This is a genomic window from Mesorhizobium montanum, from assembly GCF_033977145.1.
Classification (GTDB): domain Bacteria; phylum Pseudomonadota; class Alphaproteobacteria; order Rhizobiales; family Rhizobiaceae; genus Mesorhizobium; species Mesorhizobium montanum.
Genome location: NZ_JAVIJF010000022.1, coordinates 57672 through 114362, shown reverse-complemented (window position 1 = coordinate 114362; position 56691 = coordinate 57672). Strand labels below are relative to the sequence as shown.

56 protein-coding genes and 5 pseudogenes (1 of these 61 cut by a window edge) are annotated in these 56691 nt (G+C 59.7%); 39 read left to right on the top strand and 22 right to left on the bottom strand.

Annotated elements, in window-relative coordinates; all coding sequences use genetic code 11:
- The first annotated feature begins 95 nt into the window (after positions 1-95).
- A complete protein-coding gene (locus tag RFM68_RS26710) occupies positions 96-515 on the top strand; it encodes a hypothetical protein (protein ID WP_320236001.1) in 420 nt (139 codons plus the stop codon).
- A gap of 29 nt (positions 516-544) precedes the next feature.
- Positions 545-784, top strand: coding sequence for a TIGR02391 family protein (locus RFM68_RS26705; RefSeq protein WP_320217790.1), 240 nt, complete (start codon positions 545-547; stop codon positions 782-784).
- Positions 785-1079: 295 nt separating this feature from the next.
- Here the strand turns inward: RFM68_RS26705 and RFM68_RS26700 are convergent, their stop codons facing one another.
- Entirely contained in the window at positions 1080-1514 is a 435-nt protein-coding gene (locus RFM68_RS26700; RefSeq protein ID WP_320236000.1) for a helix-turn-helix domain-containing protein, read from the bottom strand.
- A 128-nt stretch (positions 1515-1642) separates the two neighbouring features.
- Positions 1643-1774, bottom strand: a pseudogene (locus tag RFM68_RS26695) (ATP-binding protein); the annotation flags it as partial.
- On the opposite strand from RFM68_RS26695, the pseudogene RFM68_RS26690 reads away from it, so the two are divergent.
- Positions 1774-2061 (top strand): annotated as a pseudogene (locus RFM68_RS26690) (IS630 family transposase); the annotation flags it as partial. The pseudogenes RFM68_RS26695 and RFM68_RS26690 sit on opposite strands and share 1 nt — an antisense overlap.
- A 25-nt stretch (positions 2062-2086) precedes the next feature.
- Here the strand turns inward: RFM68_RS26690 and RFM68_RS26685 are convergent.
- Positions 2087-4753 carry a Ulp1 family isopeptidase gene (locus tag RFM68_RS26685; RefSeq protein ID WP_320235999.1) on the bottom strand — a complete coding sequence of 889 codons (2667 nt, stop codon included), beginning with the start codon at positions 4751-4753 and terminating at the stop codon, positions 2087-2089.
- A 1256-nt stretch (positions 4754-6009) separates the two neighbouring features.
- A pseudogene (locus RFM68_RS26680) lies at positions 6010-6248 on the bottom strand (transposase); the annotation flags it as partial.
- Positions 6249-6984: 736 nt separating this feature from the next.
- Here RFM68_RS26680 and RFM68_RS26675 point away from each other — a divergent pair.
- From RFM68_RS26675 to RFM68_RS26660, 4 genes are read left to right on the top strand one after another with little or no spacing between them, the layout of a single operon-like run.
- Positions 6985-8481 carry a GMC oxidoreductase gene (locus RFM68_RS26675; protein ID WP_320235998.1) on the top strand — a complete coding sequence of 499 codons (1497 nt, stop codon included), beginning with the start codon at positions 6985-6987 and terminating at the stop codon, positions 8479-8481.
- The gene (locus RFM68_RS26670; protein WP_320235997.1) at positions 8482-8733 is read left to right on the top strand and encodes a hypothetical protein; all 252 of its coding nucleotides are present in this window, start codon (positions 8482-8484) and stop codon (positions 8731-8733) included.
- Positions 8730-9494: an HAD-IA family hydrolase gene (locus RFM68_RS26665; protein WP_320235996.1), complete on the top strand. Its 765-nt coding sequence runs from the start codon at positions 8730-8732 to the stop codon at positions 9492-9494. Before RFM68_RS26670 ends, RFM68_RS26665 begins: the two co-directional genes overlap by 4 nt.
- A 34-nt stretch (positions 9495-9528) precedes the next feature.
- Positions 9529-10968: a glycosyltransferase gene (locus tag RFM68_RS26660; protein WP_320235995.1), complete on the top strand. Its 1440-nt coding sequence runs from the start codon at positions 9529-9531 to the stop codon at positions 10966-10968.
- 121 nt (positions 10969-11089) lie between these two features.
- On the opposite strand, the pseudogene RFM68_RS33690 reads toward RFM68_RS26660, so the two are convergent.
- A pseudogene (locus RFM68_RS33690) lies at positions 11090-11350 on the bottom strand (IS110 family RNA-guided transposase); the annotation flags it as partial.
- A 13-nt stretch (positions 11351-11363) separates the two neighbouring features.
- On the opposite strand from RFM68_RS33690, the gene RFM68_RS26655 reads away from it, so the two are divergent.
- The 5 genes from RFM68_RS26655 to RFM68_RS26635 all read left to right on the top strand — a co-directional run bounded on the left by RFM68_RS26655 (position 11364) and on the right by RFM68_RS26635 (position 18153).
- Positions 11364-11831, top strand: coding sequence for a site-specific integrase (locus RFM68_RS26655; RefSeq protein WP_320235994.1), 468 nt, complete (start codon positions 11364-11366; stop codon positions 11829-11831).
- Between the two features lie 150 nt (positions 11832-11981).
- Complete coding sequence (locus tag RFM68_RS26650) at positions 11982-14180, top strand: KAP family P-loop NTPase fold protein (protein ID WP_320235993.1); 2199 nt, start codon at positions 11982-11984, stop codon at positions 14178-14180.
- A 1065-nt stretch (positions 14181-15245) separates the two neighbouring features.
- On the top strand, positions 15246-16361 hold the full coding sequence (locus tag RFM68_RS26645) for an IS5 family transposase (protein WP_320235992.1): 1116 nt from the start codon (positions 15246-15248) through the stop codon (positions 16359-16361).
- A complete protein-coding gene (locus RFM68_RS26640; protein ID WP_320235991.1) occupies positions 16358-16702 on the top strand; it encodes a hypothetical protein in 345 nt (114 codons plus the stop codon). Before RFM68_RS26645 ends, RFM68_RS26640 begins: the two co-directional genes overlap by 4 nt.
- Positions 16703-16851: 149 nt before the next feature.
- Positions 16852-18153, top strand: coding sequence for a phospholipase D-like domain-containing protein (locus RFM68_RS26635; protein ID WP_320235990.1), 1302 nt, complete (start codon positions 16852-16854; stop codon positions 18151-18153).
- Here the strand turns inward: RFM68_RS26635 and RFM68_RS26630 are convergent.
- Positions 18122-18640, bottom strand: a complete 519-nt coding sequence (locus RFM68_RS26630; protein WP_320236008.1) for a ubiquitination-like system serine protease family protein — start codon at positions 18638-18640, stop codon at positions 18122-18124. The genes RFM68_RS26635 and RFM68_RS26630 overlap by 32 nt on opposite strands.
- A gap of 172 nt (positions 18641-18812) precedes the next feature.
- On the opposite strand from RFM68_RS26630, the gene RFM68_RS26625 reads away from it, so the two are divergent.
- Positions 18813-19904: an IS5 family transposase gene (locus RFM68_RS26625; RefSeq protein ID WP_320235989.1), complete on the top strand. Its 1092-nt coding sequence runs from the start codon at positions 18813-18815 to the stop codon at positions 19902-19904.
- 1 nt (position 19905) lies between these two features.
- Positions 19906-20250: a hypothetical protein gene (locus tag RFM68_RS26620; RefSeq protein ID WP_320235988.1), complete on the top strand. Its 345-nt coding sequence runs from the start codon at positions 19906-19908 to the stop codon at positions 20248-20250.
- Here the strand turns inward: RFM68_RS26620 and RFM68_RS26615 are convergent.
- Genes RFM68_RS26615 through RFM68_RS26595 form a run of 5 tightly spaced genes read right to left on the bottom strand, consistent with a single transcriptional unit; the run spans position 20224 to position 25518 of the window.
- Positions 20224-21693 (bottom strand): hypothetical protein, encoded by a 1470-nt coding sequence (locus tag RFM68_RS26615; RefSeq protein WP_320235987.1) that lies wholly within the window; start codon positions 21691-21693, stop codon positions 20224-20226. The two genes, RFM68_RS26620 and RFM68_RS26615, sit on opposite strands and share 27 nt — an antisense overlap.
- Entirely contained in the window at positions 21683-23035 is a 1353-nt protein-coding gene (locus RFM68_RS26610) for a HesA/MoeB/ThiF family protein (RefSeq protein ID WP_320235986.1), read from the bottom strand. The genes RFM68_RS26615 and RFM68_RS26610 overlap by 11 nt, the downstream gene beginning before the upstream one ends.
- Positions 23032-23409 (bottom strand): E2/UBC family protein, encoded by a 378-nt coding sequence (locus RFM68_RS26605; protein ID WP_320235985.1) that lies wholly within the window; start codon positions 23407-23409, stop codon positions 23032-23034. Before RFM68_RS26605 ends, RFM68_RS26610 begins: the two co-directional genes overlap by 4 nt.
- Positions 23409-23663 (bottom strand): multiubiquitin domain-containing protein, encoded by a 255-nt coding sequence (locus RFM68_RS26600; protein ID WP_320235984.1) that lies wholly within the window; start codon positions 23661-23663, stop codon positions 23409-23411. The genes RFM68_RS26605 and RFM68_RS26600 overlap by 1 nt, the downstream gene beginning before the upstream one ends.
- Positions 23664-23673: 10 nt before the next feature.
- Positions 23674-25518, bottom strand: a complete 1845-nt coding sequence (locus RFM68_RS26595; protein ID WP_320235983.1) for a murein L,D-transpeptidase catalytic domain-containing protein — start codon at positions 25516-25518, stop codon at positions 23674-23676.
- Positions 25519-25773: 255 nt separating this feature from the next.
- On the opposite strand from RFM68_RS26595, the gene RFM68_RS26590 reads away from it, so the two are divergent.
- Positions 25774-26781 carry a hypothetical protein gene (locus tag RFM68_RS26590; RefSeq protein WP_320235982.1) on the top strand — a complete coding sequence of 336 codons (1008 nt, stop codon included), beginning with the start codon at positions 25774-25776 and terminating at the stop codon, positions 26779-26781.
- On the opposite strand, the gene RFM68_RS26585 is transcribed toward RFM68_RS26590, so the two are convergent.
- The 3 genes from RFM68_RS26585 to RFM68_RS26575 form a co-directional block, all read right to left on the bottom strand.
- The gene (locus tag RFM68_RS26585) at positions 26778-27176 is read right to left on the bottom strand and encodes a recombinase family protein (protein WP_320235981.1); all 399 of its coding nucleotides are present in this window, start codon (positions 27174-27176) and stop codon (positions 26778-26780) included. The two genes, RFM68_RS26590 and RFM68_RS26585, sit on opposite strands and share 4 nt — an antisense overlap.
- Positions 27177-27190: 14 nt before the next feature.
- The gene (locus RFM68_RS26580) at positions 27191-27346 is read right to left on the bottom strand and encodes a recombinase family protein (protein WP_320235980.1); all 156 of its coding nucleotides are present in this window, start codon (positions 27344-27346) and stop codon (positions 27191-27193) included.
- Between the two features lie 428 nt (positions 27347-27774).
- Positions 27775-28539, bottom strand: coding sequence for a Crp/Fnr family transcriptional regulator (locus tag RFM68_RS26575; protein WP_320235979.1), 765 nt, complete (start codon positions 28537-28539; stop codon positions 27775-27777).
- 169 nt (positions 28540-28708) lie between these two features.
- Between RFM68_RS26575 and hemN the strand changes: the two genes are divergently transcribed.
- From hemN to RFM68_RS26475, 20 genes are all read left to right on the top strand, one after another.
- Positions 28709-30058, top strand: coding sequence for an oxygen-independent coproporphyrinogen III oxidase (gene hemN, locus RFM68_RS26570; protein ID WP_320235978.1), 1350 nt, complete (start codon positions 28709-28711; stop codon positions 30056-30058).
- 321 nt (positions 30059-30379) lie between these two features.
- Complete coding sequence (locus RFM68_RS26565; protein WP_320235977.1) at positions 30380-31828, top strand: sigma-54 dependent transcriptional regulator; 1449 nt, start codon at positions 30380-30382, stop codon at positions 31826-31828.
- Positions 31829-31837: 9 nt separating this feature from the next.
- Entirely contained in the window at positions 31838-32074 is a 237-nt protein-coding gene (locus RFM68_RS26560; protein WP_320235976.1) for a hypothetical protein, read from the top strand.
- 192 nt (positions 32075-32266) lie between these two features.
- The gene (locus RFM68_RS26555) at positions 32267-33229 is read left to right on the top strand and encodes an NADH-quinone oxidoreductase subunit B family protein (RefSeq protein WP_320235975.1); all 963 of its coding nucleotides are present in this window, start codon (positions 32267-32269) and stop codon (positions 33227-33229) included.
- Between the two features lie 42 nt (positions 33230-33271).
- Positions 33272-34870, top strand: coding sequence for a nickel-dependent hydrogenase large subunit (locus RFM68_RS26550; RefSeq protein ID WP_320235974.1), 1599 nt, complete (start codon positions 33272-33274; stop codon positions 34868-34870).
- A gap of 82 nt (positions 34871-34952) precedes the next feature.
- Entirely contained in the window at positions 34953-35267 is a 315-nt protein-coding gene (locus tag RFM68_RS26545) for a hypothetical protein (RefSeq protein ID WP_320235973.1), read from the top strand.
- A 34-nt stretch (positions 35268-35301) separates the two neighbouring features.
- Entirely contained in the window at positions 35302-35619 is a 318-nt protein-coding gene (locus RFM68_RS26540; protein WP_320235972.1) for a hypothetical protein, read from the top strand.
- Positions 35620-35632: 13 nt separating this feature from the next.
- On the top strand, positions 35633-36109 hold the full coding sequence (locus RFM68_RS26535; protein WP_320235971.1) for a hydrogenase maturation protease: 477 nt from the start codon (positions 35633-35635) through the stop codon (positions 36107-36109).
- Positions 36106-36423 carry a hypothetical protein gene (locus tag RFM68_RS26530; RefSeq protein ID WP_320235970.1) on the top strand — a complete coding sequence of 106 codons (318 nt, stop codon included), beginning with the start codon at positions 36106-36108 and terminating at the stop codon, positions 36421-36423. Before RFM68_RS26535 ends, RFM68_RS26530 begins: the two co-directional genes overlap by 4 nt.
- A gap of 102 nt (positions 36424-36525) precedes the next feature.
- Positions 36526-37548: a hypothetical protein gene (locus RFM68_RS26525; protein WP_320235969.1), complete on the top strand. Its 1023-nt coding sequence runs from the start codon at positions 36526-36528 to the stop codon at positions 37546-37548.
- A 20-nt stretch (positions 37549-37568) separates the two neighbouring features.
- On the top strand, positions 37569-37781 hold the full coding sequence (locus RFM68_RS26520; protein WP_320235968.1) for a hypothetical protein: 213 nt from the start codon (positions 37569-37571) through the stop codon (positions 37779-37781).
- A gap of 18 nt (positions 37782-37799) precedes the next feature.
- Entirely contained in the window at positions 37800-38015 is a 216-nt protein-coding gene (locus RFM68_RS26515) for a hypothetical protein (protein WP_320217091.1), read from the top strand.
- Between the two features lie 13 nt (positions 38016-38028).
- Entirely contained in the window at positions 38029-38898 is an 870-nt protein-coding gene (locus tag RFM68_RS26510) for a NifU family protein (protein WP_320235967.1), read from the top strand.
- 89 nt (positions 38899-38987) lie between these two features.
- Complete coding sequence (locus tag RFM68_RS26505) at positions 38988-40085, top strand: NHL repeat-containing protein (protein ID WP_320235966.1); 1098 nt, start codon at positions 38988-38990, stop codon at positions 40083-40085.
- Positions 40082-42538 carry a carbamoyltransferase HypF gene (gene hypF / locus RFM68_RS26500; protein WP_320235965.1) on the top strand — a complete coding sequence of 819 codons (2457 nt, stop codon included), beginning with the start codon at positions 40082-40084 and terminating at the stop codon, positions 42536-42538. Before RFM68_RS26505 ends, hypF begins: the two co-directional genes overlap by 4 nt.
- Positions 42508-42789, top strand: a complete 282-nt coding sequence (locus RFM68_RS26495; RefSeq protein ID WP_320217095.1) for a HypC/HybG/HupF family hydrogenase formation chaperone — start codon at positions 42508-42510, stop codon at positions 42787-42789. The genes hypF and RFM68_RS26495 overlap by 31 nt, the downstream gene beginning before the upstream one ends.
- A gap of 11 nt (positions 42790-42800) precedes the next feature.
- On the top strand, positions 42801-43493 hold the full coding sequence (locus tag RFM68_RS26490; protein WP_320235964.1) for a D-sedoheptulose-7-phosphate isomerase: 693 nt from the start codon (positions 42801-42803) through the stop codon (positions 43491-43493).
- Positions 43490-44638 (top strand): hydrogenase formation protein HypD, encoded by a 1149-nt coding sequence (gene hypD / locus RFM68_RS26485; RefSeq protein ID WP_320235963.1) that lies wholly within the window; start codon positions 43490-43492, stop codon positions 44636-44638. The genes RFM68_RS26490 and hypD overlap by 4 nt, the downstream gene beginning before the upstream one ends.
- Positions 44635-45699 (top strand): hydrogenase expression/formation protein HypE, encoded by a 1065-nt coding sequence (gene hypE, locus RFM68_RS26480; protein ID WP_320235962.1) that lies wholly within the window; start codon positions 44635-44637, stop codon positions 45697-45699. Before hypD ends, hypE begins: the two co-directional genes overlap by 4 nt.
- A gap of 6 nt (positions 45700-45705) precedes the next feature.
- Positions 45706-46044 (top strand): hydrogenase maturation nickel metallochaperone HypA/HybF, encoded by a 339-nt coding sequence (locus RFM68_RS26475; RefSeq protein WP_320235961.1) that lies wholly within the window; start codon positions 45706-45708, stop codon positions 46042-46044.
- A 50-nt stretch (positions 46045-46094) separates the two neighbouring features.
- Here the strand turns inward: RFM68_RS26475 and RFM68_RS33685 are convergent, their stop codons facing one another.
- The gene (locus RFM68_RS33685) at positions 46095-46406 is read right to left on the bottom strand and encodes a hypothetical protein (RefSeq protein ID WP_430694937.1); all 312 of its coding nucleotides are present in this window, start codon (positions 46404-46406) and stop codon (positions 46095-46097) included.
- Here RFM68_RS33685 and hypB point away from each other — a divergent pair, their 5' ends adjacent.
- Both hypB and RFM68_RS26465 read left to right on the top strand, forming a co-directional pair.
- Positions 46407-47081, top strand: coding sequence for a hydrogenase nickel incorporation protein HypB (gene hypB, locus RFM68_RS26470; RefSeq protein ID WP_430694936.1), 675 nt, complete (start codon positions 46407-46409; stop codon positions 47079-47081).
- Between the two features lie 57 nt (positions 47082-47138).
- Entirely contained in the window at positions 47139-48191 is a 1053-nt protein-coding gene (locus RFM68_RS26465) for a HoxN/HupN/NixA family nickel/cobalt transporter (RefSeq protein ID WP_320235959.1), read from the top strand.
- A gap of 271 nt (positions 48192-48462) precedes the next feature.
- Here the strand turns inward: RFM68_RS26465 and ltrA are convergent, their stop codons facing one another.
- From ltrA to queC, 6 genes are all read right to left on the bottom strand, one after another.
- Entirely contained in the window at positions 48463-49941 is a 1479-nt protein-coding gene (gene ltrA / locus RFM68_RS26460; protein WP_320235958.1) for a group II intron reverse transcriptase/maturase, read from the bottom strand.
- 1010 nt (positions 49942-50951) lie between these two features.
- Positions 50952-51335: a transposase gene (locus tag RFM68_RS33680; protein WP_430694941.1), complete on the bottom strand. Its 384-nt coding sequence runs from the start codon at positions 51333-51335 to the stop codon at positions 50952-50954.
- Between the two features lie 441 nt (positions 51336-51776).
- Entirely contained in the window at positions 51777-52298 is a 522-nt protein-coding gene (locus RFM68_RS33675) for a transposase family protein (RefSeq protein WP_430694935.1), read from the bottom strand.
- A gap of 99 nt (positions 52299-52397) precedes the next feature.
- Positions 52398-53132 (bottom strand): 7-carboxy-7-deazaguanine synthase QueE, encoded by a 735-nt coding sequence (gene queE / locus RFM68_RS26450; protein ID WP_320235957.1) that lies wholly within the window; start codon positions 53130-53132, stop codon positions 52398-52400.
- On the bottom strand, positions 53129-53485 hold the full coding sequence (gene queD, locus RFM68_RS26445; protein WP_041003134.1) for a 6-carboxytetrahydropterin synthase QueD: 357 nt from the start codon (positions 53483-53485) through the stop codon (positions 53129-53131). The genes queE and queD overlap by 4 nt, the downstream gene beginning before the upstream one ends.
- Positions 53485-54183, bottom strand: coding sequence for a 7-cyano-7-deazaguanine synthase QueC (gene queC, locus RFM68_RS26440; RefSeq protein WP_320235956.1), 699 nt, complete (start codon positions 54181-54183; stop codon positions 53485-53487). Before queC ends, queD begins: the two co-directional genes overlap by 1 nt.
- Before the next feature lie 485 nt (positions 54184-54668).
- Here queC and RFM68_RS26435 point away from each other — a divergent pair, with 485 nt between their 5' ends.
- Positions 54669-55058: a hypothetical protein gene (locus RFM68_RS26435; RefSeq protein WP_320235955.1), complete on the top strand. Its 390-nt coding sequence runs from the start codon at positions 54669-54671 to the stop codon at positions 55056-55058.
- 100 nt (positions 55059-55158) lie between these two features.
- Positions 55159-55880: pseudogene (locus RFM68_RS26430) on the top strand (transposase); the annotation flags it as partial.
- Between the two features lie 9 nt (positions 55881-55889).
- Here RFM68_RS26430 and RFM68_RS26425 read toward each other — a convergent pair.
- A protein-coding gene (locus RFM68_RS26425) for an IS1 family transposase (RefSeq protein WP_320235954.1) crosses the window boundary here: on the bottom strand, positions 55890-56691 show its 3' portion. The gene runs 86 nt beyond the window's last position; 802 of the gene's 888 nt are visible here — the last part of the coding sequence; the start codon falls outside the window, past its right edge — the gene reads right to left on this strand; its stop codon occupies positions 55890-55892.

Below are 56691 nucleotides of genomic sequence, written 5' to 3'. Positions count from 1 at the left end.
AATGCTCGCGTTTCCGCTTACAAAGCCTCCGAGGCGATAAATAGGCGCAATCGGCGGCAACGTCAATAATTCGAGGTGGCCGAGGGGGAACGCCTATGAAGACATTCACGCAATCACAGCTGCAGGCAATCGCTGACGCATTAGGCGAGACCGCCGACGGCCTGACCGGCTCGGAAATCGGACATCTGCTGGCCACGGTCAAGATCGCCGATACCGTTTCCCCAATGACCAAGCGACACAGATCGTACAATGCCTTTGCCAACGACCAGAACAAGCGTGGTGCCTGCACCTATATCATAGCGTTCATCCGCAAGGCCATGAAACCGGAGCGTTTCGCTCGAGAGGCCGAACGATTCGAGCCGATGCGCCTTAACCTGAACCGAGCTCTGGCATTTGCAGGATTGGCCGTCGCGGCATCGGGAAACTGGGCTCCGTCGAGGCAACCCAAACCTTATCAGAAGCGACGCGGCGTGCGCGAGCTGAGGGCCGAGTTGACTATCCGCGGTGCATCCTGATGTGTTGATGTTCTGCCGGGAGGAACTGCTTGCAGACAACTACTTCCATGCTGTCCGACATGCCGATGTTGGCGATCAACACGCTCGTGACCGATAGCGAGAGGAGCGAGCACCTGGTGAAGGGGACTTTCAGCATGTTCCGCAATACCACTGCGCACAGCGCAAAAATTCACTGGCAGATGTCGAAGGAGGATGCCGAGGATTTGTTTTCAATGGTCTCGCTGATGCACCGCCGTATCGACGCTGCGCTCATGCCGGCGCGGACCTGATCGGGGGAACTTTTAAACCTGCAGGAGCGCTTGTCGGAATTTTCCTACGGATTCGGCGTTATCCTTCTCGGCCTTTGATTGAGTCAGGCTGCCGCGATTGACGCTTGAATGACAGTGCGTTCGTCCGGCTCGTCCTCAAACGGACGTGTGCCGATGATGTCGCGCCCTTGGTCGCTTCCGTCTGGCCGAAGCAGGCGAGACGGTCCAGCCATCGCAAAGGTGGTAGCCGAACACGAGGTGTTCGAACTCGGTGCCGCTGAAATCTTCGAAATGAAGTGAATCGCCTATCTACCTCCTAACTCCCAGAGCTGCGGAGCGGATTGATGATCTGAACATCCTCGAAGTCCTTTTCATTGTTTGTCACGACGACGCAGTGATTGGCCTCGGCGATCGCAGCGATGATAAGGTCGAGCGCGCTTCTGGGGCGTCCCTTCGCCTTCCCACCAGCCATAAGACTGGCCCAGACGAGGCCAGCTTTCTCGTCAAACGGCAGATCGACTGAATTCTGCAGCTGCGCGGCCCCGTCTAGTCCTGCTGTCGATCTGGCCGGCCGGCCGCGCCGGCGTGACTTCAGATCGCCATGAAGCCTCAGGTGATCACGCCACTCGTAAAGTCGTTGACGACTGATGCCGACCTCATCTGCCAACTTGCTGACGTTTTCGCCTGCCTCCATGCGCTGGAGCAGCTCCCGTTTTTGGTCTTCATCAATAAATCTTTGCCGTCCGGCCATGCCCCAGTTTCCTCTCCTGCGGGGAAACTGTCCGCGATTTTCCTTGTCTCAGTCTGGGGGTGCACTCCAGGCGTTTCACTAAGTCCCGGACAGTTTGGCGGTGGTGGTCCTCGGGTGCCTGGTTGTCGTCATGGGTGATTGATTTCGCCGTTTTCGGCGCTGGTCAAGAGGGGCGCCGCCTTTTGCTTTCGCATGCTGTCGCCCAGGAGCACGATGCGGTGGGCGTTGTGAACAATCCTGTCGAGAATGGCGTCGGCGACGGCACCTTAAGGTGCGTGCCTGGCTCAACCGCCATCAGCGCTTCACCTTCCACTTCACCCCCACGTCTTGCTCCTGGCTCAACGCTGTCGAGGGCTTCTTCGCCCAGCTGTCGAAGCGACGCCTCAAGCGAGGCGTCTTTCATTCTGTCATCGACCTGCAGGCGCCCATCAACCGCTTCCTCGCAGAGCACAATCGACAACCCAAACCCTTCACCTGGACCGCCGACCCCGACAAAATCATCGCCGCCGTCAAACGTGGGCACCAAGTGTTAGATTCAATCCACTAGCCTCAATCTGCCAGCAGATCCTACATCAGCCCCGTAGTCGGTTTTGCAGTGCCTGCCGATCGACGACAAGATTGTCGAGGTGCAGCATGGCTGGCCGCCGCCTTTGCGCCAATCGCCTGACCAGCGCCCGCGTGCCGTCGAGCACGAAGACCCCGCAATCATAGCCATTGCGCTGCTGGGTCATGCGGACTGTCTCCACGCGGGCTCCCAGCCGTTGTGCGAGCAGTGCTGCGGGCTGGTCGTTGTGCCCCCGGGCGGAGTCGTAATGATACGCAACCGGCCTTGCCCGCTCGCGTCGGTCAACCAGCAGTAGTGACCAGTGGGTGCCGCGGCGGTCAGGATCCGTAGCGCTGGCATCGTTGACAGGCAGGAACAGGAAGTCGGCTGTATCGTTGCCATTGTGATCATAGACGATGCGCTGGAAAGCCCTGAGCACGACGCTGTCGGAGCCCAGGCGCAGATGGTAATGAGCTACCAGGGGATCGACGAGCCGCGTTCGGACGGCGAGATCTGGATTGTCCCTCTGCAGCTCCTGCGCCAGCAGTTCGTAATCTCCCTGGATATGCACATCGCCGAGCCATTCCCTGGCGCCGAGCGCCCGTCCGCTGCGGTGAGACGAGGCTTGCGGATTGAGCGCCCCAACCTGAGCATCGGAGGCTGTACCCAGAAACGGCTCGTAGTGAGCATCATCACGCAACTCGGCCGGTGTGGACGGCAAATCGACCAGGGACTCAAGACCGCGGTAGATATCTGATGACCGAGCTGACGCGGACGGCTGAGTTGGCCCCATATCCTGATCCGACTGCGACGACGGCCCTGACCAGGGGCGGTCCCAACCGGCAGGTCTCTGCCATCCGGCTTGGTCCACCTCCTGCCAAAGCTGCGACTGATCATAGCTTTCCTGGGAGGCGGCGCTTTCCCCCCGCCCAGCGTGGTCCACCTCCTGCGATGACCAGGAAGAGGTCCAACCGGCAGGTCTCTGCCATCCGGCTTGGTCCACCTCCTGCCAAAGCTGCGACTGATCATAGCTTTCCTGGGAGGCGGCGCTTCCCCCCCGCCCAGCGTGGTCCACCTCCTGCGATGACCAGGAAGAGGTCCATCCTGCTGGTCCCTGGCCCGCGGCTTGGTCCACGTCGAGCCAAAGCCGCGACTGATCGTAACTTTCCACTTGCGATGCGGCGCGTTCGTCCGAATGCGACGACAGCCCCGACCAGGGACGGTCCCACTCGGCAGGCCCCTGGCCTCCTGCCTCGTCCGCATCACGCCAAAGCTGCGACTGATCGTAACTGTCGGTTTGCGAACCGGCAGGTTCCCGCCCGCTTGCCTGCTCAAGGGACAACCCCAGCGCAGCGTTCGCCTCGACGACTTGTAAGTATTGCCCGAGCCTTGTGAGACTCACGGTGCTTTGTCCTTTAGCGTTGGTGTAAGTCTTGAAATCGGCTTTCAACGATCGCTTCTGCTGATCGCTGCCGTTGATACGGTTCACTATGCTCCCCCTACCCTCCTTTTGGAGCCAATCACTAAACCCGCGTTGCGCGCTAGCAATATTTCCGATCACGTTTTTTTGTCGGGCGGTGGCGTCCGACCCGAGCCTCATCAGCTCCTCGTTGGCAAACCCTTCGATGATGCGGGCGTCGTCGGGATACGGATGATACCTGCTGATCGATTGGATCCCGGTCGTGGTCCCATCGCTTGCGTACTGCCGAAACCGTTCGAGACTTACGGCGGTTTGTGCCTTGGTCTTGTCGAACTCCTTGTGATCTGCTTTCAATGAACGTTGCTGCTGATCGCTGCCGTTGATCCGGCTCGCTATGCTCCCCCTACCCTCCTTTTGGAGCCAATCACTAAACCTGCGTAGCTCCCAAGCAATTTTCGCGACTGCTTGTCTCTGCTGGCGAGTCGAGTCGTTTCCGAGCTTGCTCACTTGCTCCTTGGCCAGGCCATCGATGACGCTGGCGTCATCTGGATACGGATGAAGCTTGGTCGATTGACTCTCAGCCCCTAGGTACTGCCGAATCTGATCCAGTCGAGCGCCTTGCTGTCCTGTGGCTTTGCTGAAGTCCTTTAAATCTGCTTTCAACGACTTTTGCTGCTGATCGGTGCCGTTGATTCGGCTCACGATGCTCTCCCTGGCCTCCCTTTGGAGCCAATCGCTAAACCTCCGTTGCTTGGAAGCCATGGCTGAGGCGGGGTTGCTCTCTTTGCGAGTTGGACGGGGCCCCAGCTTGCTTAGCTCTTGTTTGAGTAGGCCATCGATGATGAGAGCGTCGTCGGGATGAGGATTCGCTGACTGGCGCCCCATCAGGCGGGGCCCAGTGCCAGCTGATTGGATTACTTGGCCGTCAGGCGAAAGCCTCCGGAGATGAGACATTGCCGACCTGAGGCGGTCACGATGGTCCATTCCGAGTGCGATGTACTCATCGACGTCATTGGCCAGCGACCTTGGCTCGTTAAGAAGCCGAGGAGCCATCGGCTTCTTGTTCTCTTCTCGCAGCCAACGAGCAAAACTCGCAAGAGCCGCCTTATTGTCCTTGATGGTCGGAGCGGGAACCTTTCCGGCCCCTCGGCCGATGGTGCCGTCGGGAACAACTTCGTACGCTTGCACTGTTTCCTTAAACAGTTCGATGAGGCGCTCGTCTTGGGGATACATGTCCCCGCTGGCGGAAGAGCGACTGCGTTTGGCGAAATCCATGCGAAGCTCTGTAGGGACAAATTTCGACCCCGAACCGCCCGACGACTTTTTGCTTCCGAAGGTTTTTCCGATCTCTGATTTGAAACGCGACCACAAACCGCGGCTTTTGTCATCCCTGGTGGGCGCAGCCAGCGGTTCAAACGAGGCAGTGTAGCGCGTGCTACTGAACAACCTGTCATGTAACCCAGACTGCGACACCTCTGCAGGGGAGCTGTCAAAGTGAGCGCGAGGCTGGTCTAGGCTGTGGCGCGCGTTGCCGAACCGATCATCCCGCAGGTTCCGTGTCATAGCGCGATTGTCAGTGTGGAGACTCCTTCTATGGACCTCTGCGGCTGGGCTGTCTGGCGAACTGGCCTCAGCGGAGCTCGTATCAGAGGAACCGAGTTGCAATTGGCTTAGGTGCTGCTCGAAACCACTGTGATCCTCAGACGTGCCGTGTGGCTGTTCCGTCCGCTGCCGCTCTTGCAGGGCAGCGTATTCGCGCATCCAACCCTCGGTATTGAACCATCCGCTATTGTGGGATTCCATGTATGCTCCTGTTTCCGAGTTCGCAGATTATTCGAACATTTCCAGAATTTCTGACCGGCTTGTTAAGTCTGTCGCGAGGCCGTCTGAGAATAGCGTTGAAGTAGCGTTTCTTCTGTTCATCGATACCAGCCAGGTATTCATTGCAGGCGTTCGATCGACTCAAGCGCCGCTTCGACGACTTGCCCGTTCAACAAATCTTGCCCGTTCAACAAATCGGCTTGTTAACAGGGTTAGCTGTCGAGAGACTTACGGGTCCTGCCGCAAAAAATTCAGGGCGAGCCAGAGCGGAGGGCCGCATTTGTTTCCCAGCCGCTTCGCGACTGAAGCAGCCGTCGCAGACTTTGATAACGTTCGTTATTGGTGCGCGAGATCGCCCCTTCTGGCCAGCGGGCGCGCCTCACGTGGAAGCCGGCCCGACTAGTCTCGGCCACACGCTTTGGGATGCTGAGTCACTGCAGACAGCTGCCGATTTGGCAGAACTGCGCACGTGGTAGCCCAAAGTCTTGCAGCTATATCGGACAATGCGCAGACCTCGTGCTCTGGTCAGCAGTTAGCTCGCTTGATGCACGGCGGTGAGCTTTCGACGGCCTGAGGCGGCGCTCTGGTCGCCATTGCGGTACGTTTTGACAAGCCTCGTCGGGCGCCGGGGTTGATCCGTCGGTGATGGCAGGCGGGGTTTTGCGGGTTGCGGTCAGCGGGTTCGTTTCGGGGCGTCTGCGCGCCATCGTTTATGTCGCGAGTTGCGGGATGCGACTGAGGACGATGCGCAGGATGCGCTGGTCCGGGCAGGATGTCGGCAGGTGCAGGCGAATTTGGGTCTTCATCTCGACCACGCGCGCGGCGATCTTGATGAGGCGCAATCGCAACGTGTCGAATTGGGCGACTGCAAAGCTCGTTTCGGCATCGCGGCGCGCAGGCCCCACATAAGCCAGTAGGCGCCGGCATGCAGGAACAGCCGGAACTGGTTAACCACCTAATTCCGGGACCGCCCACTTGACTCGTCTATGCCGCCCGGTGCGCGATCTGCGACCGGTTGCCTAAACATCGCTGTGAGTGTGAGGATCGTGACGCCGCTCTTTGCCCGGCCCCGCTGATGAGCCAAACCGGGCTGTCGGCGAGCTGTCGCGGCAAGCTTCGCTGACCCGAGACGAGACAGCGCCGAGGCGATGCTGCAGGGCCTGCCGGTCGGCGACGAGGGTGTCAAGGTGCAGCGGCTGGGTCCGGGACTTTTCGCCCTCGGCCAGGCGTGCGGGCCAGCGCCCGGGTGGCCTCGAGCACGAAGACGTTCGAAACGAAGGCTGAGACTGCCGCGTCCATGATTCTTGACGGCGGATCGAGCCCGCAAACGCTTGGCGTTTGACACTGTCCAATGTCCGACAATGTTGGAAATGCGACTACCAGAGTACAAGCATCGAATTGAGTTAAAACGGTTTCTCGTTGGCACAGTAAATGCGGTGTCATCCGCACCACGTCATCATTGAAAAGGAGAAGACGTTTCATGGTCACCCCACCAATGCCGCCGCCGCTACTCTTCCGGATGCATCCAAGTACGACGGCCTCTTCGTCACCTGCCGCCACCCAGCCAATGGCCCGGCAGGCATCGCCGCCCCCCACTACGCGGCCCGTATAAAGCACCTCCTGATGTCAATCGCGAACACCGCCCGCTGGCCCGCTACCACAAACCTCACAGGAGACTAATGCCCGTGACGGACATCAGACACATTGCAGCGCACGCGTGTAATTACACAAACTTCGATGCGGTTGTTATCGGCTCCGGGCCATCTGGATCGATCGTCGCCCGAACACTTGCGGAAAAGGGGTGCCATGTGGCCGTCCTGGAATATGGAGGCCCGGCTTGTCCTGGCGCCATGCTCGGGCCTCATCAAGCGGCCTACAGCAAGGCACTCACTTCCAATGGCCACGCCGATGGCAACCCCTGGACAGCGTGCTGCGTCGGCGGGGGGATGGGGTTCTACAACGCGATAACGTTCAGATACCGACAAGCAGATCTGTCAGCTTCCCAATATCTTACGACTGACATGGCGATTGACTGGCCGATTACCCTTGAGGAGCTCGAACCCTACTATTTGGAGATCGAGCATCTCTTGGAGATCAGTGGCGCGAATGGGTTTCCGTCGTATCCAGCCAGTCCGCGTGGGCTGATCTTATCCAATGCAATGCAGGAACTCGGCATAAGATCAAAAAACATCCCACTGGCAATCAGGCCGCCAGGGACCAACAAGGGATGCATCAATTGTTCGGCTTGCGATGAACTGGCGTGCCCTACGGATGCGAGAGCATCAGTGCTTGCAAGAAACATTTTGGATGACTCCGCCCTGCCAGGGACAATCTCGGTTCTATACGGCTGTTTCGTCAACCGGATCCAAATGCAGAACGACGGTCGGGCTGGAGCCCTTGAGTGCTATGTGCCGCTCTCATCGGAACTGATCCGGATCCCAATTGAAAGGGTCATCGTCTGCGCAAACGCGATACAAACAGCGGCATTGATGCTCCGGTCGAAGGGTGACCATGCACCGAAGGGAATAGGAAACGAATCCGGCCTCGTTGGACGCGGCCTCTCGTTCAAGATTGGCGGCTACTCCGTCGGCTACATGGAGCGAGCCGATCGGGGCTCCGATGCATTTGCTCCGCACTGGGGACCGCATTCGACCGTTTATACCGATGAGTTCTACGAACATAACAGCGCGCCATGCAAATTTGGCGGGCTCATTTATGAAGCGAATTTCCCTTCGCCGAATGAGAACGTGGGCGTTGTGCGCCTGCACTACATAGCCGGAGAAGAGCCATGGTCGCATAACCGCGTCGCGCTTGACGAGGCCGCTGACCAGTACGGTACCCCTTATATCCGTTTCGAATACCGAAGCTCGGAAAATGACCGTGCACGAAGGAATTTTCTCGCCGACCGCGCGGATGACATTCTGCGCCACCTTCGCGCATTCCGCATCGAGCGAGAGCCATATTTCCCGGGAAAAGGCAGCTCCCACCTGCACGGCACGATGCGCGCCGGTAGCGATCCGAGGAACTCGGTCGTGGACAGCTGCGGCAGGGTCCATGGGTTGACCAACATCCATGTGATGGATGGTTCCGTTATGAACTTTGCCGGGAACAGCAATCCGACCCACACAATCATGGCCAACGCCAGGCGAATGGCGATGTCACTCAGTAAAGGCGCAATTTAGATGCTCGGTCCTGGCGCTATCGGCCATTTGGCTGAACGGGAGCGGGACACCGGGTCATCCATCATGTTCCGCCTCGGCAATGGCGCTATAGCGCAGGAGATCAACGGCAAGATCTATCTGGATATGACCTACTGCCGCGGGGCTTCGCCTCTGCCATCGCCGGTGAATGAGCAACGCCAGATACTCGCCGGGAAAATCTTGGAAGATTTTTTGCCACTTTGCAGCCGGCACACCGTTGGGACGAAGACATGACTGCACAGGTCACTGACACAGCCATGGTCGAATACTGCGCGGAGGCATTTCACACCACAGAGAGAGCCTGCCTTTCCAAAAGCATCATTGGGCCTGATATTGGGTGGAAAGCATTGAAAAATCACACGAAAACAGCAACCGTTAATGTTCACCTCGACGACTATGATCACGTAGCCTTCGATCTGGACGGAACCCTTGTAGATTCGAAGGCTGTGGTCGAAAGCGCACTCCGTCGATGGGCACGGGAGGAACGGATCTGTCCGGATAACGCGGTGCGGATGTCGGCCGCCCGCCGCGACATCGATTTGGTGGCGGCGATCGCGCCCGATCTCTCGCCAGAACGCGAGGCAAATCGCATTGCCGATTACGAGGTTCAAGCGATGAGACTGTTGCAACCGATCGAGGGCGCCGTAGAGTTCTATAGCTCCATCCCAGCAGAAAGGCGATCTATTGTCACCTCTTCGGCACGGGTTTCGGCCCTTGCCCGCCTTGAGGCGGCTGGACTCTCCTGGCCGCGGATCATGATTGCAGCCGAGGACGTCAGTCAGGGAAAGCCGTATCCACAACCCTATCAAACGCTGTTGCGAATGCTGCGCATCGCCGGCAAAAGATGCTTGGTTTTTGAGGATTCCCCCACCGGAATTGAAGCGGCGATCGCGGCAGGCTGCGACTGCGTCGGCGTCGGCCCCAACGCCAGAGGTCATCCTGACACAAGGGACTGGATAGAGAACTTTGCCGAGGCTTCCTTTCAAACTGGCTGAGTTGAACCTGCTCCACAGACTTAAGGGACCACGAATGAAAGTATCAACGAAACCCCGCACCTCACTTTTTGATGAGGTGCTGGTAGAAGGCTCGGTACTTGCCCATTACGTGGCGGAGCGAAACCATTATGACGAACTCCTCGATGAACTATTTCGTTCGTCCGGAGAAGCTCGTAACATGATCGGCAGCCGTTGTATTTGGCACATAAATTCCACCGCATTCGGCGGTGGGGTGGCCGAAATGCTTCCACACCACATTTGCCTGCTTCGGGAGCTTGGTTTTGATGTGCGTTGGCTCATCTTTAAACCGAAGGAAGAACAATTTTTTCAATTCACCAAAGCGCTTCATAATTCTCTTCACGACGTCAAGGTGGCAGGCTTGAATGATCTGCTCCCGCATTATCTTGAGGCATCGGAGAAAGGCGCTGCGGAGCTGGATAGGATCATCAGGCCTGATGACTTTGTGGTAATTCATGATCCGCAGCCTCTTGTTGCAGCTGCGAAGTTCCTTGAATCTTACCCGCACCCGGCTATCTGGCGATGCCACATCGGATATCCGAAGCGCACCCCGACAGTCGACGAAATCTGGGGACTCTTGGGCGAACACCTCCATCAATTCCAACGCATTATCTTAAGCGCCAAGGAATATGCCTTTGATACTGATGTGCCCATAGATATCATCCCGCCATCGATCAGCCCATTTTCAAGCAAGAACCGTAATTATGAAGGGCCAGCGGGCCAGACGCTAGACCATTCGGTTTCGTTCAACGGCCAAGAATTCGAGCCCACACCCTCCCTTCAGGACATTCTCGGCTCACGGTATTTCCTTCATGTATCCAGATGGGATGGACTGAAAGGTATTGACCGGATTATCGCCGCTTACGATCGCTTTGTGAAATCGGCGCTCGCGGAAGCCTACGACACACGCCTGGTGATCGCGGGACCTGATCCTTTGGATGTTGCCGACGATCCTGAAGGACGGGAGTATTTCGAGGAATGCGTCCTATTATGCACTCAATTATCGAAGGAAGTGCGGCGGCGCGTGTATCTGGTCTGTATCTCGATGAAGGACCACGACGCAAATGCGGAAATCGTCGGCCGGCTGCAACAGAACGCCCATGGAGTATTTGCGCTATCTCGCGAAGAGGGCTTCGGCCTTACAGCAACAGAGGCTCTGTTCCGAGGCAAACCCGTCGTAGTGTCGTCCGCCTTTGGTCTGAAGAGGCAGGTCGTAAATGGGCTTAATGGCGTTGTCCTCCATGAGCCGGACATCGAGGACAAAGCTGCAGAAATGATGCATCACCTTGCGGTCGGTTACAGTGATTTCGAGAAGATGGCCAGAACCGCACGCGAACGCTGTCTGCGCTCGAACACGCAAATCTCGCAAATCCCAAAGTGGTATCACTCGATGCAATCAGCTCTCTCCAGTTTTGAGGTGCGTTATCGGGATTCGTTCAATCCAAGAGTCATCTGAGCCAGGCGCCGGACGTCTCCGCACCGGAGGACGCGTAAGGTGTGAACCGGCTGCGAAAAATTGGACGCCGATCGGGTCAGTTCTGTAAACGATGACGTAATTGCTGCCGTCGCTCCGCCTGAACCAAAGGCCGAAGCGGATGCCCGTCAGCAACCAGTTCCCAAGCCTTTCGCCGGAACTGTGACCCAATCGATCGACTGAACGGCAGCCCCTATTCCTTCAGCATGGACCGTGTCTGGTTTTCGAGATCGCGACGGATCTCGACAAATCTTGACCGTGCGACGAGCATGGACCGGGTGGCATGACTCTCTGCGCTCTTGACCTTCACTTCCCGATACCAGCTGACGCGAACCAACTCGGCCAGGCCGCGGGCATCGCTGCGCAAGACATGGTTGGTGACCGGCAACGACCAGATGCAGGAACTGTGCAATTTCATGGGCATCCTGTTCCTGACCATGGCCCGTCCCAGTGATCTCGCCAAGGCAGAATTCGACCACTTCGATTCGGACAAGCTGATCTGGCAGAAGCACAACACCGAGGGCATCAAACTGTCGCGTTCGCTCTACGAGTACGCCTACCGTTCGGTGCCGATCCATTCCCGCGTTGCCGCCATGGCGCAGGCCCAACGCCTCCGCTGGCCCGAGAGCAAGCTGCTATTCCCGCCTCATACCGACCAGACCCAGCCGCGCGGTAACTTCCGCAAGGGGCTCGACCGGTTCAAGGCGCTCCCCGGTGTGCCGGCGTACTTCCAGCTCTACGACCTGAAGCGGATTGCGATTTCGCTGATGCTAACCGGCCAAGGGTGTCGCATGAAGCGATCTCCCACTACGTCGACCACAAGGGGAATCTTGAAACCACGATGATCTATGACCTCGGCTTGGTCGATCCCCTGCGCCCGGTCACCGAAAGGCTCGGCGCCCCGCTCGGCATATAGGCATCCACCAATATACTGGCCTTTCTGGCAACTGATGAAGTAAACAGAAGTCCATAAGAATATCGGGATAGACTGCTCGATGGAAAGCTTTTCAGTACGAGGTGACCGCGCCCTAGGCCCTGGCGACCAAGACAAACTTGGGTTCCGCGAGGTAGCTAAGCGTATTGCCATGTCTTTGGTTGACCGAGCATCCGAGGACGGATTGGTTGTCGGGCTTGAAGGAGCCTGGGGCTCTGGAAAGTCGAGCTTGCTGTTTTTGGTCGGGGACGAGCTCACCAGACTACCTACCGCGGCTCGCCCAACAGTCATTAACTTCCGGCCTTGGCTGATTGGCAATCGAGACGCCCTTATTACCAGCCTCTTTTCCGAACTCTCTAACCAATTGGATCAGGTCGCCCTTGCGGCTGGGGATGCGACGCCGATTTCGATTGCGAAGGCTAAAAAGGCTGGCAAAGCGCTTCGAAGCTTCATGTCCGCACTGAGCAAAGCGGGCGGAATGGTTGAGGTGGCGGGGGACGTCGCGGGGATTGGCGCGGTCAAGTTTGCGGGAAAGGGCCTGAAAGCCGCTGGGGAATTGGCCGGGACCCAAGCTCCTCCCCAATTGTCGGATCTCAAGGACAGACTCGTCGCATCGCTGCGTGAGCTTGGCCACCGCTTCGTGGTCACCATCGATGACGTGGATCGACTGGAGCCGGGGGAAATTCTGGAAATCCTTCGCCTGGTAAGGTCGGTCGTCGATCTCCCAAACGTAATCTATCTACTCTGCTACGACAGTGAGGTGTTAGCACATAGCATCCAGGCGGCAGCTAGCGTTCAGAATGGTCGGGCTTTTCTTGAGAAGATCATCCAGCTCACGGTGATGGTGCCAAAGCCGGAAGCCTTCCAATTACGCCAGTGGTTTGCTGAAGCATTACAACAAATTGGCACAGCCAAGAATGAGGACGAGCGAGAGCGGCTGCGCCAGGTCATCGATCAAGAAGGCGGCAGGCAATTGCGGACTCCCAGGTCTGTGGTTCGGGCATTAGATTCAATTCGCTTCTTTTGGCCCCCTCTCCGGGAAATTGACGCCGATCTGGCGGACCTCGTCTGGCTGCAGCTGATCAAAGACGGCAACTCGGCGCTGTATCGATGGATCGAAGAATACTGTGGCACGGCGGCGGCCCTGTCATTGGGAACGGCCCGGGTGGATGAAGCGGAGAAGAGCCAGCAACTGGCTGCACTCGAGGCCGCAGCTGGCGAGCGTGTATTCGACGACCATCTCTATCGGCATTCTTTCTCTGCACAACTTGCTGGTGTTACCCCGAACTTCTCGAAAAGCGGACCTGCATTCCAACTTTTCGAGAGGGTCGATGACCGGACGAGAGATGAGGCAATCCAAAGCCGGCGTCTGGCGAGCCCCGACCACTACAGGCTCTATTTTGCGATGGCCACACCTTCGCACGCCCTGACGCAGAGCGATTTCAATGTCTTGTGGGAAGCGCTGGCAACTAGTCCTGATCAAACGGCAACGGTGCTCTTAGCGTTCCAACGCCAAAATGCTGCCGGAACACTTACCAAAGCTGACTTGATGATCGAGCGGATAAAGGGCGGCGCCTACGAACTTCTAGACGGGAAGCAGTGTCGAAACCTTCTGATGGCGTTGGCTAACAGCATGGACGAGGCCTTCCGTCTTCGCCCCTTCGACGGATTTGCTTTCAGTTCTCAGTGGGACAGGGCACTTCCGCTGGTAGGCTTGCTTTTGGGACGGCTAAAGCCGGCTCAGCGCAATATCGCGACCCGTGACATGTTCGCCGAGGGTGAAGCAATCGGCTGGCTTACCTTTGTATTTCGGCATGAGATTTTCGCTCATGGCCGGTTCGGAGACCGTCGTCGTCACGACAGCGATTGGGTGTTGGCTACGGAGCAGCAGTTGGATGATGCAATCCGCATCATGCTCTCGCGCTATAAAGCAATGGCTCTAAAAGATATTCAGCAATCCCCTCGCCCGTTAAGCCTTCTCTTCGCATGGCAACAAGCCGGCGATGAGAAGGGTCCCCGCCAGCTGTTGGGCACTCACGGCAAATCGGATGAGGGTCTTCTACAAACCCTGGAGGGACTCACCTCTCAGATCAATACGAGTAACAGAGGTATCGTCACCGTTCTGTCACGAGAAAATATTGGGCCGTTCTTGGATTACGAAGAGGCGGTAAAGCGCGTAAAAGCACTAGCGAAGAAGCCGAAATTCAAGGGGGCAGCTACCAAGATCATGAAGCTTATCGACGAGGGGAAGCAATTCTGAAACGCCTTTTTGACTGGGGATCTTTTTCACATCAGCGCTTGACGTCATTTTTTGGTTGTGACGCAATGAAAAGGTGCCGACCTCTCGGCGCCTATTCCATCAAAGAAAGTCAGGTCTTTGGAAGCCCTTCAAGCGATCGTGCTGTCGAGCGAGCAACTGCGCGACATGTTGGTGGAAGCCGCAAAGTTAGGAGCAGCGCTCGCCGTCCAGGAACTTCGTGCCGACCTTCACCAGACGCCCGAAGACGCCACGCTACAGAAGCTCCGGAATTACCTGGTCAACCCTGCTTCCCTTTCAAACCCGAATGAGCATTGGGCGGATAGTGGGGTCATTCGCCGGGTTCAAACCACTGCAGCCGGCAAAGCAAAATCGACAGCGTGGTTCATGAAATTTCAGAGGCAGACTGGCCTCAACGCGTGCTTCACCCGATCAAGCCCAGCTTACGGCCGCCGGAAGGAATGGTCAGTCGCCGATATCAGGTTGTCTTGGAATCGGTACTATCGTTGCTCGTAGTCGATAGCGAGGGCGATATTCCTGCCGGGCGATAAAGATTTATTAGCGGGCCTGGTTTGTCATGTTTAGTGTGACGGTGCAGTGTAGTATGCTAGCGAAAAGGTTACTACACGCTGGGAGGGGCGAATGAGGGCGACGGAAACCGGGGAGGTACTACGCATTCGAGCTATTTCTGGGACTTATGTAGTCGTTTTAGCTTGGGATTTTGTAGAAGGCCAGGATGCTAAAAAGAATGGACTGATGGGCTTCGCGATACAGCGAGAGGAGCTTCAAGGAGATAGAGTTGTCGAACGTTATTGGATGACTGGGATCAAGCGCTTCAGGGACAAAGACAAAGGCCTACCCCCGGGCACTCCGTCAGCACCGCCGATCATCCTATGCAAGCCTTCCAATGGGCCGATTACACCGCAGAGACGAGTCATACTTACCGTTACAAAGTAGTCCCGGTCTACGGCGAGGTGAAAAAGCTCGACCTAGCAGGCTGTTGAAAAAGGGCTCGCGACAGTCCCAGGTTCGTGATTCACTCTGACCACGACGAGGTGGGAGTGAATCGTGCGGGGCGGTGACGGACAGACGGGCGAACTGTTCAGCTACGTGGATCTTGAGGCTCGGGTGCGGCGCGATCACCCATTGCGCCGTATTCGGGGGATCGTGAACGAGGCTTTGGCGGCACTGGAGCGGGAATTCGCGACGCTGTATTCGCCGATCGGGCGGCCGTCGATCCCGCCGGAGAAGCTGCTGCGGGCGATGCTGTTGCAGGCGTTCTACACGATCCGCTCTGAACGGCTTTTGATGGAGCGGCTGGAATACGACCTCCTGTTCCGCTGGTTCGTGGGCATCGGCGTCGACGATCTGGCTTGGGACCATTCGGTGTTCTCGAAGAACCGCGACCGGCTGCTTGAGGGCGACATCGCGGCGAAGTTCCTGGCGGCCGTCCTGGCGCAACCCAAGGTGAAGAAGCTTCTGTCCACGGATCACTTCTCGGTCGACGGCACGCTGATCGAGGCGTGGGCATCGATGAAGAGCGTGAAGCCGAAGGACGGGTCGGGCGAAGACCCGAAGGACGGCGCTGGCGAGCCGCCGTCAGAGGGCGGCGGGCGCAATGCCGAGGCAGACTTCCATGGCCAGAAGCGGTCTAACCAGACGCATGCGTCGACCACCGACCCGGACGCAAGGCTCTATCGCAAGGGGCGGGGCAAGGAGGCGAAGCTCTGCTTCATGGGGCATGGGCTGATGGAGAACCGCCATGGCCTGCTGGTCGATGCTTGCCTGACGCAAGCCGACGGGCATGCCGAACGGGTGGCGGCGCTGCACATGATCGAACCCTATGCCGACAGGCCGCAGGCAATCACGCTCGGCGCCGACAAGGCCTATGACGCTGAGGACTTCGTCAATGAGTTGCGCGCGATGAGGGTGACGCCACACGTGGCGCAGAACACCAACGGCCGTCGTTCGGCGATCGACGGGCGCACGACGCGGCACGGCGGCTATGCCGTCAGCCAGCGCATCCGCAAACGAATTGAGGAGGCGTTCGGATGGATCAAGATGGTCGCCGGGCAGGCAAAGACAAAGTTGCGTGGCCGCGACCGCGTCGGATGGGCCTTCGCCCTCAGCGCCGCCGCCTACAATCTGGTGCGGCTGCCCAAGCTGTTGGCGGTGTCGACATGACCGTCCCGGCGGGTTGTAAATTGATCGGCCGCTGGCGCATCGTCGAGGCCGATCTTTGGGATCGCGATCATCTCGACCTTGTCGATCCCGCCACTATCACCATTGAAGCGGGCAACCACGGTGAGATCGCCTTTGGCGCCCTGCAAGCTGGCCTCGATCTCGGCTATGGCCCCAACATGGTATTCTTCACATGGGCCGGCTTCGACGAGATGGACGAGGTCACTGGCGATGGCTCTGCTGAACTGCTTGACGACGGCTCGATCGAGATCACATTCGCCTACCACAACGGCGACGAGGCGATCCTCAAAGCCAAACGGGATACTTCTTCAACAGCCTGCTAGACGAGGGCTCAGCGATCAGCGTAACTATCACCACCGAAATCGAATACCTGCTGCATCCGAGCGAAGGCAACGACACTGAACGCCACGATGTGTACTTCAACCGAGGCGTCATTGGGTCACAAGCGTACGCACGTCGATTTGGCAATCGCATGCCCGATCGCAACAATCCGGCTGCAGAGGAAATGGTATGGTTGTCCAGAGGCCTTTTTGAGGCCTTGGTGAAGTTCATCAACCTCGCCGAGGATCACCATTTCGGACTTCGGGCGGCATTCTATGAATTTCACTACCAACCGGTGGCTAATGTCTTCGCCAAGGCGGTGGAAGCAGGCGCTGACATCAAAATCGTCTTTGACGACGAGGACACCTACAAAAAGCCGAACGAATTGGTCATCCACAACGCGCGGCTTGATGAAATGAAGGTCGTTGTTCCGCGTACGGTCGTTGAGGGCATCCGCCACAACAAGTTTATCGTGCTTTTGAAGGACGAACAACCGATCGCAGTCTGGACGGGCTCGACAAACATTTCCGATGGTGGAATTTTTGGACATTCTAACGTCGGGCATATCGTCTGGAGTTCGACCATCGCCGAGAAGTACCTTAAATACTGGAAACTGTTGGCCGCGAACAAAACTCCCGCGGATCTTCGGCCTCAGAACCAGCGTTTGACTCCTCTGCCCGCAGGAAGACCGGGGCCAGACAGCATTACTCCTCTGTTCAGTGCGCGCGACGCGAAGGATAGCAGCACTACCATGCAGTGGTACGCAGACCGCATGGGAGAGGCAAAGCGGATCTCGTGCATTACGCTCGCTTTCAAACTCGACAAGCTCTTTTCAGATGTTCTCCAACGGCAAAACGACGTCCTGCGTTATGTCGTGAAGGACGATGACCTTGGTGACGGTGAGATCATTGGTACTGATCGCGATGTCATCTTCGCTGCAGGCGGGCATCTTGAGGCTGGCGCTCTAGCGGACTTTCTTGGGGAGCGTGACAATCCGCTCAACTCCAACAACTACATCCACGACAAGTTCATGCTCGTAGGTCCGCTCGGCAAGGATCCGTTGATTGTGGCCGGCTCAGCCAACTTCAGTCAGCCATCACAGCGCATCAACGATGAAAATATGTTGGTTATCCGGGGCGATACCCGCGTCGCCGACATCTACTTTGGCGAATTCATGCGGATTTTCGACCACCACTACGCGCGGTATATCATTCAAAAGCTGACACAGTCCGGCCGGAGCGACCCAGACGCCGGCTATTTAAAGACCACCACCGCAGATTGGCTGAACAGCCATTTCGACGACCGAAGCTATAAGTCAAAGCGTCGTAGATATTTCCTCGATGAGGGATTAAGCGAGCTGGGGAGTTGCGAGAGCTGGCGTGCCCGCAACCGACTCTGCGAATTGGCCGAAGGGCAACCTTTTACCCACGTCGGTCCTGACCGGCCAGCTTGAACCAAGGCCGGCGTTTATCTCGGTCCTCGACCGCGGCGCCGGTGCTAGCCAAACTTCGACAGGCGTCGAGGACAGCCCAGGGGATTTCGTCGAGCGCCGCGGCCAGGTCCACATAGGAAATAAAGTCGTGTGTCAGCTTGGCTTCGACAGCCCGCTCAAGAATAGGGTCGCGCCGGACTATCCAGATGTCGTTGGTCCAATGGATAACGTCATCCCAGACGATGAAATGTGCGCCGCAGCCTGTGTCACGCCATACAGACGGAAAGACCGTCAAACCATCTTTGCCATCGTACAGGCGCCACGCAGGCCCGGCACGGCCGTCCAAATTGACGGTCAGAATATCGCCACAGCCATCGGGGCAGCGCATAACCAAGGATCGCACCACGCCGCGTTCAACGATGGCCACATCTCCCGGTTTCTTGACCAGTTCAACCGCTTCGGCTTGGCGCTCGACGACGCCTTTCTGGTGGATCTCTCGCGTCTTCATAAACACCGACTTAATCTTGTATCCCTGACCAGAGAGACGGATTCGTCACCTGCGCCAGGAGATTGGCTGCGCATTGATATGCGCGCGCGGCACTAGCAGGCTGTTGAAAAAGGCACTCGCCACCGGACCGCAGCGGTGATTCACTGGTTCCGAAGGGATTCGGAGGTGACGAGTGCGCGGCGGCGACGATCGAACTGGCGAACTGTTCAGCTATGTTGACCTTGAGGCGCGGGTGCGGCGCAATCATCCGTTGCGGGCGATCCGGTTGATCGTGAGCGAGGCGCTGTCGGCGCTGGAGCGGGACTTCGCGGCGCTGTATTCGCCAATCGGACGGCCATCGATCCCGCCGGAGAAGCTGCTGCGGGCGATGCTGCTGCAGGCGTTCTATTCGATCCGCTCGGAGCGGCTGTTGATGGAGCGGCTGGAATACGACCTTCTGTTCCGCTGGTTCGTCGGGATTGGCGTTGACGATGCGGCCTGGGATCATTCTGTGTTCTCCAAGAACCGCGACCGGTTGCTGGAGGGCAACATCGCTGCAAAGTTCCTGAGCGCGGTGCTGGCGCAGCCCAAGGTCAAGAGGCTTCTGTCGACGGATCACTTCTCGGTCGACGGGACGCTGATCGAGGCGTGGGCGTCGATGAAGAGCGTCAAACCGAAGGACGGCTCGGGCGAGCCGCCGGCTGAAGGGGGTGGGCGAAACGCCGAAGCGGACTTCCATGGCCACAAGCGCTCGAACGACACACATGCCTCGACCACCGATCCTGACGCCAAGCTCTACCGCAAGGGACAGGGCAAGGAGGCCAAGCTATGCTTTATGGGACATGGCTTGATGGAGAACCGCCACGGCCTGCTGGTCGACGCCTGCCTGACACTGGCCGACGGACATGCTGAGCGGGTGGCCGCACTGCACATGATCGAACCTCGAGCGGAGCGGCCACAGGCGATCACGCTCGGCGCCGACAAGGCCTACGACGCGGAAGACTTCGTCAATGAGCTGCGCTCGATGGGGGTGACGCCGCATGTAGCGCAGAACACGAGCGGCCGTAGTTCGGCCATCGACGGGCGCACCACCCGGCATAGCGGCTTTGCTGTCAGTCAGCGTATTCGCAAGCGCATTGAGGAGGCGTTCGGCTGGATCAAGACGGTCGCCGGTCAGCGCCAAACCAAGTTCCGCGGCCGGGACCGCGTCGGATGGGGCTTCACCTTCGCTGCCGCCGCCTACAATCTGGTGCGGCTGCCGAAGCTCATCGCTGGGACCAGCTGACATGGCCAAGGTTCCAGCCATCGCCAAGGCCTTTGCCGGTCGCTGGCGTATCGTCGAAATGGATGTCTGGGACAACGATTTCCTCGATCTCGTCGAAGAGGCGCATCTGACGTTCAAAGGCGCGGCGGACGGCGAGATCGGCTTCGGCGCCCTCAAAGGCTTCCTTGATGTCCGCTACGGCGCGCGAGACGGCTCGGCCTGCGCGGAATTCTCGTGGGAGGGTCACGACGAAAGCGATCCCGCTTGTGGTCGCGGATGGGCGACGATCGGCACCGCGGGTCGCCTCGTCGGCCACTTCTACATCCACAATGCCGACGATTCAGGCTTCGTCTGCGAGCGCGCCTGACTTCTTCAACAGCCTGCTAGGGCTTTTTCCTTTGGCGAAATAGAGCAGACCGGCGCAGACAGCGATAGAGTATTCACGCCGCACATCCAAGGGGACGGCACGGCCTTCCCTGAGGATCGTCGTTCGCAGGGTAACGATCGCTTCAAGGCGATGCCGTGCGGAATGGCCCTCCAGCATGTGACTGATGGATACCGCGAACAAATCGCCGCTATAGAAGTCCTCGAGGACGTTATCAGGTATCTGCTGCGCATCTTGAAGCTGGTCATCAAAAGCCAGTCCGACATCCAGTCGGGCGACATCGTGAGATAAGGGCCTACGCGCGGCACGCGTGAAATCGATCAACACCGCATCAGACAGCCCTTCGCATACGAAGACATTGCGCAGGTTTAAATCGTCATGGGCGCGGCAGACCGCGTGCAGACCGGGTGGAATGGATCCGAGGCGGTTGAAGAATGCCTTTGGCGAAGGGCCCCTGAAACCGACCCTTCCCAGTCTCCGATAAGTCCGGAACAAGCCTGGCTCGTAAGCTGTCTGGCGCGGGCGCGGCAGGAATTCCGGTAGAAGCGACAACATCTTCACTTCCGGTTCCTCTCGCCATCGGCGCAAAACGCGGTTGTATATCACCTCGATGACCGGGCGTACGTCTCTCTGTGTGACCACGGCATCAAGCCGATCCGCATGTTCGACGAACCGGGATACGGAAAGTTGCAATGTAGCCCCAAGAACACAGCGGTCGAGGCAAAGCGGCGCACACCCCCTGAAAGGCACTCGATCGGCAACGACGTCGCGGTAGGTGTTGATCTGCTCCTCGATCTGTGCTGCCGGGCCGCACTTGACGATGAACGGTGTCAGCAGGCCGTAGCCTTCCGTTTCGATCTTCCACACCGACGCCCGGGATTTCCCTCCGTTTTCGCTGGAAATCCTGATGGCTGAAAAGTCATGAAATGCGCGGCGCATCAGAAGATCGACTTCCGGGTCGAGGGGCACTTCCAACTCGTCCCCATTCCTATCCAGAACCGGCAGGCTCAGATTGGCCGAAGGCCCGCAACGGCAGCGTGCACAGGCCTCAGCAATCTTTTCCCAATCGGATAGAACGGTGAGCTGGCTAAGCACAACACCGGGCTTTTTGTCCCATTGCGCCAGAACCCCTGTTCCGGACTTCGCGGCACCGAGCGCCGCTGCCTCTTGACCGGGCAACGCAACCACGACGATGAATATGCCGCGCTGGGCGGCCTGGGCGAGTGGCAGCAGGCGCTTCACCAACTGACGCAACCTATCAGGACGGGAAAGATCCTGGGCCAATACCAGCAATGCACGCACACCTTCGTCGGCCAAATCGGACGGTGCTCGATAGGTCTTCAGATGAAGCTGGCGTGCAATGAACGCTGCTGGCGGCGCCAGGCCGCCCTCAACCAACACGATGGTGCGCGCATCAGCCTTCATGCCGTCGCCAGATCATCGGCCATGCGTCTGCCATGGCAAGGGCATTGCCGGCAGCACAGACGATACAGGTTGGATCCGGCGTCGACTTGATCGGACGTACCGCGCCGTCGATCGGCCTCCCGACAAGGTGCCGGGCCTGGCCTGGGAAACCAGTGCTCGCCGACAACAACATGGACACCGCCATTGAGGAGGTAGCCGCATTAAGCGATATGACCGCCGGTTGGGGTTCGAAATGACCGACGAAATACGGATCACTGGTCTGGTCGGCGAGCAAGTCTCGGCGTACAGCGACAGGATCGAGCAATGGATGACAGTTCAGGCAGGCCAGCGTTTCGGCCAACATTTGGACGCGTGTGGACATGTTGGTAACCAAGCTGTCCTTGGCATCGATGCGCACGCCCACGTCGATCATCGGCAAACGATATTGAAAGGCCAACTGGTTAAGCACGGCGCGGCTTCCGTGGGAGTCCGTGCAGCACATGACAAAGTCGCAGTCGAGAAGCCGACGTGTCGTTGCCTCTGCGACTACCGTCTCGGCATACCCATCGACCCTTATCTCGCGGCGAGCGCGCTTGGCCGCTTTTTCAGCCACCGCAACCTTGGGCAGGCCTACATCGCTTTCTTCAGCGCCGATCAACCGGTTTAAGTTGGTTTCCTCGACCGACTCCGGATCAATCAAGATCAAGCGACCGGTGCCGAGGCGAGCAAGTTCCTCGACCACGACGGACCCGGTACCGCCGACGCCAACCACACCGACCGTCATGGCATTCAGCAGCCGCTGCCCTGCCGCGCCAAAGGCACGTACATTGCGATCGAAAATCTCGGGCACCGGCTCACCAGCGTCGACGCCGTCGCGGTCATAAGTGTGCAGTGTCGCGCCAACCTCCTGCACGCGCTCAATCTCCAGGGTCGTCTGCCCAGCCGCATCGAATAAGCGCGCGCGAAACCCTCTTGGCCCGACGACAAGAAAGCCATGCGGACCCTTGGGCGCACGAAAATGCTGAACCGGTGCCAGAAGGACCTGCGCAGCATCGTCCACCGGAGAAAAAGCAAGGTTGCGCTGCCGCGGGTGCGAATGCGCGAGGATAAGGCCAATGCCCTCCATGCGAGCGCGCTTCAGCATGTTTGCAACGAAGGCCGGCTGCAGGCTGGCTTCGATGTTGCTGCGACGGACATAGTCCTCGGCCGCCGGGTGGACGACCTCGCGCACCACAAGGCGCATGCCGCCTTCGAAATGCCCTTGGGCAACGAGCAGAGCTGCCGCCGCCTCGAGAGGCGCGTCTTTAAGCAAAGCATCGCGAAGGGTTGTCCATTCGCCAACGCGAAAAACGAGCCTGTTCATCGCACCTCGCCAAGCCGGCGACGAATGACGTTCAGATAGGTGATCATGTTGTCGCTGTTTGGTTGCCACGTCGCAGCATGCCAGGAGAACCAGAGCCAGCTAGGCGGGATACCAGGCGCAGCCTGCTGTCCTGTGTTCTGCGGCGCGCCGCCATGTTCAAGCGCCAGGGCCGGCTCGGTCCAGAAACAGTCGGGAGCTGCTTGCGGATAACCCGCAGGCAGTATGAATTTTACCGCGACCGCGGTCCGATTCCAACCCGGGGGCAAAGCAACGACCGGGACGCTAACCACGACTGTGCCCCCGGCCTGCGGCTCCATAGTGACGCCAGCGTACCGGCCGAGGAAGGCCTCGAAATGCCGCTCTATGATCGACATCAACCGAAGGTCGCCGGAGGAACAGTGTAAAAATGCATGCCGTTTTTTAGCGTCACTGCCTCGGTGTCACCTATCTGACGGTCGCTGTCGTGGCCGTGACCTTCCAGGAATAATTGATACTGCGCATCCTTGCCGGCAATCTGCTTCAGTTCGGCCCCTGTAATGCTTTCTTTTTGAACCTCGAAATGCACGCCGTCTATGTTGATTGAAAACTTGGGGTGATCGTCCTTGGCTCCCGCTGTCGCCAGTGCCAACCGCCGATCGTCAAGGCCTGTTCCACCCGGCATGGACATGCGTCGAATGATTTTTGTCCCCCGGCCCGAGCACTTCGGTGGCGCCCAACTCGCGGCAACGTTTGCGAAACGCCGTCACGCAGGGGTTGTCGATGTTGACCAGTTGCCCTTTGATCGACGTGATATCAACCGCGACGCCGGCATAATGCCGTGATCCTGGATTGTGCTCTCCGCCACAAAGTTCGCTGACCGAGATGATTTCGAACTCCTCTGCCAGCGTCAGCAGCCCCTTCAGCATCGAACAGGCCAGGCGCACGGTTCCGCCCGGCGCACTACCGTAGGAACTGCGTTTGGCCGCCTTTCCCGTCGCCGTATCGACGATGTTGTCACGAGCGGTCGCGCTGTCCTCGTGACCGGATGCGTGCATTCGCGCCAGCACGATACGGTGATCATTGGCCATTCGCACAATCTCTTCGGCCAACTGTGCTGCCACGTCGACATAGGTGGCCTCGGCTGTTTGCTCCACCCGATCGTCTGGCAGCTCTATTTCGCTCCAGACCTCTGTCGCTGACAGGACGTCTTCGATCTCGAACTCGGTCTCCTCGATCGCTGCCATTGACCCTTTCCAGGCAAGGATCAGGGATCCGTGATGTAAGGATTCAACGACGTCAGTCACATAGCGGTAGTCGACAGCCAGACAGCCGTCACTGCGGCCGATATGACCATATTTCTTGACCCAGGCATCCGAAACATAATCGGCGCCATGAACCACCACCGCACGTGACCGAGCGTGCAAATTGCTCTTTTGGAGTCCGTCAAGACGCATTGAGACCGAGCGGTGCTTATCGCTCCGATAAATCTCACCGCAACGATAGACACCTAGCGAAGAGCAGTTGGAACCCGTTACGTCGGAAAACGTCTTTGCGTAGCCTGTATTGGCAGGGTCAGAGCCCTCGCCATGGGCGCACAGATAGGACTGCGCGCTACGATTTTTGGTATCGAACACGGTAAGCCTGGGATTGCCGGAAAACAGTTCGAAATTGACGATCCCCCAAAAGCGCGACGTGTTTGACGGATCATTCTGGTCGCGAAACCGCAGCAACGCTTCCATCGGTTCGCTCAGGTTATGCGTCTTAGCAAGCGAGCGCAGGGTCGCTTCGAGGCCGTCTGCCTCGACTTCGACATCGATCGCAAGATCGGCAAACAAGGCTCGATGCACTTCCCGCCCGGCCAACATCGGTGTGGCGCCGAACGCGTCGGCACTGGTCTCGTCGCGGCACATTTTTACCCCGCCGAGCTTGTCGCCCTTTTTGACTGTTTGCTTCATGCAATAGCGGCGAAATGGGATATCGACGACCTTGCTCCCGGACTTCCAGTACCGTTCGGTGGTCAGCTTGTGATAGAGGTCATCGCCGCTAAGCCCGCAATTGGAACCAATATATATACCGGTGGTGTAACCTGCGGCTTTCACCTGCGCGAACCAGGCATTGCAATAGGCAACAACGTCGCCGGCGTCCGTATCGTCCTCGACTTCCTCGAGGTCGAACCAGACACTTGTCCCGGCAGGCAAGCCGCACAGGCTGGCGTGAGCCGCGGCATTGATGCCATAGGTCTTTCCAAGCTCCTCCGTCGGCGTCCAGGTCCCTGCCTTCACATGCTGTACCACCATGAGCGCAAGGCCGGAATCCAGAATTATATCGGCTTCATTCTTCGTCAGGTCGGTGGATGGCGGCTTTTCGGAGCGAGACAAGTATCGAAGTACAAACGATATGCCGGCCTTGGCCAGCGCTTTCGCTTTAGTGGCATTTACCTTTTCGTCGGTGTCGATGCCCTGAAGGCCGGCAATTGCCGGGTATGCCTTTGTTTCCGCAGCCATGACCGTCCCGCCCAAGCTCAGGGAGAGGCGCATTGGGCGCCCACGTTATAGTCCCTGGGCACTGCGCCCCGTAGCATAAGCTACTTCTCCTGCCAATTGATAAGACATCGCGCGCGTATAACAAACAACTGACCGAAGTATGATTTAAGTCTTAGGACACCCATTGTTGATGTGGTATGCAGAGGCAACATTGGTGCCCAGCCAACGGTCCGGCCTGGGCGCTTTGCGCTGCAGTCATCGTCCAAGGCGGGGAACATGGAAAAGCTCAGCTATCGAGATTTCAAGGCAATGGTCATGGATCCGCACGTGCCGGACTCCGACATTGCGCCGTACCTGAAGGCCATACCCGAGGCGAGCGGCCCGTTTGCGCCGCGCGTGGCCCCCGATCCCGATAAGGTCTACCTGACGGCGGAGGGGCAGTTGGATATCCAGAGTGCCGTCGATTGGGGCAATGCGATATCACGCTGGCGCCGCCATCAGGCCTTCAACCTTGCGATCACCGACGGCGTGCGCAAGCCTGTCCTGGTCTCTGAGGGAGATTCATGGTTCCAGTTCCCCCTGCTCATCGAGGACGTCGTGGACCATCTGGGCAAGGATTACCTGATCTGGAGCCTGGATGCCGGGGGCGATACGGCTGACAACATGATCAACCAGAACCCCGAATACATGCCCAACCTGCAAGCGCAGAAGGCTAATCATGTGAAAGGCTACATGTTTTCGGGCGCCGGCAATGACATCCTTGGCGAGGACTCAAACGGCAATCCGGTGATTTGGAAGCTCCTCAAGCAGCATGTGCCGGGCAAGGATGCTGCCTGGCACGTCGATATGAGCGCGCTCAATTCGGCTTTGGCCCGCCTTGAAACTGACTATCGCAAAATGGTGAGGACAATCCGCTCCGATCCTGATTTCCTTCGTCTGCCGATTTTCATCCACGGCTACGATTATGCCATCCCAGCTGGCTTCCCTGGGGACACGAGAAATCCTGAATGGGAATCCCCGCATGACAAATGGCTTGGCGGGCCGATGCGGCAGAAGGGTATCGCCGATCCGGTTCTGCAACAGGGCATTATGCGCGTGCTGGTTGACCACCTTTACAACATGCTGGAGAGCGTCGCCGGCAATAGCGCTGCAACGCGGGTGTATCTTGTCGATGTGCGCAACAAGCTTCACAATGGCAGCTGGGCCGACGAAATCCACGGCACATCATCAGGCTTTGGCAATGTGGCGGCTAAATTCAAGGAAGTTATTGGCCGGAACATCTAGCTGCTATCTGAAGCACTGCTGAGAGTGGAGCCTCGAAATCGTGCTCTCTTGCTGACATTGTAGCGCCGCGCGACCAAATGCATCGCCTCCCCGGCTGCCAAACTTGCCAGCGCTTCCCGCCGCTGTTGCTGAGAGAGCTTCGGCTTTCGGCCGAACTTGACGCCCCTGGCCATAGCGCGAGCGCGGCCCTTCGACGTGTTTTCCAAGATCCTTCGCCCTTGCCATTTTGCCGCCCACCCCCATAGGAACACGACGAGGTCCGACATCTCGGACGTGGTGTCGACAAAGGGTTCGTCGAGCAGGTGGAGCTCTGCGCCAGCCAATGCGACCGTTTTGACGATATGCAACATGTCGAGAGGCTCCCGAGCCACGCGATCGCCGACGACGGCATACATAAGATCCCCAGGCTCTAGGGCCTTAAGCCGCCGCTGCGCTGGCGCCGGTTGGCTTCCTTACCGCTAAGCTTTTCGCGGAAGATCTTCTGGCAGCCCGCCTCCTCCAGGCGCTCAATTTGAGCGCCAAGATCTTGGGATTCCGTGGAAACCCGCGCATACCCATACTTCATCCAAACGCGCCTCCCTGCTGTTTCAAAACTCACGAGATTTGCAACATCTCCGCCCCGATATTTTTGTCGATATCAGCGATGTACGTCGCGACTGTTTGCCCAAATTTTGCGCAAAAAAAGCCAATGCGTCTGCGCGCGCTCTACTGGGCGACCACACTCGTCAGCAGACCTTCTTAACCTTTGATGGGCGGCGGCATGCCCGCAGATCGTCACCAGGGCGACGCTGCCAAATGAGGCGTGGGGCGTGATTGCGCGTTGAGCACGGCGAGGATCAATGCCTGGCAACCAGGTGACCGAAACACTCTGACGATTAGTCCCGGTGGACCGATAGATGCTATGCTACTTTTTCGAAGGCTTTCGGCGACGCATCGCGCTCGAACGCGATCGTGCCCTGTCCCGGGCCAGGTAAGCGAGGCAGGAGCGGCCGCTCAGGTCTCGTAAATGGGGCGGTTGCGCCCCGGCCGCCGCCCACCACAGCGCTGTTCCAGCCGGCTCATGTTGTTTACCGTGACACGGCGGTTGTTCTCGATCCGGATCACGCCGTCCATTCTCAGTCTGGTCAACTGACGGCTCACTGTCTCGTTCGTAATTCCAAGGAAATCAGAGATGTCGGCACGCGTCAGCGGCAGATCGAAGCACGCCGACCTGGCTGCAGGACCAACACTGGAGCCGATGTTTCGGGCGATCATGAGAAGAAAGCTCGCCACCTTCTCAGGGGCGGTCTTGCAGCCCAGAGTCACCATCCATTCGCGTGCTTCGTCGAGTTCGTTCAGCGTCTGCCTGAGCAGGCGATGCTCGAGCTCCGGTGATTGCTTCATCATCTGTTCGATTGCCGCTTTCGGAAACGAGCACAGCGAGACTGTCGTTGCCGCTTCGGCATGGATCGCGCTTTTCGCCTTGAACGGCTGTCCCAGAAAATCCGGCGCGAACTGGAGACCGACGATTTGCTGGCGGCCGTCCGAAAGGCTCTTCGTCAGCTTCACCACGCCCGATAGCACGTTCGAATAGCTGTTGAGCGCCTCGGCATCGCTAATCAGTTCGACGCCCGGTTCGACGCTGTGTCGCGACGAAGTCTTGGCGAGCTTAGCCAAACGATCTGGATCGAGCGCGCTGCAGAGGCCGCGGCGCCGTGCCTGGCAAGACAGGCAATAGGCGGGGATGCCGGAACTGTGAATGTCGTGCCGTACTGTCATTGATCGCTCTCCCGATCTGATCGCCCTCCCGGCCCAAGGGCCGGCACGATAACAATCGACGGTAGAAAAATCCTTGCGGCAGTTTGTCGTGCTGGAGCCTGACCGAAATCAGGGCTCTGGCTCATCTGCGAGTCCACAGTCCCGACGACGCAACAAGGTGGACCACTACATGCGACCGGAACTAGCTGCCAGACTTTGCGAGAACGTCCCGCGCTACACCAGTTACCCGAGCGCGCCGCATTTCCATCCGGGTATCGATGCTGTCGTTTACCGCGGCTGGCTGGAGGCGCTCGAAGGCGGCGGCGAAATATCGCTCTACCTGCACATTCCCTATTGCGACAGGCTCTGCTGGTTCTGCGCGTGCCATACCAAACAGACGCGCCACTATGAGCCGGTGGCCGCTTATTTGCGCTCGTTGTATGCTGAGATCGCGACGGTTGGCGGCCTTGTCAGCGGCAAGGGCCGAATTCGCGCGGTTCATTTCGGGGGCGGTTCGCCGACCATGCTGAAGCCGCAGCATATGGTGGCATTGGGGACGGCGCTGCGAGACAATTTTGATTTTCTCGACGATGCCAAGATCAGCGTCGAGATCGATCCGAACGAGATGGACGAAGCCCGCCTCGACGCGCTTGCCGAAATCGGTATGACGCGGGCAAGCCTCGGCGTGCAGGACTTCGATCCTAAAGTGCAAAAGGCGATCAACCGCGAGCAAAGTTTTTTGCAGACGAAGGCCGTCGTCGACGGCGTTCGTTCCCGGGGAGTAGATTCCGTGAACCTTGATCTGCTCTACGGCCTGCCGCATCAAACCAGCGAGAGCGTACGTTTCACCGTGGCGCAGGCGCTCACCCTGGAACCGGACAGGATGGCGCTGTTCGGCTACGCTCACGTGCCTTGGTTCAAGAAACATCAGACGATGATCGACGAGGCATGGCTCCCCGGTCCCACGGAGCGAATCGCTCAATCGCGACTTGCTGCGCGAGCGATCGAGGACAAGGGGTACGAATCAATCGGACTCGACCATTTCGCAAAGCCAGGCGATGCGTTGGCGGTAGCGGCCCGCGCGGGGGCGTTGCATCGCAATTTTCAGGGCTACACCGAGGATCGCTGCGAGACGTTGATTGGACTTGGCCCTTCGTCCATCGGCCGGTTTCGCCAGGGCTACGTTCAGAACACGCCTTCGACTGGCGAATATCGGCGCAGGGTGGAAGGCGGGGAGTTGGCAGTCGTCCGCGGCATAGCATTTTCCGACGACGATCGCGTCAGGGGCTGGATCATCGAGCGACTGATGTGCGATTTCGCCTTCTCGGCGATCGACCTGGTGGAGAGCTTCGGGAAAGCCGGCCAAAAGCTCCTTCGTCAGGCAAGCTCCATCGCCCTTAAGGATCCTGCTCGACTGCTTGAACTCCAAGGCGACAGATTCGTCGTGCCGGCGGAAAACCGTCCCTTCGTGAGGAGCATTGCGGTCAGGTTCGACAAGTATTTCGAACGTGGAACGGCCAGGCACTCAGCGGCAGTTTGAGCATTTTGATCGTAAAACTCGCGTCAATCGCGTTTGATCGATTGCTAGCCATTTCCGCAGCACTGGAAATTGCGAGGTTTCATGGCTATCGGTTGCAGATAGCAGCTGGCCTCTTTGACGGCTTTTCGCCCTGGCCCCAATTCCTGCGCGACTAATCCGACCCATGTATCATCCCCTGCTGACCAAGGAAATCCTGTCTAGCACCGCTATCGGAGCTTCGCAGTCTGGGCCGAAACCGTCGAACTGTTGTCTGGGCCAGCTCGGCGTTGCGCCGGAAGGGGCAAGCTGCTAATCAAGTAGACATTTTGGAAACATGGTTTCATGGACCATTCCGGTACAGTCGTCATTGTAGCTCGTCCAGGCAGCGATTGGGCGGAAAGCCTTGAGGTGCTGTCGGAACGGTACGCCTATCGGGTGCTGCCGGTTGGCAGTCCGGCCGAGGCACTGACAACAATGAGCAGCATCCATGTCGATCTGGCGGTCGCAGAGGATCGCCAGGATGAGACTGTGGGTCTTGATTTCCTCACTAGGCTGCGCGTGTCTCACCCGGACATCATGCGAGTCTACGTGACACCGGCGCCCTCGTCGCTGTCTTACCAAGCGCTTTCCAAGGCAGCGATTTATCAGTTCCTTCTGACACCTCTCGACCCGGCGCAGCTCGGTCTGGCCGTTGAGCGGGCCTTGGAAGCGCGTGAACTTCATCGCCGCCACCGTATTCTGTCTCGGGAATTCAAGATTTCGGGGGCCCTGATGTTCGGGGATCGCCGTGACCCCGTGTTGAGGCCGGAAAGCCACCAGTTCGAAAAACTCGTCTATGCAAGCGAAAAAATGGCGGAGATGTGCGATCTTGCGCGGCAGGCGGCGGCGACCGAACTGCCCATCCTCATCCAGGGCGAGACTGGTACTGGCAAGGAGCTGCTCGCGCGAGCCATCCACTATAACTCACCTAGGCGGGCAAGCCCGCTCCTTGTCCAGAACTGCGGGGGCATGCCCGACGAATTGCTCCAGTCGGAACTGTTCGGCCACAAGCGCGGCGCGTTCACCGGGGCGATTTCGGACCGCCTCGGCCTGTTTCGGGCGGCCGATGCAGGAACGGTCTTCCTGGATGAGATCTCCGATGTGTCGCCATCCTTTCAGGTCAGCCTGCTGCGCTTTCTCCAAGAGGGCGAGGTCAAGCCGCTGGGTGCAGACAAGGTCATCCACTGCAACGTTCGCATTATCGCCGCATCGAATAAGCGGCTGCAGGACCTCGTCGCGCAGGGCAAGTTCCGCCAGGACCTTTACTTCCGGCTGAAGGGCTTCGAGTTCGAGGTGCCGCCGCTGCGCGATCGTCCAGAAGATATCGGGCCGCTGGCGGAGTTTTTTGCCGCCAAGCATGCCGATGGAATGGGCCGCAAGGTTCTTGGTATCACCGCCAACACACTCGAGAAGCTGGCCCTGTGCAGCTTTCCCGGCAACGTGCGCGAACTGGAAAACGAAATCCGCCGCATGGTCGCGCTAGCCAAGGATGGTGAATACATCACCACCCGCAACATGGCGCCATCGCTGCTCGCGACCGCCTCTGCCCGCAAGCAGGGCGACGGCTTAAGGGGCTTCGTTCCCGAAGGTACTACGCTTAAGGACCAAGTCGAGAGTCTCGAAAAGCAGATCGTTGGGCGCGCGCTTATACGAAACCACTGGAACCAAAGCCGCACTGCGACCGAGCTCGGTTTGTCGCGCGTGGGGCTTGCCAACAAGATCAAGCGCTACAGTCTCAACGAAAACGGTTGAGAGGCATCCATGAGCACTGATGAAGCGCAAGATCAGGGCACGACCGTCCTGCGATTTCCGCAGTCGCGCGTGTTGCCGTCCGGGCATGCCGAACCGACGCGGTATCTGGGACTGGGCGCAATGGCCAAAGTGATCGGCGCCCCCGAACATCAGACCACAGGCCATTGGTGCAGCCGCTGCAGAGGTATCTGGTACGGTTATCTTCTGGAGGCCACCTGCCCAGAATGCGGCAACCGTCACGGCTGAGCGGCCGACAAACGGCCACAAACGAACACATCGGTGAACCAGAATGTTGCACCGCAACACGCGGCGTGATTCCTTAACGCACTGAGTTACAAGGATTTTCTTAGCGCATTCTGACCTGGCATGTTGCTTGCAATTCCTCTTTCGTAGACGCGCTGCACCTAACGGTCAGCGGCGTAGCGGAGGAGGAAATTCATGGCCAATCTTCTATGGCTCCAGGGCGGAGCCTGCTCGGGCAATACGATGTCGTTCCTCAATGCAGAGGAGCCAAGTGCCTGTGATCTCGTCACCGATTTCGGCATCAACGTGCTCTGGCATCCGTCGCTGGGACTGGAGCTCGGAGATAATCTCAAGAAGCTTCTCAACGCGCTGACCTCCGGTCAGATGCCCCTCGACATCTTCGTCTTCGAAGGTACGGTCGTGAACGCTCCCAACGGCACTGGTGAATGGAACCGTTTCGCCGGGCGCGCGATGCGCGACTGGGTAAGCGACCTTTGCAAAGTGGCCAATTTCGTCGTCGCTGTGGGCGACTGTGCGACCTGGGGCGGCATACCGGCAACGGCGCCGAACCCTTCCGAAAGCCAGGGCCTTCAATTCCTGAAGCGCAGCCAAGGCGGTTTCCTTGGCAAGGATTACAAGTCGAAGGCCGGTCTGCCGGTGATCAATATCCCAGGCTGCCCCGCTCATCCAGACTGGATCACGCAAATTGTCGTTGCGGTCGCGACCGGGCGGGCGGGCGATCTAAGCCTGGACGAGTTCCAGCGGCCGAAAACCTTCTTCACCTCCTTCACCCAGACCGGCTGCACCCGCAACATGCACTTCGCCTACAAGGTGTCGGCCACCGAGTTCGGCCAGCGCAAGGGCTGCCTCTTTTATAACCTGGGCTGCCGTGGCCCGATGACCCATTCGCCGTGCAATCGCGTGCTGTGGAACCGGCAATCCTCCAAGACCCGCGCCGGCATGCCTTGCATGGGCTGCACCGAGCCGGAATTCCCGTTCTTCGATTTCGCACCGGGCACCGTCTTCAAGACGCAGACGGTTATGGGCGTGCCCAAGGACATGCCCCCCGGCGTCGACAAGACCGGCTACATCAAGTTGACCGCCGCCGCCAAAGCCGCTTCGCCGCGCTGGGCCGAAGAAGACATCTTCGTCGTCTAACGGGCGCCTTCCCGAACCCGATCGAGAAAGGTCAAAGACATAATGTCCGCTGCAGTTCAAACACTTGATATATCGCCCGTCGGCCGCGTCGAGGGCGATCTCGACGTGCGCGTCGACATCCAAAATGGCGTCGTGGTCAACGCCTGGACGCGAGCCGAGCTCTTCCGCGGCTTTGAGGTGATCCTGCGCGACAAGGATCCGCAGGCGGGGCTCGTTGTTACCCCGCGCGCCTGCGGCATCTGCGGTGCCTCCCACCTCACCTGCGCGGCCTGGGCGCTCGACACAGCCTGGAAGGCCGAGGTGCCGCGCAATGCAATCCTTGCTCGCAACCTGGGACAGATCGTGGAAAGCCTGCAGAGCCTGCCCAAGCATCACTACGGGCTTTTCATGATCGACTACACGCACAAGAACTATTCCCACTCGAAATACTATGAGGAAGCCGTCAAGCGGTGGTCGCCGTTCACGGGGACCAACTACGAGCTCGGTGTGACCATCTCCGGTCGCCCGGTCGAAATCTACGCCCTGCTCGGCGGGCAGTGGCCGCATTCGAGCTATATGGTGCCAGGCGGCGTCATGTGCGCGCCGACGCTGACCGATGTGACCCGGGCCTGGTCGATCCTGGAGCATTTCCGCCGCAACTGGATGGAGCCGGTCTGGCTCGGCTGCTCCTTCGAGCGCTATGAGCAGATCCAGTCCTACGACGACTTCATGGCCTGGCTGGATGAGCGGCCAGAACATGCCAATTCGGATCTTGGCATGTTCTGGCGCATGAGCCTCGATGTCGGCGTCGACAAATACGGCCAAGGACACGGTAAGTACGTCTCTTGGGGCTATCTGCCCCATGAGGACAGGTACAACCGTCCCACGATCGAGGGCCGCAACTCCGCCGTCCTTATGAAGAGCGGCGTCTATGACGGCGCGAGCGACACGCACAAGCTGATGGACCAGGTCTATACGCGCGAAGATCTCAGGCATGCCTGGTATGACGAGCCGGGCGGCATGCATCCGTTCGAGCGCGTGACCAAGCCAGTCGGCAAGAACCCGGTCGATTATGACAACAAGTATTCGTGGTCGGTTGCCGTCCGCCACGACCAGAACGGACGGCTCGAGGCAGGTCCGTTGGCTCGTCAGTTGATCGCCGGCGGCACGCATGGCGAAAGCTGGCAGCACTATGATCCGCTGGTGCTGGACATGTATAAGAAACTTGGGGGCGCGAGCGTGATGTTGCGCCACTTCGCGCGCATGCATGAAGGGGTCAAGCTATATCGGCAAGCCGAACACGCACTCAGGGAGTTCCGGTTGAATGATCCCTGGTACGTCAAACCGACCGAAAAGGACGGCAAAGGGTGGGGTGCGACAGAAGCCATTCGCGGGGCGCTTTGCCATTGGATCGAGGTGCAGGGCGGCAAGATCAAGAATTATCAGATCATTGCGCCCACGACATGGAACGTGGGGCCGCGCTCCGATGGCGGCGAACTCGGCCCGATCGAACAGGCGCTGATTGGAACGCCAATTGCGGATATGAACGACCCTGTGGAGGTCGGACATGTCTGTCGCTCGTATGATTCTTGCCTTGTGTGCACCGTGCACGCTCACGACGCCAATACCGGCGAGGAACTTGCCCGTTTCCGCACGGCATAGATATCTGCCGGTTCTACGACGCTGCCCGATCGTCTGCACCAGCTGGCGATCGGCCCGCTCTCCAAATGTCGGGACGGCGCCGATGAACAATGAGCAACAGCATGCCCTGCTGCGCAAGATGGCGCAGCTCATGAAGTCGGGCCTCGAGACGCAGACCGAACCCTTTCGAGAGACCGAAAAGGAGTTCGCAGCGATTCTTGACGAGTTGCGCAAGCTCGACGCGAACGATGTCGAGGCCAAGATGGTCATCAGCGGCTTTGTCGATCATCCTTATGGGCCTGACAGGCAACGCTGCATGGAGTGCATGTACTATCTCGTCCACCGAGAATGGTGCGACTTGCCGGAGTTGGCAGTTCCGGTCGACGCGGACTGGTGGTGCCGGCTCTGGCGCATCTGACGCGCCCTTGCGCAGGCGCGCCTTGGAGGCTGCTATGACGACCATTGACGACGCCCAGTTGCGTGAAATCATTGAGACGCTACTGACGAGATCGCCGGAGACGGAAGCATTTCCACGAGCCGACAGCCATGACGATGTGCTCGTCGTCATTGGCCGGCTGCGGACGGCCGGAAACGATCTTTCGGCAAAGCTCGTGATTGCGGGCTTCACCTTGCAGACGATCGAGCACCAGGGAATAGAGCAGGCGTGTGAGAGCTGCATGTATTATCTGGTGCTTCGCAGGTTCTGTGAGCTTCCCGAACTCGACCTGCCGGTCGAGCCGGAGTGGTCGTGCCGGCTTTGGCGGATATGACGGGCAGGCAAGCATGATCGCGGTCGTCGGCTGCGGCAATCTCAACAGGCAAGACGACGGTGCCGGGCCAGAGGTGATCCGTGTGCTGCGCGCCGCCGGGCTGGAAGGACCGGATGTCAGGCTGCTGGATGCTGGGACAGATGGCATGGCGGTCATGTTCGCCGCCCGCGGCTGCAGGTCCTTGATCCTGATTGATGCAGCCCGCAGCGGCGTCGAAGCGGGCGCGATCTACGAAGCGCCGGGACACGAACTGGCGCGACCCTATTATCCAGGACTCAATCTCCACGATTTCCGCTGGGATGCAGCCCTCCATGCCGGCCGGCACATCTTCGGCGCAGCCTTCCCGGACGACGTCACCGTATTCCTGATCGAGGCCGGGCAGCTGGATTTGGGGCTCGGTCTCAGTGTGCCTGTAGCCAAGGCGGCCTTAGTGGTGGCCCAGCGCATTGGGGAAATCGTGGCGGACCGCCTCGCGGCCGAACAGCGATGAACGACGCGACTTTAACTGTGCGCGTGAGCCGCGGCGGCTTGCATCTGTCGGGTGAGGCCTTCGAGCGGCATTTCTCTGGGATCAGCGGCATTGTGCTGATGCGACGTGAGGCCGACCTGCTCATCCTGCCGGTGCTGCTGGCGCAGGCTGGAGGGTATCTGCTCAAGCGTAAGAACCTGGCGGGCGACCGGGTGGCGCACGCTCCCGACTTCTTGCGGGCGAACGGGATCGCGGATGATGAAGAGCGCGAGCTTCAAGTGGTGTGGGACAGCTCTCAGGCCGGCTTCATCGGGCGGGGCGCATTTGAAAACTAAGTTTGCACATCGTAATTTAAGTAGACAACACTCAAAAAGCTAGTAGCATCGGCAGCATCGGCCGCAACAGAAGCTGCAACCAAGCAGCATGGGAGGATAAAGGTGAGGCAATCTCGTGTGGACGAGGAAGTGCGCGCCGCATTGGCGGCTGCCGACGACCCTTCCGCCTCGCCCCAGGATCGCGCCGAGATGCTCATGGAGATCGCCATGGGGCTCCAGCAGCTTCCAGAATCGCCCGACCAGATCGAAGCCGCGATTGATCTCTACGAACGAGCCGGCGCTATTTGTCCGAGCGACGAATATCTGCTGAGCACCCGAATTGCCGCTCGCCGGGCGACCGCGCTTCTGGCTCTGCCGAACGGCGGTGCCGATGCTCTCGAGAGAGCCCGAACCGAGCTGGAAAAAGCGACCCGCCACTTTGCCGATCTTGACCGACCGGAAGAGCTCGCCGAAGCGGAGTTGAATCTTGGCCTGACCATCCACAATCTCGCCGGCCTGAACAGGGCGCGCATCACCGATGCCATCTCGGCCTACCAGCGGGCGGTGCGCACCTTCGACCGTGTAAGGTTCCCGAAGGAATTCGCCATTCTGCAAAACAATCTGGCGACCGCCTTCCTGTCCATGCCCTTCACTGACAGTCGCGCGAAAATGCGTGAGGCGCTCGCCGTGCAGGCGTTCGAGGAAGGGCTGAAGATCGTCAATCTGATCGACCATCCCACCGAATACGCGATGCTTCAGAATAACCTCGGCAACGCACTGCAATATGCCTCGTCCAGCCATGTCGTGGAAAACAATCTGCGCGCGCTCGAAGCCTATGACGAGGCTCTCAAGGTGCGCACCCGCGCGGCCATGCCGCTGGAATACGCCAACACCATCGCCAACAAGGCGAACTGTCTGTGGAACCTTCCCGACGATCCGGCTGATCCGGGCAACGGCAATCGCGCAAACCTGACGGCCGCGCGCGAATATTACCGCGAATGCCGCGAGATATTCATGGGCTCCGGCGAGGCCGACAAGGCGCGCATCGTGGCGGAGGTCTGCGAACAGATCGACCGGGAGCTGCTTTCGGCGCCGGCCGCGAAATCCGACGGATTGTCCGGGTCCGTCCAACCCCATCTCAATTGAGCCACAACAAGGAGCGCGAGGTGACATTAGTGGAACTGACTGCAGGCGTAGCAGCGCTGGCGCTGCTGATAGGCATTGTGACATCCGGCATAGGCGGCGCCATCGGCGGCATGGCAACCGGCGGCAAGGCGATCGGCTACCAGCTGGCCGCGATGATGGGAAGCTTCTATGGGCCAGTCGGCGGCGTTGCTGGCATTGTCGTCGGCCTGATCCTGTTGGCTCTGATCGGCTGAGGTGCAAGCATGTGGGAAATGGCGAAAAGCTCGATCATCCTGTTCCTCAAGGGCAAGCTCTTTGCGGAGCCCGCCAAGGTCTACAGACAAGCCGCGATAGGTGCCCTGACGACGGCCGCTCTGCTCGTGATCCTGGCCAAGCTCGGGGTCCCGGTCATAGCCGCCGCGGCGGCGGCCGGCCTCGTAGGCGGCGCGGTGCAGCCGTATCTCTTCAAGGACCTTCGGTACCGGTAGGAAATATGGGCAGATGAACGCCGTCGATCTCGTTCCGACCCAACGCGATACGCTCGCCGGATACACCGGGGACATCGAGCGGCTGGAGGCGCTGTTTGCTTCCTGGGACGAGACGCAGCGCGCTGCCGCGGAAGCCTACCGGCGCGCCATAGAAGACCTTCAGGGCGAGGCATTCCGGCGACTGATCCGTGCTCTGAAAGCTGATCCGGCAGCGCTCCAGGCGATGAAGACGGCGGCCGCTGACGAGATCGTTTATGCCGTGCTGCGACGCCACAACATCCTCAAGCCGAGCTTGAGCGAACGTGTCGAGGCAGCGCTCGACGGTGTGCGCCCGACGCTTGCTTCCCACGGAGGCGACGTCGAGCTCGTATCGGTGCGTCCGCCATCCATTGAGGTGCGCTTCACCGGGGCCTGTGACGGGTGTCCTGCCTCGGCCTTGACGTTCCATGCCGGCGTCAAAAAGGCGGTGGAGGCCGCCTGCCCAGAAATCACCGACATCCTCCGGGTCAAGGGATCAGGCGCCGGCGCCAACGACAGCGTGCGTTTTGTCAGTCCCTTCGCGCTCGGTGCGGTGGATGGCTGGCATCTCGTGTGTCGGCTCGACGAGATCCCGCAAGGCGGCAAGCTCCGTCAGGTGGTCGGCGGCGAAAACGTGATTTTGTCTCGGCAGGGAGCGGTCGTTTCCTGCTTCCAGAATGCCTGCGCCCATCTCGGCCTGGAGATTGATGGCGGCGCGGTCGAGGACGGCATCGTGACCTGCCCGTGGCATGGCTTGCGCTATGATCTTGCCACCGGCGAATGCCTCACTGCTCCCGAGGTGCAGCTCCAGCCGCATATGGTCAAGGTGATCGGCAACCGCGTCGAGGTGAGGCTCGCCAGATGACGCGCGTCTCGCTCGCATCCGCTTTCCGGCCGGCTTGCCCGGTCCCCTTACCGGCCGCGCCGCTGCTCGATCCCGCCGGCGCAAGCATCGTGCTCGGCCACCATGTCGCTGCGAACGGCCTGCCGGTGCCGGTCGCGCCGGGTCCCTCGACATTGTTCGGGCCGCGCGGCGTCTGCTTTGCGCCGGGCGGCGCTTTCCTTGTGGCCGACACCGGTCATCATCGGCTGCTCGGTTGGCGCCAGCTCCCGCAAGCCGACAACACGCCGGCAGACTTTGTCATCGGCCAGCCGGACTTCTTCGCGGAAGGCCGCAACGCTGGAGACAAACCCGGACCCGCGACTTTGAACATGCCGACCGGCATTGCCAGTGACGGTCACGTCCTGGCCGTGGCGGACGCGTGGAACCATCGCATCCTGATCTGGACGTCGCTGCCCGAGCACTCCAACCAGCCGGCGGACCTGGTGCTCGGGCAGAAAGACTTCGGCTGCGGACTCGCCAATCGCGGCAGCGCCCTGGCGGGCCCCGATACGCTCAACTGGTGCTATGGCGTGACGATTGCGGACGGACGCCTTTTCGTGGCCGATACCGGCAACCGGCGCGTTCTGGTCTGGAACGCCTTGCCCGAGGCAAACGGCCAGCCGGCGGATCTGGTGTTCGGTCAGCCGGACATGTTCGCACGCGACGACAACGCCGGATCCGGCGCAAGTGCTTCCGGAATGCGCTGGCCGCATACGGTCGCGGTAAGCGGCGGCAGGATTTTTGTGACCGATGCTGGAAACAGCCGCATCATGGCCTGGAACGGCATGCCCAATGCAGACGGAGCGCCGGCGAGCTTCATTCTCGGCCAGAAGAACTTTGAGGCTATCGATCATAATCGCGCCGCGTACGACCCGAGCGAGCGGGCTTTGCAGATGCCCTATGGCATCGCCGTTCGCGAAGGCACATTGATTTGCGCCGATACCGCAAATTCGCGCATTGTGGGTTTCCCGCTCGCTGGCCTCGATATGGACGCTCCGGCAACCATGCTGGCAGGGCAGAACGGATTCGGCCTCAAGGGCGACAATCGCTGGAAGGCGGCCACCCGCGATAGTCTCTGCTGGCCCTTCGCGATCGCGGTGCATGAGGACCTGGTTGCGGTGGCCGACACCGGGAACAACCGGGTGCTCCTATGGGAGGCGGCGCCATGACGGCCCTCCGCGCCCGGCAGGCCGCGGACCGGCACGAAAGCGTGCAGATCCGCGTACGCGGCCGCGTGCAGGGGGTCGGCTTTCGTCCGACGGTGTGGCGTTTCGCGCAAGAGGCTCTGCTCGACGGTGAAGGCCTGAACGACGGCGAAGGGGTTTTGATCCGGGTGCGCGGGCCGCGCGACGATATTGCTCGTCTTGTCGAGCGGTTGCGCGGCGAGCCGCCACCGCTGGCGGCAATCGAGGCGATCGAGGTGGCGCCTTTCGTCGGCTGGCTAGGCGAAGGCTTCAGGATCATCGCAAGCACGACCGGCGAAGCTCGCACGGAGATCTCGCCGGACGCGGGCATTTGCGCGGCTTGCGCGGCCGAGGTGCTCGACCCCTTCGCGCGGCGCTACCGATATCCCTTTACCAACTGCACCCATTGCGGCCCTCGCCTGACGATTGTCAAAGGCGTGCCCTACGACCGTGCCTCGACCACGATGGCGCCTTTTCCATTTTGCGCCGATTGCGCCGCTGAATATGCCGACCCGGCTGACCGGCGCTTTCACGCCGAACCGATCGCATGTCACGCCTGTGGACCGAAGGCGAGGCTGATCCGCTTCGACGGACGCGCGGTGAGTTACGAGCAGCACTCCATGCTCGATGACGTCGATGCCGCGATGAGCCTTATGCAGAAAGGCGAGATCGTCGCCATCAAGGCGCTCGGTGGGTACCAGCTGGCCTGCGACGCTACGCGCGCCGATGCCGTGGACCGGCTAAGGCAATTGAAGCGGCGCGAGCGCAAGCCCTTCGCGCTGATGGCGCGCGACATGGACGTGATCCGCAAACACTGCGCCGTCTCGCCTGGGGAAGAACAGGCGCTGCGCTCCGCCGCCGCGCCGATCGTGCTGCTTGCTGCTTCGGCGCCGCTGCGTCTGCCCGAGAGTGTGGCGCCGGGCATGGCGACCTACGGCTTCATGCTGCCGTCGACGCCTCTGCACGTGCTGTTGTTCCGCCGCATGACGCGTCCAGTGGTGATGACCAGCGGCAATCTTTCCGAAGAACCGCAGGTGACCGATGATGCCGAAGCGGCGTCAAAACTGGGCGCAATCTTGTCTTTCGCGCTGATCCACGACCGCGAGATCGCCAACCGCGTTGACGATAGCGTTGTGCGTCTGGCCGCTGGTAAGGTGCGGATGCTTCGCCGCGCGCGTGGTTATGCGCCGGCCTCGATTCGCCTGCCGCGCGGTTTCGAGTCCGCACCGCAGATCCTTGCCTTCGGCCCGCAGATGAAGGCAACATTCTGCATAGTCAAGGACGGCCGCGCGGTGCTCTCGCAGCACCAGGGCGATCTGGAGGACGCGGCCACCTTCGACGACTACAGCAAGAACCTCTCACTCTTCCCCGATCTGTTCGATCATCGGCCAGATGCGCTGGCCTGCGACAGGCACCCTGAATATGTCTCGAGCAAGCTGGCCCGACAGCGCGCGCATTCACAAGCCCTTCCGCTTTTCGAGGTGCAGCATCACCATGCGCACATCGCCGCTTGCCTGGCCGAAAACGACCGGCCGTTGGATGCACCCGCTGTGCTCGGCATCGCGCTCGACGGCCTCGGTTTGGGAGCTGCCGGCGAAATCTGGGGCGGTGAGTTCATGCTTGCCGACTATCGCGATTTCGACAGGCTCGGCACGTTCAAACCCGTGGCGATGCCTGGCGGCGCGCAGGCCTCGCGCGAACCCTGGCGCAATCTTTACGCGCACCTCATGGCCGAGACGAGCTGGGCCCAGCTTGCGATGAATTTCAGCGAGCTTGAAGTCTTCCAATTGCTTGCCGGCAAGCCGCGCGCCACGCTCGATGCCATGATCAAGGGTGGCGTCAATTCCGCGCCGGCATCTTCATGCGGCCGGCTCTTCGACGCCGTCGCGGCCGCGCTCGGCATGTGTTTTGAGCGCCAGGCCTATGAAGGCGAGGCCGCGATGCGGCTGGAGGCGATCGTTTGTCCAAAAGCCATGGCCGTAGAGTGCGACGAACTCGCCTATCCTCTCACTATCCCCAATCTGAAGGACAGCGGCCTGCCCTATATCGAGCCGCTCGCGATGTGGAACGCGCTGCTTGGGGATCTGATCTTGCAGACACCCGCGGGCGTGATGGCGGCACGCTTTCACAAGGGATTGGCCAAAACGCTCGCGGCGATGACGCTGAAACTTTCGCGCCGCGATGACGAGGCGGGTGCGCGCTTTGACACCGTCGTCCTTTCGGGCGGGTGCTTCCAAAACCGCATCCTGCTCGAGGAGACCCTGCGCCGGCTAGAGGAGATGGATTTCAAAGTCCTCACCCACGCCGAGGTGCCCGCCGGCGATGGTGGCGTCGCGCTCGGCCAGGCGGCAATCGCTGCCGCGCATTCTATGGTCGCCGGGAAAATCCGGCCAGAAGGAGGAAGCCCATGTGCCTCGGTATTCCGGGACGGATCATAAGGATCGACGATGCCGGGCGTAAGCTTGCAATCGTCGACGTGAGCGGCGTCCGGCGCCAGATCAACATCGCCTGCATCGTCGACGCCGAGCACCCCGTGGAGAGCTGCGTCGGCGACTGGGTGCTTGTCCATGTCGGCTTTGCGATGAGCCGTATCGATGAGAACGAGGCGGCTGAGACGTTGAAGATCCTCACAGAACTTGGCGAGGCGCAGGCAGAAATTGAGGCAATGCGTCAATCCGCCCTTCACTAGGGAGATCAGCTATGTCGAATGAAGGCACATTAAGCGGGCTCTATCCGTTTCTTCATGGCAAGACACAGGATCCCGCCAAGCTGCAGACGGCCCTGCTGCATTCGGTGGCCGAAAAGGCACGCGATTCGCGCGAAACGAATGAGGCATTCTTCGGCGGTCAGGCAGAGATTCTTGTGGCCGCCGCGCGCACGCTGGCCGACGTCTACTCCAGCGGTGGCCAGCTCTTTTCGATGGGCAATGGCGGCTCAAGTTGTGATGCAAGCCATGTCGCGGTGGAGTTCGTTCATCCGGTCACGGCGGGCCGGCCGGCGCTGGCCGCGACCAATCTTGTCGCCGACCTTGCCATGATCTCGGCCGTCGGTAACGATCTCGGCTTCGACCATGTCTTCGTGCGCCAGCTCGTCGCGCATGCGCGCAAGGGCGATGCCCTGATCGGCATCTCGACCAGCGGCAATTCCCAAAACCTCATTGCCGCCTTCGTGAAGGCCAAGGAGATGGGCGTTGCCACGATCGGACTCGCGGGCGGCGACGGCGGCAAGATGAAGTCTTCCGGCGCCGTCGACCATTGTCTGATCGTGCCGTCGACCTCGATCCACCGCATCCAGGAGTGCCACGTCGCGGCGTACCACATCATGTGGGACCTCGTGCACACGCTGCTCGCCGACGATCGTGGCTCTGCGGCCAGGAAGGAAAAAGTCCAATGAAATTTGCCGACGAATTCCGCGATCGCGACAAGGCCGCAACGCTTGTGCGTGAGATCGAGAAGTTGTGCGACCAGATTGAGGTGACGAAGCAGAGACCGCTCAACATCATGGAAGTCTGCGGCGGGCATACGCACTCGATCTTTCGATACGGATTGGAGGGCATGCTGCCGCCGGGAATTGAACTCGTCCACGGGCCGGGCTGCCCGGTTTGCGTGCTGCCGATGGGACGGGTCGATGACTGCGTTGCCATCGCCGAACAGCCAGGTGTCATCTTCACGACCTTCGGGGATGCCATGCGCGTGCCTGGTTCGCGCAAGAGCCTGATGCAGGCCAAGGCCGACGGCGCCGACGTGCGCATGGTGTACTCGCCGATGGACGCGCTGGCGCTGGCGCGCAAGAACCCCGACCGCGAGGTGGTGTTCTTCGGCCTCGGCTTCGAGACCACCATGCCCTCCACTGCGCTTACCGTGCTGCAGGCGGAAGCCGATGGCATCGAGAACTTCTCGGTTTTCTGCAACCACATAACCATCGTGCCGACGATCAAAGCGATCTTGGACAGCCCCGATCTCCATCTCGATGGCTTCCTCGGGCCCGGCCATGTTTCGATGGTGATTGGCACGGCTCCTTACGAGTTCATCGCCAATTTCTACCGGCGTCCCATGGTTGTCGCCGGCTTCGAACCGCTCGACGTGCTGCAGTCGATCTGGATGATCCTGAAGCAGATCAAGGAGGGTCGCGCCGAGATCGAGAACCAGTACACGCGCATCGTGCCCGAAGCAGGAAACGATCCTGCGCTGGCGGCCGTGGCAAAGGTTTATGAGCTGCGGGAGTTCTTCGAATGGCGCGGGCTGGGCTCCATCGACCATTCCGGGGTCAGGGTGCGCGATGAATATGCGCGCTTTGACGCCGAGCGCAAGTTCGCCATTCCCAACATCAAGATCGCCGACCCGAAATCATGCCAGTGCGGCGAGGTTCTGAAAGGTGTGCTCAAACCCTGGCAGTGCAAGGTATTCGGCACGCTCTGCACGCCCGAAACGCCCCTTGGTGCGCTGATGGTTTCGCCGGAGGGTGCCTGCGCGGCCTATTACCAATATGGCGGTGTGAAGCGGCAGGAACGGCCCGAAACGGTGCCGGCTGCGCCATGAATGTCATGTCTCCCCCTCCCCGCAAGCTCGGCCGTATCCACGTGCCCGCAGTGACGCTTGCTCATGGCGGTGGCGGCAAGGCGATGAAGGACTTGATTGACGACGTCTTCGTCACCGCCTTTGCCTCTGCCGAACCGCAAGCGCTTGAAGACCAGGCGCGTATCGACCTTGCCGCGCTGGCTGCCCAGGGCGACAGGCTTGCCTTCACGACTGACTCGTTCGTCGTTGATCCGCTGTTCTTTCCCGGCGGCGACATCGGCAAGCTGGCGGTCTTCGGCACTGTCAACGACCTTGCCGTCGGCGGCGCCAAGCCGCTTTACCTGTCCTGCGCCGTCGTCATCGAGGAAGGCATGAAGATCGACGAGCTGCGTCGCATCGCCCAGTCGATGGCGGCCGCAGCGCGGCGGGCGGGCGTCGCGATCGTTACCGGGGACACGAAAGTCGTGCAGCGCGGCGCCTGCGACAAACTGTTCATCACCACGACGGGCGTGGGTGTGATTCCGGCAAGCATCGATCTTGCAATCGGCGCCATCAGGCCGGGCGACGGCATATTGGTCAACGGGCTTCTCGGCGACCACGGCGCAGCGATCCTGGCGGCGCGCGGCGATCTTGCCCTGGAAACGGAGATCGAGAGCGATTGCGCGCCGCTGCACGGGCTGATCGATACGATTTTGGAAGCGGCTCCCGGAACGCGCACCATCCGAGATGCGACACGCGGCGGGATCGCCACTGTGCTCAACGAAATGGCCGAGGCATCGGGCGTGGCGATCGAAATCGAGGAAGCCGCGACGCCGCTACGTGAAGAGGTCCGCGGCTTTTGCGAGATCCTTGGTCTCGACCCACTTTATCTCGCCAATGAAGGTAAGATCGTCATCGCGGTTCCACCAGCCGAGATCGACGCGGCGCTGGCCGCGATGCGCGAGCACGTGCTCGGCGCGTGCGCCATGCTCATCGGGCACGCTTATGCCGAGGAAGCCGGACGCGTGACGATGAAGACGACTTTCGGCGGCAAGCGCATCGTCGACATGTTGGTCGGCGAGCAATTGCCGCGGATTTGTTGAGGAACCATGCACGAGCTCGGCATCACCCGAAGCATCGTTTCGATTGTCGAGGAGGCGGCGAAGGGCCGCCGTGTCAGACGCGTTACGCTCGATGTCGGGCGTCTTGCCGGGGTTATGCCGGATGCACTGTCCTTCTGCTTCGATGTCGTCTCGAAGGGGACGGCGCTTGAAGGCGCCTTGCTCGAGATCAGAGAGATCACCGGCCGCTGCCGCTGTCGCGGCTGCGGCGCCGAATTCGAAACCTCGACGCTCTACCAGGCATGTGGCTGCGGCTCGCGATTGCTCGAGCGCCTGGCCGGCGAGGAACTGAAGATCAGGGAAATGGAACTGGAGGAGGCTGCCTGATGTGCGCGACCTGCGGATGCGGATCAAACTCCGACGCCAGGATGCTGAATTTACAGACGGGCCTTGTCCGGCCGTTGGGAAATCGCGAGCACCCTGAACACCATCACGATGATCATCAGCATGATCATGGCCATTTGCATTCCCACAGCCATGGCGAGGGGCATGCGCACGACCATGAGCACGGATATCATCACCACGACCACGATCATGGCCACCCCCACGGACATGATCATCCGCACAGCCATGACCATTCCCATCACCATGAGGGTGATTGCCAGCATCATCATGATCACGATCATGATGACCATCAGCACCATCATGCGGATGGGCGCCGGACGACGGTCGTCGAGCTTGAGGCCCACTTGCTTGCCAAGAACGACAAGCTCGCCATGCGCAACCGAGGCTGGTTCGAGGGGCGGGAAATCCTGGCATTGAACATCGTCAGCTCGCCTGGTGCCGGCAAGACGACGTTGCTGGAACGGACAATTCAGGACCTCAAGGACGAAATCCCGATCTTCGTTATCGAAGGCGATCAGGCCACCGCTAACGACGGCGAACGGATTCGGGCCGCGGGGGCAGCGGCGGTTCAGGTCAACACTGGAACCGGATGCCACCTTGAGGCTGACATGGTGGCACAGGCTCTGCAGGAGCTGAGGCCACCTGGCGGCGCGATGGTGCTGATAGAAAATGTCGGCAATCTTGTGTGCCCCGCGCTGTTCGACCTCGGCGAGCATGCAAAGGTCATCGTTCTCTCTGTAACCGAGGGACAGGACAAGCCGCTTAAATACCCGAACATGTTCCAGGCCGCCAACCTCATGATCATCAGCAAGACTGACCTGTTGCCCTATGTCGATTTTGATATGGATGTCGCATTGGCCAATGCACGTGCGGTCAACCCAGCAATCGAGGCGATAGCTTTGTCGGTGCGCAACGGCGGGGGCGTCGACCAGTGGTACGGTTGGCTGCGCAGCCAACGGCAATCTCTCGGCCAGTCCTCTGCGATTGCGCCGCAAAGGTCCGCCGCAGATAAAAGCTAGGCAAAAGCCAAAAACATGGCGCAGGTAATTGGTCGTCTCGCGAGTGGGGAATAGATCATGATCGCCAGCCTGTTCGACGACCGGCCCGACCATCTGCGCTCCAAGACGGTATTCACTGGCGTTTTTCTGATCGCGGCCAACATTGCCGCGTGGGCATGGGCCTGGTTTGCCTTTTCCCATCACCCTGCCCTGCTCGGCACGGCCTTGCTCGCTTATACGTTTGGGCTGAGGCATGCTTTCGACGCCGACCACATCGCTGCGATCGACAATGTCGTCCGCAAGCTCATGCAGGAGAAGAAGGCCCCCTTCTCGGCTGGTCTGTTCTTTTCGCTAGGCCATTCCACGATCGTCGTACTGGCATCCTTGGCGATCGCCGGCACGGCCGCAGCACCTCAGGGCCGGCTGGAAAGGTTTCACGATCTAGGCGGCATGATTGGAACCTGCATCTCGGCCCTGTTCCTGCTCGCCATTGGCATCGCGAACCTCTTCATCCTAAAAGGCATCTGGCAGGCCTTTTCGAAGGCTCAACGCGGTGAGCCCATGGTCGAGGAGGATCTGGAGGCGCTGCTGGCCGGACGCGGCTTCTTCGCCCGCATTTTCCGGCCAATGTTTCGTGTCGTCACACGCTCCTGGCATATGTACCCGGTCGGCTTTCTGTTCGGGCTCGGCTTCGACACCGCAACCGAAATCGGCCTGCTTGGCATTTCGGCGGCGCAGGCAGCAGCCGGTACGTCGTTCTGGACGATATTGGTCTTTCCGGCTCTGTTCACCGCCGGCATGTCGCTCTTGGACACGATCGACAGCGTGCTGATGACCCGTGCTTACGGTTGGGCATTTGTCAATCCGATACGCAAACTCTGGTACAACATGACGATTACGGCCGCATCCGTGGTGATCGCCATCTTCATCGGCGGTATCGAGACGCTTGGACTGATTGCCGACAGGCTGAGCTTACAAGGGGGGGTGTGGAATGTCGTTGGCAACGTCAATGGCGACCTGACCATCTTCGGCTACATTGTTGCCGGAATATTTGTCCTCAGCTGGTTGATCTCGACCCTTGTCTACAAGCTCAATGGCTACGACAGAGCGGAAGCGATGACTTCTCCGTGACTGGCGAAAAAACTACGCCCAATCGCTCTCCGACCAAAGCCGCGCAACCGAATCCGCGTCGGCGCGCCCCGCTTAGGCTCGCATGGCGCTTCGCTTCGATCTTCTCTGCGCAATCTCTTCGTCTCGCCACCGCTCAAAGCGCTCCGCTCGGTTTCAAATCGGAATAGCCGTCCGCATCACCGGAACACGCAAACAGTTATCGCGGTAGGGATGCCCATTACTGGGCACCCCCCGCACAGATCCGGACGAGCGGAATTCCCGCATCCGGCTCCTACCTTGGGTGTTTGACGGCGAAGCGTATACGCGGCCAAGGATGAAGGATCCGGGGTCGCGGAAGCCAGTCATTGGCGAGCCTTATCATTCTCTCCCAGATCAATCGATGTCTCTGGCTCCGCCGCCGAAGCGTCTGAGCCCAGAGCCTGATGATGCGGTCGCGAAAGGCGCCGAGCGACCGAAAATTGGTCGGTACAGCGTGATAGGCATAGTAGCCAGTAAGCACCTGCTTCAGCCATCGTCCCTGCTCTGGGATGGGCCAATGCATGCGCCGTCGCAACTCGTTCTTGACCTCAGTCAGCTTCGCCATTCTACGGTCCCTCCGGCTTTTCCGGAGGATCTGGAACCGGCCATGCCGGGTCTTGCCGCAGATATGCGTAAAACCGAGGAAGTTGAACGTCTCCGGTTTGCCAACCCCTTTCCTGCGGCGGGCCTGAGCCGCATAGCGGCCAAACTCGATCAGTCGGGTCTTTTCCGGATGGAGTTGCAACGCAAACTCCTGCAGCCGTTGCCGCATCATGTCCCAGAAACGCCGGGCATCGGCTTCGTGTTCGAAGCCAACCACGATATCGTCCGCGTAGCGCACGATAATCACGTCGCCGGTGGCCTCACGTCGTCGCCAACGATCGGCCCAAAGATCAAAGACGTAGTGCAGGTAGATATTGGAAAGTAGCGGCGAAATCACCGATCCTTGTCCCGTTCCCCTTTCACTTACAGTAACGATCCCGTCTTCTAGAACACCCGCCCTGAGCCATTTGCGGATTAGGTGGATGATGCGCCTGTCACCGACGCGGTGCTCCACGAAACGAACCAGCCAATCCTGGCTGACGCCGTCGAAAAAGCCCGCGACGTCGGCGTCCAGAATGTAGCTCACCTTCCGCGTTTCGATTCCTACAAACAGAGCGTCCAGCGCATCATGCTGGCCGCGCTCTGGTCGGAACCCATAGCTGAACCCGAGGAAGTCCTCCTCGTAGATTTGGTTCAGCACCGTCGCCGTCGCCCTCTGGACAATCTTGTCTTCAAGGGCGGCAATTGCGATCGGTCGCTGCCGTCCGTCTGGCTTCGGTATATACCTCCGCCGGGACGGAAGAGCACGATACACTCCCCGTTGAACCCGACTATGCAGGTCCACGATCCTTTGATCGAGGTCTGCTTCGTAGGTTCGCCACCTTTGTCCATCTACGCCGGGGACCGCGTTACGCTTGAGTGCGTAGAACGCCGTCTTCAGCATCTCTGGATTGATGTGGTGGAAGAGTGCGGTGAACTTCTCCTTCTTCCTTTGCCTTGCAGCATTCCGTATGCGGTCCAGCGCATGGGACACACTTTCCCGGTCCTGTGCCCGGCGCGTGCTTTGCTGGTCCGCATTCCCCTTGGTTCCTGCCCTTGGCTCCCCTTGCTCCGCCACCGATACTCCGGCGTTGTTCGCGAGGTTCGTTGCTACTATGGCAGGATCTGACTCCTCGAGATCGTTCTTCACCGGATTCGGCTCCTCGCCTTCCCGATGCGGACCAGCAGTGGCATCCCACTCTGGCCAATCCCGAGGTCTCCCGGTTCCCGCGCAAGGAGCGTCCATGCATGCCAGGGTCTCAGACCACGCCGGGTTGAATCGACACTCGCGCTGTCGCGCCGATTCATATTGCCTTCCGCACACAAGACGAACGTCGGCACCCGAGAAGCGTCAATTTCGCGGTTCAATGGCTGGCCTACACGCTCCCCTGTCAACGCTTCACGCACAGCCTCACGGCTGCCCGCGCATGACTCGGGGTCAATGTGGATCGCTACTCCTTCATTGCAATGGACTTTCACCATCTACTCCTTGCCGGTTTCTACCGGCGCACCTTGTTCCGACCCCTTAAGCGAAGTCTCAGCGCAGGAATCGGGTGGTTTCAAGCTGAATGAGGGATAGACTTGGCCATTCTCCATTTGCCCGCGTAGGCATCTCAATGACAGGTCACAAGTGCACGCTTCCAATCCCAGCCGAACTCCCCAGCCCGCTCAGTTGCAGGAAAAAGCTATCGAGCGACGTCGACGTGAGAGCGAACGCCTGGCCATGCTGGAACAGTTCATTGAGGAAAGAAAGCGTGCTGCCGACCTAAGGAACTGGATCGATACCTATGCTGTCAATGCAGGGCAGGACAGTGAAACCGAACTGACGCGCATGTGTGAGTGGGCAAGAGCTAGATTGCGAGAATACGAGCCATTGCTTTCTCCGACGCGGCTCTCAACAATGCTGCGCGACCGTGAGCTGTTCCCCACAGTCGATTCTCTCCTTGAGAGAGCTGGCGAGGCTCCGCCCGAAGACAGCTTGAGCAGTCGTCCAGGGCCGAAAAATCACTCGCGAAGGCCGAATGTCCTCTAACATTGAATCCACTGGCTTCCTGAGCGGTAGCTCGCTTGACTGCCCGATCGAGCGGTATCCGAGAGGTCGACCCCTCTTCCCGTAGCCGCGTGCTCACGTTGTCGCTTGGCAGCTAATCGGGGTCTTCCTCAATTTGTGTGGTGATCGAGGACATGGATCGGCAGCATCCTTGCCCTGAGGACTTCGGCACCGGCTCGGCCGTACATGGCGCGCTTGAGGGTCTTGAGGCGGTTGATCTGCCCTTCAGTCTGGCCGTTGCTCCAAGGGAACTCGATTGCTTTTCTGAAGGCATCGACGTCGCGTCGTAGTGCCCGTGCGAAACGCCGCATGCCCAGGATGCCGGAGTCCTGTGCATCGTCAACCCAGCCTTCCAGCTTCGAAACGTCCCGGCTTCGAAAGATAGCCCGGAAGCGCATGGCAAGGCGGCGCATCGCCGCGAAATCCGGCGAAGCCTGCTTCAAGACATCCACCTTCCTTGCCTGATCCGGAGTGAGTATTCCTCGTGGCTTCATGCACAACGCCGCGGCCACGACCGGCGAGATAACGTGCCCCGTCGCTGGATCCAGGGTCCGAGCGGCGCTCAGTTTGAAAGGTGCTGGTGCCGATGCGGATGACCGCGCAACGCTGTTGCTGGCTTTGTCGGTGCGGCGCCAACTGGCAAGAAGCCGTTCGAGGTTCGAGAAGCTGCCGATATAGCCGCGCTGCTTGATCTCGTCGAACAGGTCTCGCCCGCGGAGGATGCCGTCTTTCCAACGCACGGCAAGATACACCTCAAAACAGCGAGGGGACGTCGGCTTCGGGGTTGCTCTGCGTCGATCCGGCGGCTCATCGTAAGTGAGCCACTTTGCGATGCTGCGCCGACCATAGCCGGTCCGACGGGCAATCTCCGAAAAGATCCGTGCCCTTCATGGTGCAATCTTCGAGTACGTCGACAACCTCGCGTCTTTCCAGGTCTACGATGATGGTCCCGTAGCGCCAGGATCGGCGCCAGCTCCAGTCGTCAATACCGACAATCCGGGAAGAGACCGGCCTGTTGCGTACCGCATGACGCTTGGGTGCCGCAGGATCGTGTCGTCGCTGACTGGCATGCCCAGACGGTTCATCAGACGTTCTGCAGCACGCCCGCCGGCGCTATGGCCGAGCAGACCGACAATCTCCGCGACCCTCCTTGTCCGGCGCGCGTAAGGGTAAGCGATCGTCGGCAGCCGGTCGGCGAACGTTTGTCGTCGACATTTCTGATGCGTACACCGCCAGCGACTCAGCCGAAGCTTCACCGCCACGGTTTTGCCCTGCACCGGGAGATCCTGAAGGCTGCGGTTGAACCAGCCATGCCGATTTCGGGTCCGCCGTCCGCAATCGGGGCAGATGCCGAACGCTGGTCCAGTAGCCGAAACAACCCAACTGTCATCATCAGTGAGCGCGACACCCAGAATTTTGACCCCTGGGCCGGGCGACCATTTCGTTTTCGTTCGCATGCCCGCCCATAGCGGCACCATCTCTAACGGCGAATGAACCACACAAATTGAGGAAGACCCCTATGGGATGCCGAAGGCTGTCGCCCCGGCGAGTGCTGGCTAGACGCCTCGTTTGTTACCCCAGAGCATAACGTGCAGCTGTGGTAACACGCGGGCTTCGAACCACCTGTCGCGGGTTACGCTATCAACCAGCCACTCCATGCGTTTCATTATTCCATCAACGTCGACAGGCGCGTTTTCATTTCCGGGGTGTGGCGGCGTGTGATTGCCGGGTTGCAGATAGACTGGAAGTCGCGGAAATCTCGCGGCGGCCTCTTTGGCAAACGCATAGTCATTTTCGTCGAAAACAACGAGCTTCAGCACGACTTGCGGCTTGTCCTGCGCCGCCTGGAAGCATGCCTCGATAGTAGCCCAATCGGCCCTCATTTCGCTTGACGGCGGCTTTGGGCTGAGGACCAGCACGTCAAGTTCGGCGAACCATTCCCTGACCACGGAACCTTGGGTTTCCAGCGCAAATCGGTAGCCCTCATCATGGCCTCGCTTGATGAGAGCACCGAAAGGCTGGATAGCCGGATTGCCGCCTGACAGCGAAACCATCAACGGGCGGCCGCCGGAAAGCGCGACCACGTTTTGCCACACCGCGTCGGAGGACATCATCTCCCATTCGTGCCGGAATTGCCTATCCACCGCATGCAGACTGTCGCACCAGGAACAGCGATAATCACACCCGCCGGTTCTGACGAAGACCGTCGGCAGACCGATGAGCACGCCCTCGCCCTGGATCGTCGGCCCGAAAATCTCACTCACGCGGATTGCGGGATGCGTATCGGTCATGGCCGGCATTCGGCCCATGTTTTCGGCGTTTCGCTAACCCGCACGGCCGTGGTTTCGGGCAAGCGTGCCTTGCACCATTCATAAAAGTGTCTGGCCAGACATTCCGCGGTAACCTTTTCATGTCCCAGCACGTCATTGAGATGTCGGTGGTCGAATTTATCGTCGATATAACGTTTGAGCGGTGCCAAATCGTGATAGTCGCGGACAAAGCCGTGCTCGTTCAGTTCCTTGCCCGATAGCTCCACTTCGACGATGTAGTTATGCCCGTGCAGGCGCGCGCACTGGTGGTCAGGCGGCAAGGACGTGAGTTGATGAGAGGCCGAAAAGTGGAATTCCTTGGTGATGCGGAACATTACACGCTCCCCCTGCGCAACGCGTCGAGCCAGAAGTCGGCGTCCTCGTAGTCGGTGGGATCTGGGTGGCCACAGAGATGAAACGCCTCGCGCCGCTCGACGCAGGTCCCGCACCGTCCACAGTGACGCTTGCCGCCCTTGTAGCAGGACCAGGTCTCCGCAAATGGCGTGCCGTGTCGGGCTCCATCCTCAACTATGTCCGCCTTCGTGAGATTCACATAAGGCGTATAGAGGCGAATATTCGCGTAGCCTTCGAGCGCGCGGTCTTGCATCATCTGGAAGGCGTCGATGAAGGCTGGCCGGCAGTCCGGATAGATGAAGTGATCGCCACCATGCACGGCCGTCGCCACCGCTTCGGACTTGCGCGCGGCAGCGAAGCCGAAGGCGATGGCCAACATGATGGCGTTCCGGTTGGGCACCACCGTGACCTTCATCATGTCTTCGGCGTAGTGCCCATCGGGTACCTCCAAATTGTCGGTCAGCGCGGAGCCGGAAAGGCCGCGGCCGATTTCGCGGATGTCGATGATGCGGTGCGGGACGTTCAGACGCTCCGCGCAAAGGCCGGCGAAGTCCAATTCCTTGCTGTGCCTTTGGCCGTAATCGAAGGATAGGAGGCCGGCGAGTTCGTGCTCCGCTGCCACCTTGTGAGCAAGGGAGATGGAGTCCAATCCGCCGGAGCAGACGACGAGAGTCTTCATCGTGGGGTTTCCTGTTTTGACCGGGTAGGCTGCGACCGGAGATTTCTCTGCTCTCCCAGTACCCCAGGGAGCCTCGTTTGTGAACTGAGGACGAGTTTGATGCGCTGACGTGCCGCTGTGCTGAAGCGGGCTGAGCCTGCAAGAAACACGAACCTGACGGCCCACTTCACTGCATTCCAAGATCCAGGCATAACAAAATAGGCTCTGAAAGAGGCGCGGACCCGCAGAAACAAGGTTCTCGACGCTTCGATCAAGCGCCAAGTGGCCGAGCTTCGAGGACTGAAGGAACCGATTTTATTAATGGGCCTCGAGCGGAAACCCAACGTTAGCCCGCGCCTTCAGGTTCAGGATTGGCTCGAATCGGAGCACGCCGTCAGTCAGTTGCCGAGCGTCAACCCAAACCAAACGATCGGGCGTGGGCCGTCTTCTGTGAACAAGCCGTGTGCGTCATTGCAATCACCCCTGTGTTGCGCGCAATTGCTCCCATGGCTGCGGATGAACTGGATTCGCTGGTATTCCAGATGGCGGTCGAAAGTGTCGGCGCGCTCTCCATAGGCTTCACTGAAAAGGCCGCGGCGATAGCCGCCAGGAGCCGCGGTATCCTGCTTTTCGACGTGCGGGTGGACGGCGACGCGGCGGTCCAGCGGATCGCGGCCATCCGATATCCAAGTGACCGGACCGGCGTGCTGGCTTTGGACATAAAAGGCGTTGTTATCCGCCATTGCATTGTCGGTGGAATTTTCTTGGGTTTGACCGCTCCACTGGAGAATTGGACCAGCATGCCCCTGTCGATGCAGGCCAAGATTAATGTCGACGACCATGCCGCTCTCTTCCTAGGCGCCTTGCGGGAGGCCGGACATATGCCGGTCAGCTAGCCTGATTCATGAGGGTTGGCGGAGGTGGTGCAAGCCGTTGAAACGACGTGGAATTTGGTTGCTTACGCCAATCCTAATCATTCCGGAGACCACACCCGCCATGCACGATCCTACGCCGCCGCTGAGCGGTTTATCATCTGTCGGAGGCAAGTCCGTCGTTGCCCGTTTCGACGGCGGCATCCTGTCGTCCAACAGTGGCGTTCTGGCTCTGGCCGAGGTGGAGAAGTGGCTGCGGGTGGCGGAGCGTCTGGCACGCTGCATCGATGATCCGCGCTGCCCGGGCCAAGTCGTCCATAGCCTGGCCGACATGATCGGCTTGCGCATGAAGATGATTGCCGCCGGTTATGTGGATGGCAATGATGCCAACCGGCTGCGCTCCGATCCGATCTTCAAGATGGCCCAGGATGCACCCCATTCGGGTCGGGATCTGGCGTCGCAATCGACAATGTGCCGGCTGGAGAACCTGCCCGGCGTGCGGGAACTGGTCGCGATGGGCCGGGCGATGGTTGATCTTTACTGTGCCTCCGTCCGGCAGATTCCGAAGCGGATCGTGCTCGACATCGACGACACCTTTAATGCCGTGCACGGCGGCCAGCAGCTCGTCTGTTCAATGCCCATCACGACGAGTACGGCTTCCAGCCGATCGTGGTGTTCGATGGCGATGGCCGCTTCGTCGCGGCCAAGCGGCCGAGTGGGGCACAAATCCGCCCCCACCTGCGCCGCCTGGTGCGGGCGATCCGGAGCAACTGGCCGAACACCCGGATCCTGATCCGGACCGACCGCCACTATTGCAGTCCACAGGTCATCGACTGGTGCCGCGCCGGTAGTGTCTCAGTTTGAATTTTCCGCCACGTGCTTTTTGTAAAGACCGCGCTTGCCCGGCTTCGGCGCAACGGCGTCCATCTTCTCGCAAAGGTCTTCCATCGACCAGAGAGTTTGCGACACGCCAGCCGCCATTGCGGGCGTCATTTTCGACGTCTTATTCATTTTGATGAAGTTGTACCAGACGGTATAGATCGCGACTAGGTGGACGTGGTTGTCGAACTTCTTTGAGAACGCATTGGTAAGACGCGTGAAGCGGCGGTTTGCCATGCGCATGGTGAGATTGGCGCGCTCGATGTGCGACGTGCTGACATGCTCCGGATTGCCTTCGACGCGCGTCTTGACGCCAGTGCAGACAGCCGGGCTATAGCGGCGCTCTGGCGACTTGTTGCTTTCCGGCTCGCCGTACTGCTTCACAAGCATGGCATAATCGCTGTCGGCTCCAAAGGCTTCCTCGACCGCATTGAGATAGGCGCGGTGACCATCGGTCGTAAGCTGGACGCGGTTCGCAATGCGGTCCTTCACGTCATCCATGAAGGCCAGCGCATATTCGCCGTCGCGACCTCCGACCAGCCACGACACGATAAGCTTGGTGTCGCTGTCCAGAGCGGTCCAGGTCCACACGTCGCCAGCGCCTTCGACCGGCTGCTTCATCGTCGAAACGTTCTTGGCCTTCGCGCCGACAAACGACCAGATTTCATCGCACTGGATACGCTTCGACGTGACGTTGCGGACTTCGCGGTCATGCAGATCGGCGCAGAACTTGCCGGCATCGACCAGCAGCTTGGAAACGGTGTTGATCGACACATCG

Bases quoted from the DNA above. Each gene is read 5' to 3' on its own strand.
- RFM68_RS26575 (WP_320235979.1), bottom strand. From the start codon at position 28,539: ATGACAGTACGGCACGACATTCACAGTTCCGGCATCCCCGCCTATTGC.
- RFM68_RS26610 (WP_320235986.1), bottom strand. From the start codon at position 23,035: ATGAACAGGCTCGTTTTTCGCGTTGGCGAATGGACAACCCTTCGCGAT.
- RFM68_RS26550 (WP_320235974.1), top strand. From the start codon at position 33,272: ATGTCCGCTGCAGTTCAAACACTTGATATATCGCCCGTCGGCCGCGTC.
- RFM68_RS26535 (WP_320235971.1), top strand. From the start codon at position 35,633: ATGATCGCGGTCGTCGGCTGCGGCAATCTCAACAGGCAAGACGACGGT.
- RFM68_RS26545 (WP_320235973.1), top strand. From the start codon at position 34,953: ATGAACAATGAGCAACAGCATGCCCTGCTGCGCAAGATGGCGCAGCTC.
- RFM68_RS26605 (WP_320235985.1), bottom strand. From the start codon at position 23,409: ATGTCGATCATAGAGCGGCATTTCGAGGCCTTCCTCGGCCGGTACGCT.
- RFM68_RS26660 (WP_320235995.1), top strand. From the start codon at position 9,529: ATGAAAGTATCAACGAAACCCCGCACCTCACTTTTTGATGAGGTGCTG.
- RFM68_RS26620 (WP_320235988.1), top strand. From the start codon at position 19,906: ATGGCCAAGGTTCCAGCCATCGCCAAGGCCTTTGCCGGTCGCTGGCGT.
- RFM68_RS26650 (WP_320235993.1), top strand. From the start codon at position 11,982: ATGGAAAGCTTTTCAGTACGAGGTGACCGCGCCCTAGGCCCTGGCGAC.
- RFM68_RS26615 (WP_320235987.1), bottom strand. From the start codon at position 21,693: ATGAAGGCTGATGCGCGCACCATCGTGTTGGTTGAGGGCGGCCTGGCG.
- RFM68_RS26515 (WP_320217091.1), top strand. From the start codon at position 37,800: ATGGCGAAAAGCTCGATCATCCTGTTCCTCAAGGGCAAGCTCTTTGCG.
- queE (WP_320235957.1), bottom strand. From the start codon at position 53,132: ATGACCGATACGCATCCCGCAATCCGCGTGAGTGAGATTTTCGGGCCG.
- RFM68_RS26585 (WP_320235981.1), bottom strand. From the start codon at position 27,176: ATGTATGCCGTCGTCGGCGATCGCGTGGCTCGGGAGCCTCTCGACATG.
- RFM68_RS26555 (WP_320235975.1), top strand. From the start codon at position 32,267: ATGGCCAATCTTCTATGGCTCCAGGGCGGAGCCTGCTCGGGCAATACG.
- RFM68_RS26595 (WP_320235983.1), bottom strand. From the start codon at position 25,518: ATGGCTGCGGAAACAAAGGCATACCCGGCAATTGCCGGCCTTCAGGGC.
- RFM68_RS26565 (WP_320235977.1), top strand. From the start codon at position 30,380: ATGGACCATTCCGGTACAGTCGTCATTGTAGCTCGTCCAGGCAGCGAT.
- RFM68_RS26685 (WP_320235999.1), bottom strand. From the start codon at position 4,753: ATGGATTTCGCCAAACGCAGTCGCTCTTCCGCCAGCGGGGACATGTAT.
- RFM68_RS26640 (WP_320235991.1), top strand. From the start codon at position 16,358: ATGACCGTCCCGGCGGGTTGTAAATTGATCGGCCGCTGGCGCATCGTC.
- RFM68_RS26560 (WP_320235976.1), top strand. From the start codon at position 31,838: ATGAGCACTGATGAAGCGCAAGATCAGGGCACGACCGTCCTGCGATTT.
- RFM68_RS26435 (WP_320235955.1), top strand. From the start codon at position 54,669: ATGGCTGCGGATGAACTGGATTCGCTGGTATTCCAGATGGCGGTCGAA.
- RFM68_RS26590 (WP_320235982.1), top strand. From the start codon at position 25,774: ATGGAAAAGCTCAGCTATCGAGATTTCAAGGCAATGGTCATGGATCCG.
- RFM68_RS33675 (WP_430694935.1), bottom strand. From the start codon at position 52,298: ATGCGAACGAAAACGAAATGGTCGCCCGGCCCAGGGGTCAAAATTCTG.
- hypE (WP_320235962.1), top strand. From the start codon at position 44,635: ATGAATGTCATGTCTCCCCCTCCCCGCAAGCTCGGCCGTATCCACGTG.
- RFM68_RS26510 (WP_320235967.1), top strand. From the start codon at position 38,029: ATGAACGCCGTCGATCTCGTTCCGACCCAACGCGATACGCTCGCCGGA.
- RFM68_RS26710 (WP_320236001.1), top strand. From the start codon at position 96: ATGAAGACATTCACGCAATCACAGCTGCAGGCAATCGCTGACGCATTA.
- RFM68_RS26700 (WP_320236000.1), bottom strand. From the start codon at position 1,514: ATGGCCGGACGGCAAAGATTTATTGATGAAGACCAAAAACGGGAGCTG.
- RFM68_RS26635 (WP_320235990.1), top strand. From the start codon at position 16,852: ATGCCCGATCGCAACAATCCGGCTGCAGAGGAAATGGTATGGTTGTCC.
- RFM68_RS26495 (WP_320217095.1), top strand. From the start codon at position 42,508: ATGTGCCTCGGTATTCCGGGACGGATCATAAGGATCGACGATGCCGGG.
- hemN (WP_320235978.1), top strand. From the start codon at position 28,709: ATGCGACCGGAACTAGCTGCCAGACTTTGCGAGAACGTCCCGCGCTAC.
- queD (WP_041003134.1), bottom strand. From the start codon at position 53,485: ATGTTCCGCATCACCAAGGAATTCCACTTTTCGGCCTCTCATCAACTC.
- queC (WP_320235956.1), bottom strand. From the start codon at position 54,183: ATGAAGACTCTCGTCGTCTGCTCCGGCGGATTGGACTCCATCTCCCTT.
- hypD (WP_320235963.1), top strand. From the start codon at position 43,490: ATGAAATTTGCCGACGAATTCCGCGATCGCGACAAGGCCGCAACGCTT.
- RFM68_RS26490 (WP_320235964.1), top strand. From the start codon at position 42,801: ATGTCGAATGAAGGCACATTAAGCGGGCTCTATCCGTTTCTTCATGGC.
- RFM68_RS26630 (WP_320236008.1), bottom strand. From the start codon at position 18,640: ATGAAGACGCGAGAGATCCACCAGAAAGGCGTCGTCGAGCGCCAAGCC.
- RFM68_RS26580 (WP_320235980.1), bottom strand. From the start codon at position 27,346: ATGAAGTATGGGTATGCGCGGGTTTCCACGGAATCCCAAGATCTTGGC.
- RFM68_RS26530 (WP_320235970.1), top strand. From the start codon at position 36,106: ATGAACGACGCGACTTTAACTGTGCGCGTGAGCCGCGGCGGCTTGCAT.
- RFM68_RS26670 (WP_320235997.1), top strand. From the start codon at position 8,482: ATGCTCGGTCCTGGCGCTATCGGCCATTTGGCTGAACGGGAGCGGGAC.
- RFM68_RS26465 (WP_320235959.1), top strand. From the start codon at position 47,139: ATGATCGCCAGCCTGTTCGACGACCGGCCCGACCATCTGCGCTCCAAG.
- RFM68_RS26665 (WP_320235996.1), top strand. From the start codon at position 8,730: ATGACTGCACAGGTCACTGACACAGCCATGGTCGAATACTGCGCGGAG.
- RFM68_RS26475 (WP_320235961.1), top strand. From the start codon at position 45,706: ATGCACGAGCTCGGCATCACCCGAAGCATCGTTTCGATTGTCGAGGAG.
- hypF (WP_320235965.1), top strand. From the start codon at position 40,082: ATGACGGCCCTCCGCGCCCGGCAGGCCGCGGACCGGCACGAAAGCGTG.
- RFM68_RS26540 (WP_320235972.1), top strand. From the start codon at position 35,302: ATGACGACCATTGACGACGCCCAGTTGCGTGAAATCATTGAGACGCTA.
- RFM68_RS33680 (WP_430694941.1), bottom strand. From the start codon at position 51,335: ATGAAGCCACGAGGAATACTCACTCCGGATCAGGCAAGGAAGGTGGAT.